General features: G+C 74.3%; 54 protein-coding genes (1 of these 54 only partly in view). 28 read left to right on the top strand and 26 right to left on the bottom strand.

Annotation, left to right across the window (positions count from 1 at the left end):
• From AB0M03_RS26540 to AB0M03_RS26480, 13 genes are all read left to right on the top strand, one after another.
• Nucleotides 1-48, top strand: partial view of a hypothetical protein gene (locus AB0M03_RS26540; RefSeq protein WP_363495035.1) — the 3' portion only. The gene continues 183 nt to the left of window position 1, outside the view; only the last 48 of its 231 coding nucleotides appear in the window; its start codon lies beyond the left edge, outside the window; it ends in the stop codon at nt 46-48.
• A 20-nt stretch (nt 49-68) separates the two neighbouring features.
• Nucleotides 69-233 carry a hypothetical protein gene (locus tag AB0M03_RS26535; protein ID WP_363495033.1) on the top strand — a complete coding sequence of 55 codons (165 nt, stop codon included), beginning with the start codon at nt 69-71 and terminating at the stop codon, nt 231-233.
• Nucleotides 234-369: 136 nt separating this feature from the next.
• Entirely contained in the window at nt 370-642 is a 273-nt protein-coding gene (gene tatA, locus AB0M03_RS26530; protein WP_363495077.1) for a Sec-independent protein translocase subunit TatA, read from the top strand.
• Between the two features lie 67 nt (nt 643-709).
• On the top strand, nt 710-1,651 hold the full coding sequence (tatC, locus tag AB0M03_RS26525) for a twin-arginine translocase subunit TatC (protein WP_363495031.1): 942 nt from the start codon (nt 710-712) through the stop codon (nt 1,649-1,651).
• A gap of 186 nt (nt 1,652-1,837) precedes the next feature.
• Entirely contained in the window at nt 1,838-3,028 is a 1,191-nt protein-coding gene (locus AB0M03_RS26520; protein ID WP_363495029.1) for an FAD-binding oxidoreductase, read from the top strand.
• A complete protein-coding gene (locus tag AB0M03_RS26515) occupies nt 3,025-3,345 on the top strand; it encodes a (2Fe-2S)-binding protein (RefSeq protein ID WP_363495027.1) in 321 nt (106 codons plus the stop codon). The genes AB0M03_RS26520 and AB0M03_RS26515 overlap by 4 nt, the downstream gene beginning before the upstream one ends.
• The gene (locus tag AB0M03_RS26510) at nt 3,326-4,735 is read left to right on the top strand and encodes an FAD-dependent oxidoreductase (RefSeq protein ID WP_363495025.1); all 1,410 of its coding nucleotides are present in this window, start codon (nt 3,326-3,328) and stop codon (nt 4,733-4,735) included. The genes AB0M03_RS26515 and AB0M03_RS26510 overlap by 20 nt, the downstream gene beginning before the upstream one ends.
• Before the next feature lie 85 nt (nt 4,736-4,820).
• Nucleotides 4,821-5,729, top strand: coding sequence for a dihydrodipicolinate synthase family protein (locus AB0M03_RS26505; RefSeq protein ID WP_363495023.1), 909 nt, complete (start codon nt 4,821-4,823; stop codon nt 5,727-5,729).
• A 109-nt stretch (nt 5,730-5,838) separates the two neighbouring features.
• Nucleotides 5,839-6,840: a proline racemase family protein gene (locus AB0M03_RS26500; RefSeq protein WP_363495021.1), complete on the top strand. Its 1,002-nt coding sequence runs from the start codon at nt 5,839-5,841 to the stop codon at nt 6,838-6,840.
• A gap of 49 nt (nt 6,841-6,889) precedes the next feature.
• Nucleotides 6,890-8,230: an aldehyde dehydrogenase family protein gene (locus AB0M03_RS26495; protein WP_363495019.1), complete on the top strand. Its 1,341-nt coding sequence runs from the start codon at nt 6,890-6,892 to the stop codon at nt 8,228-8,230.
• Nucleotides 8,227-9,267, top strand: a complete 1,041-nt coding sequence (locus tag AB0M03_RS26490) for a proline racemase family protein (protein ID WP_363495017.1) — start codon at nt 8,227-8,229, stop codon at nt 9,265-9,267. The genes AB0M03_RS26495 and AB0M03_RS26490 overlap by 4 nt, the downstream gene beginning before the upstream one ends.
• The gene (locus AB0M03_RS26485) at nt 9,264-10,175 is read left to right on the top strand and encodes an ornithine cyclodeaminase family protein (protein ID WP_363495015.1); all 912 of its coding nucleotides are present in this window, start codon (nt 9,264-9,266) and stop codon (nt 10,173-10,175) included. The genes AB0M03_RS26490 and AB0M03_RS26485 overlap by 4 nt, the downstream gene beginning before the upstream one ends.
• A 40-nt stretch (nt 10,176-10,215) precedes the next feature.
• On the top strand, nt 10,216-10,920 hold the full coding sequence (locus tag AB0M03_RS26480) for a GntR family transcriptional regulator (protein ID WP_363495013.1): 705 nt from the start codon (nt 10,216-10,218) through the stop codon (nt 10,918-10,920).
• 116 nt (nt 10,921-11,036) lie between these two features.
• On the opposite strand, the gene atzF is transcribed toward AB0M03_RS26480, so the two are convergent.
• Genes atzF through AB0M03_RS26460 form a run of 4 tightly spaced genes read right to left on the bottom strand, consistent with a single transcriptional unit; the run spans nt 11,037 to nt 17,688 of the window.
• Nucleotides 11,037-12,698: an allophanate hydrolase gene (gene atzF / locus AB0M03_RS26475; protein WP_363495011.1), complete on the bottom strand. Its 1,662-nt coding sequence runs from the start codon at nt 12,696-12,698 to the stop codon at nt 11,037-11,039.
• Entirely contained in the window at nt 12,695-16,267 is a 3,573-nt protein-coding gene (gene uca, locus AB0M03_RS26470) for an urea carboxylase (RefSeq protein ID WP_363495009.1), read from the bottom strand. Before uca ends, atzF begins: the two co-directional genes overlap by 4 nt.
• A 9-nt stretch (nt 16,268-16,276) precedes the next feature.
• Nucleotides 16,277-16,882, bottom strand: a complete 606-nt coding sequence (locus AB0M03_RS26465) for an urea amidolyase associated protein UAAP2 (RefSeq protein WP_363495007.1) — start codon at nt 16,880-16,882, stop codon at nt 16,277-16,279.
• Nucleotides 16,879-17,688, bottom strand: a complete 810-nt coding sequence (locus tag AB0M03_RS26460; RefSeq protein ID WP_363495005.1) for an urea amidolyase associated protein UAAP1 — start codon at nt 17,686-17,688, stop codon at nt 16,879-16,881. The genes AB0M03_RS26465 and AB0M03_RS26460 overlap by 4 nt, the downstream gene beginning before the upstream one ends.
• A gap of 110 nt (nt 17,689-17,798) precedes the next feature.
• Here AB0M03_RS26460 and AB0M03_RS26455 point away from each other — a divergent pair, with 110 nt between their 5' ends.
• The gene (locus AB0M03_RS26455) at nt 17,799-18,509 is read left to right on the top strand and encodes a TetR/AcrR family transcriptional regulator (protein WP_363495003.1); all 711 of its coding nucleotides are present in this window, start codon (nt 17,799-17,801) and stop codon (nt 18,507-18,509) included.
• Between the two features lie 24 nt (nt 18,510-18,533).
• On the opposite strand, the gene AB0M03_RS26450 is transcribed toward AB0M03_RS26455, so the two are convergent.
• The 11 genes from AB0M03_RS26450 to AB0M03_RS26400 form a co-directional block, all read right to left on the bottom strand.
• Nucleotides 18,534-20,051, bottom strand: coding sequence for an amino acid permease (locus AB0M03_RS26450; protein WP_363495001.1), 1,518 nt, complete (start codon nt 20,049-20,051; stop codon nt 18,534-18,536).
• 134 nt (nt 20,052-20,185) lie between these two features.
• Nucleotides 20,186-21,100 (bottom strand): haloalkane dehalogenase, encoded by a 915-nt coding sequence (locus AB0M03_RS26445; RefSeq protein ID WP_363494999.1) that lies wholly within the window; start codon nt 21,098-21,100, stop codon nt 20,186-20,188.
• 5 nt (nt 21,101-21,105) lie between these two features.
• A complete protein-coding gene (locus AB0M03_RS26440) occupies nt 21,106-21,582 on the bottom strand; it encodes a MarR family transcriptional regulator (RefSeq protein ID WP_363494997.1) in 477 nt (158 codons plus the stop codon).
• Between the two features lie 108 nt (nt 21,583-21,690).
• Nucleotides 21,691-23,118 (bottom strand): aminopeptidase P family protein, encoded by a 1,428-nt coding sequence (locus tag AB0M03_RS26435; protein WP_363495075.1) that lies wholly within the window; start codon nt 23,116-23,118, stop codon nt 21,691-21,693.
• 264 nt (nt 23,119-23,382) lie between these two features.
• The gene (locus AB0M03_RS26430) at nt 23,383-23,757 is read right to left on the bottom strand and encodes a hypothetical protein (protein WP_363494995.1); all 375 of its coding nucleotides are present in this window, start codon (nt 23,755-23,757) and stop codon (nt 23,383-23,385) included.
• A 47-nt stretch (nt 23,758-23,804) separates the two neighbouring features.
• The gene (locus tag AB0M03_RS26425; protein WP_363494993.1) at nt 23,805-24,239 is read right to left on the bottom strand and encodes a roadblock/LC7 domain-containing protein; all 435 of its coding nucleotides are present in this window, start codon (nt 24,237-24,239) and stop codon (nt 23,805-23,807) included.
• A gap of 37 nt (nt 24,240-24,276) precedes the next feature.
• A complete protein-coding gene (locus AB0M03_RS26420) occupies nt 24,277-25,266 on the bottom strand; it encodes a transcriptional regulator (RefSeq protein ID WP_363494991.1) in 990 nt (329 codons plus the stop codon).
• Nucleotides 25,266-25,649, bottom strand: a complete 384-nt coding sequence (locus tag AB0M03_RS26415) for a hypothetical protein (RefSeq protein ID WP_363494989.1) — start codon at nt 25,647-25,649, stop codon at nt 25,266-25,268. Before AB0M03_RS26415 ends, AB0M03_RS26420 begins: the two co-directional genes overlap by 1 nt.
• Nucleotides 25,650-25,815: 166 nt before the next feature.
• Complete coding sequence (locus AB0M03_RS26410) at nt 25,816-27,057, bottom strand: MFS transporter (RefSeq protein ID WP_363495073.1); 1,242 nt, start codon at nt 27,055-27,057, stop codon at nt 25,816-25,818.
• Nucleotides 27,058-27,203: 146 nt separating this feature from the next.
• The gene (locus tag AB0M03_RS26405) at nt 27,204-27,857 is read right to left on the bottom strand and encodes a helix-turn-helix domain-containing protein (protein WP_363494987.1); all 654 of its coding nucleotides are present in this window, start codon (nt 27,855-27,857) and stop codon (nt 27,204-27,206) included.
• 30 nt (nt 27,858-27,887) lie between these two features.
• Complete coding sequence (locus AB0M03_RS26400) at nt 27,888-29,396, bottom strand: FAD-dependent monooxygenase (protein WP_363494985.1); 1,509 nt, start codon at nt 29,394-29,396, stop codon at nt 27,888-27,890.
• A 119-nt stretch (nt 29,397-29,515) separates the two neighbouring features.
• On the opposite strand from AB0M03_RS26400, the gene AB0M03_RS26395 reads away from it, so the two are divergent.
• Complete coding sequence (locus AB0M03_RS26395; protein ID WP_363494983.1) at nt 29,516-30,142, top strand: TetR family transcriptional regulator; 627 nt, start codon at nt 29,516-29,518, stop codon at nt 30,140-30,142.
• A 101-nt stretch (nt 30,143-30,243) separates the two neighbouring features.
• Here the strand turns inward: AB0M03_RS26395 and AB0M03_RS26390 are convergent, their stop codons facing one another.
• From AB0M03_RS26390 to AB0M03_RS26380, 3 genes are all read right to left on the bottom strand, one after another.
• Nucleotides 30,244-32,610 carry an immune inhibitor A domain-containing protein gene (locus AB0M03_RS26390; RefSeq protein ID WP_363494981.1) on the bottom strand — a complete coding sequence of 789 codons (2,367 nt, stop codon included), beginning with the start codon at nt 32,608-32,610 and terminating at the stop codon, nt 30,244-30,246.
• A 157-nt stretch (nt 32,611-32,767) separates the two neighbouring features.
• Nucleotides 32,768-33,097, bottom strand: a complete 330-nt coding sequence (locus AB0M03_RS26385; RefSeq protein ID WP_363494979.1) for a metalloregulator ArsR/SmtB family transcription factor — start codon at nt 33,095-33,097, stop codon at nt 32,768-32,770.
• Nucleotides 33,098-33,141: 44 nt separating this feature from the next.
• Nucleotides 33,142-33,516: a hypothetical protein gene (locus AB0M03_RS26380; protein WP_263102517.1), complete on the bottom strand. Its 375-nt coding sequence runs from the start codon at nt 33,514-33,516 to the stop codon at nt 33,142-33,144.
• 482 nt (nt 33,517-33,998) lie between these two features.
• On the opposite strand from AB0M03_RS26380, the gene AB0M03_RS26375 reads away from it, so the two are divergent.
• A complete protein-coding gene (locus AB0M03_RS26375; RefSeq protein WP_363494978.1) occupies nt 33,999-36,845 on the top strand; it encodes a DEAD/DEAH box helicase in 2,847 nt (948 codons plus the stop codon).
• A 108-nt stretch (nt 36,846-36,953) separates the two neighbouring features.
• Here the strand turns inward: AB0M03_RS26375 and AB0M03_RS26370 are convergent, their stop codons facing one another.
• From AB0M03_RS26370 to AB0M03_RS26360, 3 genes are all read right to left on the bottom strand, one after another.
• Nucleotides 36,954-37,886, bottom strand: a complete 933-nt coding sequence (locus AB0M03_RS26370) for a 5'-3' exonuclease (protein ID WP_363495071.1) — start codon at nt 37,884-37,886, stop codon at nt 36,954-36,956.
• A 60-nt stretch (nt 37,887-37,946) separates the two neighbouring features.
• Nucleotides 37,947-38,999 (bottom strand): cation diffusion facilitator family transporter, encoded by a 1,053-nt coding sequence (locus tag AB0M03_RS26365; protein ID WP_363495070.1) that lies wholly within the window; start codon nt 38,997-38,999, stop codon nt 37,947-37,949.
• A gap of 249 nt (nt 39,000-39,248) precedes the next feature.
• On the bottom strand, nt 39,249-39,977 hold the full coding sequence (locus AB0M03_RS26360) for a gamma-glutamyl-gamma-aminobutyrate hydrolase family protein (protein ID WP_363494976.1): 729 nt from the start codon (nt 39,975-39,977) through the stop codon (nt 39,249-39,251).
• Between the two features lie 138 nt (nt 39,978-40,115).
• On the opposite strand from AB0M03_RS26360, the gene AB0M03_RS26355 reads away from it, so the two are divergent.
• Entirely contained in the window at nt 40,116-40,778 is a 663-nt protein-coding gene (locus AB0M03_RS26355) for an SDR family oxidoreductase (RefSeq protein ID WP_363494974.1), read from the top strand.
• Between the two features lie 73 nt (nt 40,779-40,851).
• Nucleotides 40,852-41,889 carry a DUF2510 domain-containing protein gene (locus AB0M03_RS26350; RefSeq protein WP_363494972.1) on the top strand — a complete coding sequence of 346 codons (1,038 nt, stop codon included), beginning with the start codon at nt 40,852-40,854 and terminating at the stop codon, nt 41,887-41,889.
• A 31-nt stretch (nt 41,890-41,920) separates the two neighbouring features.
• On the opposite strand, the gene AB0M03_RS26345 is transcribed toward AB0M03_RS26350, so the two are convergent.
• Both AB0M03_RS26345 and AB0M03_RS26340 read right to left on the bottom strand, forming a co-directional pair.
• Nucleotides 41,921-43,141: an amino acid deaminase/aldolase gene (locus AB0M03_RS26345; protein WP_363494971.1), complete on the bottom strand. Its 1,221-nt coding sequence runs from the start codon at nt 43,139-43,141 to the stop codon at nt 41,921-41,923.
• A gap of 23 nt (nt 43,142-43,164) precedes the next feature.
• Nucleotides 43,165-43,566: a hypothetical protein gene (locus tag AB0M03_RS26340; protein WP_363494969.1), complete on the bottom strand. Its 402-nt coding sequence runs from the start codon at nt 43,564-43,566 to the stop codon at nt 43,165-43,167.
• Nucleotides 43,567-43,899: 333 nt separating this feature from the next.
• On the opposite strand from AB0M03_RS26340, the gene AB0M03_RS26335 reads away from it, so the two are divergent.
• Complete coding sequence (locus AB0M03_RS26335; RefSeq protein WP_363494967.1) at nt 43,900-44,643, top strand: SseB family protein; 744 nt, start codon at nt 43,900-43,902, stop codon at nt 44,641-44,643.
• Nucleotides 44,644-44,756: 113 nt separating this feature from the next.
• Here the strand turns inward: AB0M03_RS26335 and AB0M03_RS26330 are convergent, their stop codons facing one another.
• Nucleotides 44,757-45,125, bottom strand: coding sequence for a DUF1844 domain-containing protein (locus AB0M03_RS26330; RefSeq protein ID WP_363494966.1), 369 nt, complete (start codon nt 45,123-45,125; stop codon nt 44,757-44,759).
• A 443-nt stretch (nt 45,126-45,568) separates the two neighbouring features.
• Between AB0M03_RS26330 and infC the strand changes: the two genes are divergently transcribed.
• The 9 genes from infC (at nt 45,569) to AB0M03_RS26285 (ending at nt 55,077) form a co-directional block, all read left to right on the top strand.
• A complete protein-coding gene (gene infC, locus AB0M03_RS26325) occupies nt 45,569-46,246 on the top strand; it encodes a translation initiation factor IF-3 (RefSeq protein WP_363495069.1) in 678 nt (225 codons plus the stop codon).
• 130 nt (nt 46,247-46,376) lie between these two features.
• Entirely contained in the window at nt 46,377-46,571 is a 195-nt protein-coding gene (gene rpmI, locus AB0M03_RS26320; RefSeq protein WP_263102510.1) for a 50S ribosomal protein L35, read from the top strand.
• Nucleotides 46,572-46,674: 103 nt separating this feature from the next.
• Nucleotides 46,675-47,061, top strand: coding sequence for a 50S ribosomal protein L20 (rplT, locus tag AB0M03_RS26315; protein WP_363494964.1), 387 nt, complete (start codon nt 46,675-46,677; stop codon nt 47,059-47,061).
• Nucleotides 47,062-47,211: 150 nt separating this feature from the next.
• Nucleotides 47,212-48,087 (top strand): RNA methyltransferase, encoded by an 876-nt coding sequence (locus tag AB0M03_RS26310; RefSeq protein WP_363494962.1) that lies wholly within the window; start codon nt 47,212-47,214, stop codon nt 48,085-48,087.
• A gap of 47 nt (nt 48,088-48,134) precedes the next feature.
• Nucleotides 48,135-49,238, top strand: a complete 1,104-nt coding sequence (locus AB0M03_RS26305; RefSeq protein WP_363494960.1) for an ATP-binding protein — start codon at nt 48,135-48,137, stop codon at nt 49,236-49,238.
• Nucleotides 49,239-49,461: 223 nt separating this feature from the next.
• Nucleotides 49,462-50,583, top strand: coding sequence for a phenylalanine--tRNA ligase subunit alpha (gene pheS, locus AB0M03_RS26300; RefSeq protein ID WP_363494959.1), 1,122 nt, complete (start codon nt 49,462-49,464; stop codon nt 50,581-50,583).
• A complete protein-coding gene (gene pheT / locus AB0M03_RS26295; RefSeq protein WP_363494957.1) occupies nt 50,583-53,096 on the top strand; it encodes a phenylalanine--tRNA ligase subunit beta in 2,514 nt (837 codons plus the stop codon). Before pheS ends, pheT begins: the two co-directional genes overlap by 1 nt.
• A 263-nt stretch (nt 53,097-53,359) precedes the next feature.
• Nucleotides 53,360-54,238 (top strand): chitosanase, encoded by an 879-nt coding sequence (locus AB0M03_RS26290; protein ID WP_363494955.1) that lies wholly within the window; start codon nt 53,360-53,362, stop codon nt 54,236-54,238.
• Between the two features lie 104 nt (nt 54,239-54,342).
• Nucleotides 54,343-55,077, top strand: a complete 735-nt coding sequence (locus tag AB0M03_RS26285; protein WP_363494953.1) for a hypothetical protein — start codon at nt 54,343-54,345, stop codon at nt 55,075-55,077.
• A 422-nt stretch (nt 55,078-55,499) separates the two neighbouring features.
• Here AB0M03_RS26285 and AB0M03_RS26280 read toward each other — a convergent pair whose 3' ends face one another.
• Both AB0M03_RS26280 and AB0M03_RS26275 read right to left on the bottom strand, forming a co-directional pair.
• On the bottom strand, nt 55,500-55,961 hold the full coding sequence (locus AB0M03_RS26280; protein ID WP_363494951.1) for a hypothetical protein: 462 nt from the start codon (nt 55,959-55,961) through the stop codon (nt 55,500-55,502).
• 101 nt (nt 55,962-56,062) lie between these two features.
• Entirely contained in the window at nt 56,063-56,302 is a 240-nt protein-coding gene (locus AB0M03_RS26275) for a hypothetical protein (protein WP_363494949.1), read from the bottom strand.
• Nucleotides 56,303-56,442 lie beyond the last annotated feature (140 nt).

Raw genomic sequence — 56,442 nt, 5'->3', positions numbered from 1 at the left:
ACGGCGGCCGGGGTCAGCACGATGCGGCTGCTCCCGGTCGACGGCTGACCGGCCGGTAGGGTCGTCCCATGTCGTGGACCATCACCGCCGCCGTCCTGCTGTCCACCGCCGGTCTGCTCGTCCTGGGCGTGCTCGCCGTCCGGCTCTGGGCGGACGTCCGCTCGCTGGCCCGCGAGGTCGACGCGGCCTCCCGGGCACTCGCCTCCGCCGCCGCGGACCTCCCGGGCCGCTGACCCGGCCGGGTACCCTCGTGGCAGGCCCCGCGGTGCGGCCGGGGCCGCAGTGGGACGGCGGTTGCCGGGCGGTCGACGGCAACGACTACCATCGCCCGCAACGGGGAGGACGCCCCGCTGAGGGAAGTGGTGGTGGCTGATGCGCATCTCGCCGACGGCGATCCTGGTGGTCGTGGTCCTGGCGGTGCTGCTCTTCGGGGCGAAGCGGCTGCCGGACGCCGCCCGGGCACTGGGCAAGTCACTGCGCATCCTGCGCAGCGAGGCCGGGGCCCTGCGGGCGGACGGCGCCGGTGCGGCCCCGCAGGCACGCCCCGAGGCGGAGCCCGTGCCCATGACGATCAAGCCGGCACCCGGTTCGGGCAGCGCCCGTCCGGTCGCCGCCGACCACGGCACGGCCCCGCAGGGCTGAGCCGGTACCCACGGCCATCGGGGGTCCGCCGTCCGGCGGGCTCCGTCGTACGAGTTGAGGACCGGGCTTGAGCAAGTCTTCCAAGGCGCCGAAGCCGCCGAAGGACCCCGAGGGCCGGATGGCGCTCGCCGACCACCTGCGCGAGCTCCGCAACCGGGTGGTCAAGTCGGTCCTCGCCATCGTGATCACCACGATCGTCGCGGCGTTCTTCCACCGGGAGCTCACCAACTTCCTGCTCGAGCCGCTCCCCGCCTGCGGCGAGAAGGGTCTGACGGTCAACGGCGAGCGGTGCGGCGTGGTGTCGACCATCGGCCTGCTGACGCCGTTCACCCTCGCGCTGAAGGTCAGCCTCACGGCCGGCGTGGTCGCGGCCACCCCGGTCTGGCTGTACCAGCTGTGGGCGTTCGTGGCGCCCGGCCTGCACAAGCACGAGCGCAAGTACTCGATGAGCTTCCTGGCGGCGGGCATCCCGCTGTTCCTCGCGGGTGCCGTGCTCGCCTACCTGATCCTCCCCGCCACCGCGGAGATGCTGATCTCCTTCGCACCGACCGAGACGGTGCCGATCATGCCGGCCGAGGACTACCTCGACGTCGTGACCCGGATGGTGCTGGTCTTCGGCGGTGCCTTCGAGCTGCCGCTGCTGCTGGTCATGCTCAACCTCATCGGCGTGCTGAGCGGCAAGCGGCTGCTCGGCTGGTGGCGCGGCATGGTCATGGGCATCACGGTCTTCGCGGCCTTCGCCACCCCCAGCGCCGACCCGCTCAGCATGATCGCGCTGGCCGCGCCGATCTGGGCGCTGTACTTCCTCGCCGCCGGCATCGCGATCCTCAACGACCGCCGCCGGGCCCGCCGCAACCCGGACGCCGGGCTGAGCGACGAGGAGGCCTCGCACCTGGACCTCTCGGTCGAGGGCGTCTCCGGCCCGGAGGCCATCGAGGCCTCGGCCGCCCCCGAGGCGCCCGCCCCGGTGCCGGCCGCCCGCCACGAGCAGATGGACGACATCACCTGATCCACGCCTTCCTCCGGGAGCCCCGCCCCGCCGACCACTCGGCGAGCCGGGGCTTCCGGCGTTCCCGGGGGCAACCCGGACCTGCGGGAAGCCCTGATCCGGGGCAGCGTGGACCAGGGGGCCCGTCACCGGGGCCGAGTCCCCGGGGCTCTTTCGCCGACGTAAACCATGTGACATATTACTGCTGTGCTCATCCAACCCTCCCACGACGTCGTGGTGATCGGCGCCGGAGTCGTCGGCGCCGCCTGCGCCCGCTACGCCGCGCAGGCCGGCCTGCGGGTCGCCGTGGTCGACCGCGGCCCGGTGGCCGGCGGGACCACCGGCGCGGGCGAGGGCAACCTGCTCGTCTCCGACAAGGAGCCCGGCCCCGAGCTCGACCTCGCCCTGCTCTCCGCCCGCCTCTGGCGCGAGATCGCCGAGGAGCTCGGCGACGCCGTCGAGTACGAGCCCAAGGGCGGCCTGGTCGTCGCCTCCAACCCGGAGGGCCTGGCCGCCCTGCACCGCTTCGCGGCCGGCCAGCGCGCCGCCGGCGTCACCGCCGAGGAGATCGCCGCCGACCGGCTCGCCGAGCTGGAGCCGCACCTCGCCCCCGGCCTGGCCGGCGGCGTCCACTACCCGCAGGACGCCCAGGTGCAGCCGGCCCTCGCCGCCGCACACCTGCTGTGCGCCTCCGGCGCCGACCGGTTCCTCGGCGAGGCCGTCCGCGCGCTGCGCACCGGCCCCGACGGCGCCGTCCGCGGGGTCGTCACCGACCGCCGGGAGATCGCCGCCCCCGCCGTGGTCAACGCCGCCGGCACCTGGGGCGGCGAGGTCGCCGCACTGGCCGGCATCGACCTGCCCGTACTGCCCCGCCGGGGCTTCGTCCTGGTCACCGAGCCGCTGCCGAGGATCGTCCGGCACAAGGTCTATGCCGCCGACTACGTGGCCGACGTGGCCAGCGGCTCCGCCGCGCTGCAGACCTCGGCCGTCGTCGAGGGCACCCCCGCCGGGCCGGTGCTGATCGGTGCCAGCCGGGAGCGGGTCGGCTTCGACCGCACGCTCTCGGTGGAGGTGCTGCAGCGGCTCGCCGCGCAGGCCGCCGCGCTCTTCCCGGTGCTGCGCGAGGTCGCCGTGCAGCGCGCCTACCGCGGCTTCCGCCCGTACCTGCCCGACCACCTGCCGGCGATCGGCGCCGACCCGCGGGTGCCCGGCCTGTACCACGCCTGCGGGCACGAGGGCGCCGGCATCGGGCTCGCGCCCGCCACCGGACTGCTGATCGCCCAGCAGCTCACCGGCGGCCCCACCGCCCTCGACCCGGCGCCGTTCCGGGCCGACCGCTTCGCCGGGCCGCCCGCCGACGGCCCGGCCGACCGAACCGCCGCCCGAGGAGAGGCATGACCGCGCACCGCACCCCCGCCGACCTGGTCGAGGCCCGGCCCGGCCCGGCGCACACCATCGAGTTCGACGGGCGGCCCGTTCCGGCGCTGCCCGGGCAGAGCATCGCCGCCGCGCTCTGGTCGGCCGGCATCCTCGCCTGGCGCCGCACCCGGGTCGGCGGCCGCCCGCGCGGCGCGTTCTGCGGCATCGGCGTCTGCTTCGACTGCCTCGCCACCGTCGACGGCCGGCCCAACCGGCGCACCTGCCTGCTGCCCGCCGAGCCCGGCACCGTCGTCACCACCCAGGAGGGACACGGCCGTGCCGACCTCGAAGTCTGACCCGGCCGCCCGGCCCTACGACCTGGCGATCGTCGGCGCCGGACCGGCCGGGCTCGCCGCCGCCGCCACTGCCGCGGGCCTCGGCCTGCGCTGCGCGCTGCTGGACGCCGCCGAGCAGCCCGGCGGCCAGTACTACCGGCACCCCGCGCCCGGCCTCCGCGCCGCCCGTCCCGAGCGGCTGCACCACCACTGGCCCGCCTTCGCGGCCCTCGACCGCGCCCTCGCCGGGCACGTCCGGGCGGGCCGGGTCGACCACCTGTCCGGCCACCACGTCTGGACGGCCGAGCCCGGGGAGCCCTGGCGGCTGCACGCCGTCCGCGGGCCCGGCGGCGACGGGGCGGCCGTGGTCGAGGCCCGCGCCGTGCTGCTCGCCACCGGAGCGTACGAACGCCAGTTGCCCTTCCCCGGGTGGACCCTGCCCGGTGTGGTCACCGCGGGCGGCGCCCAGGCCATGCTCAAGTCCGGCCTGGTGCTGCCCGGCCGGAGGATCGTGGTGGCCGGCAGCGGCCCGCTGCTGCTCGCCGCCGCCGCCTCGCTCGCCGCGGCCGGCGCGCAGGTGCCCGAGGTCGTGGAGGCCTCCGGATACCTCGGCTACGCCCGCGCACCCGGTGCCCTCGCCGCCAACCCGGCCAAGCTCGCCGAGGGCGCCCGGCACGCCGCCCTGCTGCTGCGCCACCGGGTACGGCTGCGGCCGCGCAGCGCGGTCGTCGCCGTGCACGGCGAGGAGCGGGTCACCGGCGTGACCGTCGCCCGGCTGGACGCCGACTGGCGGCCGGTGCCCGGCACCGAGCGGCACGTCGCCTGCGACGCGCTCGCCGTCGGCCACGGCCTGCTGCCGCAGATCGAACTCGCCACCGAACTCGGCGCGGCCACCCGCACCGGCCCGGACGGCGCCGTCGCCCTCGACGTCGACGAGCGGCTGCGCACCAGCCTGCCCGGTCTCTGGGCGGCGGGGGAGACCTGCGGGGTCGGCGGCGCCGATCTCGCCCTGGTCGAGGGCGCGATCGCGGCCCGGGAGATCGCCGGCCGGCCGGTGCCGGCCGCGCTGCGGTCGCTGCGCCGCCGTCGGCGCGCCTTCGCCGGCCTGATGGCCGCCGCCCACCGGCCCGGCCCCGGCTGGACGGGCTGGCTCACCCCGGACACCGACGTCTGCCGCTGCGAGGAGGTGCCGGCCGCCCGCATCCGCGAGGCCGTCGAGGAGCTCGGCGCGGGTGACGCCCGGACGGTCAAGCTGCTCACCCGGGCCGGCATGGGCTGGTGCCAGGGCCGGATGTGCGGGCCCGCGGTGGCCTGCCTGGCCGGGGGCGGCGAGCCGCGGCCCGACAGCCGTCCGCTGGCCTGCCCGGTGCCGCTCGCGCAGCTGGCCGACGGCGCGGCCCGGGAGGCATGAGCCCGGCCCGTCCGGCGGGGCGCCCTTGTGGCGCCCCGCGAACCCTTGTAAAATGTCACACATCACTACTCAGGAGCGTAGCCCCATGACCCGAGTCCCGTACGACCCCGCCCGGCCCTGGCGCGGCATCATGGTCGCCACCGCGCTGCCGCTGCGCGAGGACCTGTCGGTCGATTACGACGCCTACGGCGAGCACGTCCGCCGGCTCGTCGACGCCGGCTGCCACGGCGTCGTCCCCAACGGCTCGCTCGGCGAGTACCAGACCCTCACCTCCGAGGAGCGCGCCCGCGTGGTGCGCACCGCCGTCGAGGCCGCCGGCGACGGCGCCCGGGTGATGCCCGGCGTCGCCGCGTACGGCTCCGCCGAGTCCCGCCGCTGGGCCGAGCAGGCCGCCGAGGCCGGCGCCGGCTCGGTACTGCTGCTGCCGCCCAACGCCTACCGCGCCGACGAGGCGGCCGTCCGCGCCCACTACGCGGAGGTCGCCAAGGCCGGGCTGCCGGTCGTCGCGTACAACAACCCGATCGACACCAAGGTCGACCTGGTGCCCGAACTGCTCGCCCGGCTGCACGCCGACGGCTCGATCGTCGCGGTCAAGGAGTTCAGCGGCGACGTCCGCCGGGCCTACCAGATCGCCGAACTCGCGCCCGGCCTCGACCTGCTGATCGGCGCCGACGACGTCCTGCTGGAGCTCGCCCTCGGCGGTGCCGTCGGCTGGATCGCCGGGTACCCCAACGCCCTGCCGAAGGCCTCCGTCGCGCTCTACGAGGCCGCCGTCGCCGGCGACCTCGCCACCGCGCTGCCGCTCTACCGCACCCTGCACCCGCTGCTCCGCTGGGACTCCAAGACCGAGTTCGTGCAGGCCATCAAGCTGTCCATGGACATCGCCGGGATGCCCGGCGGGCCCTGCCGCCCGCCCCGCGGCCCGCTCGCCCCGGAGGTCGCGGCCGCCGTCCGTGCCGCCACCGAGAAGGCCCTCGCCGAGGGCCTGTCCTAGGACGCAGGGTGACCACTCAGGGGCGCCGGGGGCAGCTCCCGGCCGAAGGCCGGCGGCCCCCCGCGCCCCTGAACCGACCGACCCACAGACCCGACGAGGGGGAGCGGCCATGCGCAGCCGCCACGTGTTCCACGCCGTCGACTCGCACACCGAGGGCATGCCCACCCGCGTGATCACCGGCGGGTTCGGCACCCTGCCCGGCGCCACCATGGCCGAGCGCCGGGTGCACTTCCAGCAGCACCTCGACCACTTCCGCACCCTGCTGATGTACGAGCCCCGCGGCCACGCCGCGATGAGCGGCGCGATCCTGCAGCCGCCCACCCGGCCGGACGCCGACTTCGGGGTGCTCTACATCGAGGTCTCCGGCCTGCTGCCGATGTGCGGCCACGGCACCATCGGGGTGGCCACCGTGCTCGTCGAGACCGGGATGGTCGAGGTGCAGGAGCCGGTGACCACCGTCCGCCTGGACACCCCGGCCGGGCTGGTGGTCGCCGAGGTGCGGGTCGAGGACGGCGCCGCCAAGGCCGTCACCATCCGCAACGTGCCCTCCTTCTCCGCCGGACTCGACCTCAAGGTCGAGGTCCCCGGGTACGGCACCGTCGCCTACGACCTCGCCTACGGCGGCAACTACTACGCGATCCTGCCGCTGGAGCGGCTCGGCCTGCCCTTCGACCGGGCCCGCAAGCAGGAGATCCTCGACGCCGGCCTCGCCGTGATGGCCGCGATCAACGAGACCGACCGGCCCGTCCACCCCGAGGACGAGTCCATCAACGGCTGCCACCACGTGCAGCTGCTCGCCCCCGGCTCCACCGGCCGGCACTCCCGGCACGCGATGGCCATCCACCCCGGCTGGTTCGACCGCTCGCCGTGCGGCACCGGCACCTCCGCCCGGATGGCCCAGCTCAACGCCCGCGGCGAACTCCCGATCGGCCAGGACTTCGTCAACGAGTCCTTCATCGGCACCACCTTCACCGGCCGGATCGTCGAGCGGACCACCGTCGCCGGCCGCCCAGCGATCGTGCCCACCGTCACCGGCCGCGCCTGGCTCACCGGCACCGCCCAGTACTTCCTCGACCCCGACGACCCGTTCCCGGCCGGCTTCCTGCTCTGAGACCGGTCGGCACCCGCCCGTCCCGCGCACCCACCCGAAGGGCCCCGACGTGACCGTCAGCTCGTACAACCCCGCCGACCCGGCCGACCTGGTGATCGCCGCCGACACCGCCGGCGCCCTCGGCACCCAGGCCGCTGTGGAGCGGGCCCGCGCCGCCCAGCCCGACTGGCACGCCGCCGGGGCGGCCGCCCGCTCCGCCGCCCTCGGCCGGGCCGCCGACGCCGTCGAGGCCGCCGCGGAGGAACTCGCCGCCCTCGCCGTCCGCGAGGTCGGCAAGCCGCTCGCCGAGGCCCGCGCCGAGGCCGCCCGCGCCGTCGCCATCCTGCGCTACTACGCGCAGGCGCCCTACGCCCCGTCCGGCGCCGTCCACGAGACCGCCGCCGGGCCCGGACTGCTGCTCACCCGCCGCCGCCCGCACGGCGTCGCAGGGCTGGTCACCCCGTGGAACTTCCCGCTGGCGATCCCGGTCTGGAAGGCCGCCCCGGCCCTCGCCGTCGGCAACACCGCCGTCCTCAAGCCCGCCCCCGAGGCCACCGCCTGCGCCCTGCGCCTCGCCGAACTCCTCGATCTGCCCGAGGGCGTGCTCACCGTGGTGCCCGGCGGCGCCACCGAGGGCGCCGAACTCGTCGACACCGCCGACGTGGTCTCCTTCACCGGCTCCACCGCCGTCGGCCGGGCCGTCATCGCCGCCACCGCCGCCCGCGGCATCCCCGCGCAGGCCGAACTCGGCGGCCTCAACTCCGCCCTCGTGCTGCCCGACGCCGACATCGAGCAGGCCGCCGACCACCTCGCCGCCGCCGTCGCCGGCTACGCCGGGCAGAAGTGCACCGCCACCGGTCAGGTGATCGCCGTCGGCGCCGCGTACGAGCCGCTCCGCGAGGCCCTCGCCAAGCGGCTGACCGCCGCCGAGTGCGGCCCCGTCATCGGCGAGGCCGCCCTCGACCGCCTCACCGGTGCCGTCGACTCCGCCCGCACCGCAGGGGCCGCCGTCCTCGCCGGCGGCCGGCGCACCGACGGCCCGGGCTGGGGCTTCGCACCCGCCCTGCTCGCCGACGTGCCCGCCGGGCACCCGCTGCGCACCGAGGAGTTCTTCGGCCCGATCGCCGTCCTGCTGCCCGCCGCCGACCTCGACGAGGCGATCGCCCTCGCCAACGCCGGACGGCACACCCTCGCCGCCTCCGTGCACACCCGCGACCTGGACACCGCACTCGCCGCCGCCGACCGCCTCGCCGCCGGCATGATCCGGATCAACGCCCCCACCACCGGCGTCGACTTCCACCTGCCCTTCGGCGGCACCGGCTCCGCGGCCTACGGCGAACGCGAACAGGGCGCCGCCGCCCTCGAGTTCTACACCGCCAGCCGCACCGTCACGCTGCTCCCGTCCGCATGAGCACCGCACCCGCACCCGCAGCGGTCGAGGCCGTCGACTACCACACCGCCGGCGAGCCCTTCCGGATCGTCGCCGGCGGCCTGCCGCCCGTCCCCGGCGAGACCGTCGCCGAACGCCGCGCCGTCGCCATCGGCGCCGGCGGCACCGCCACCGCACCGAGACCGGGCCAGCTCGACGAACTCCGCCGGCTGCTCACCCGCGAACCGCGCGGCCACGCCGGGATGTACGGCGGCTTCGTCGTGCCGCCCGACGACGACGGCGCCCACCTCGGCGTGCTGTTCTGGCACAAGGACGGCTACTCCACCGCCTGCGGCCACGGCACCATCGCGCTCGCCGCCTGGGCCGTCGACACCGGCCGCGTCCCGGCCCCCGACGAGGGCACCGCCGAAGTGCGGATCGACGTCCCCTCCGGACGGGTCGCCGCCACCGTGCACCGTCACGGCGGACGCACCACCGGCATCGCCTTCCGCAACGTGCCCGCCTTCGTCACCGCCCGCGCCCTGGCCGTCAACACCCGGTACGGGCCCTGCACGGTGGACGTCGCCCACGCCGGCGCCTGCTACGCCTCCGTCCGCGCCGCCGACCTCGGACTTGCGGTCACCCCGGCCCGGCTGCCCGGCCTCACCGCCGCCGGACAGGCCGTCCGCGCCGCCCTCGACGGCCACCCCGCCACCCGGCACCCCACCGACCCCCGGCTCTCCGGCGTCTACGGGGTGGTCCTGTACGAGGACCTGCCCGACTCCCCGGACGGGCCCGTCCAGCGCAACGTCACCGTCTTCGCCGACGGCCAGATCGACCGCTCGCCGTGCGGCTCCGGGACCTCCGCCCGGCTCGCCCTGCTCGCCGCCGACGGCCGGCTCGCCCCCGGGCAGGTGCTGCGCCACCAGTCGCTGGTCGGTACCGAGTTCACCGGCCGGGTGCTGGGGGAGCGGTCCGGCGGCCTGCTCACCGAGGTCACCGGCACCGCCCACCGCACCGGCGAGCACCGCTTCCTGCTCGACCCCGACGACCGGCTCGGGACGGGCTTCCTGCTGTGATCCCGCACCTGCCGCTCACCCTCGGCCCGGCGGGGGCCGTCCGCGCCCTCGCCGACGCCCTGGCGGCCGGCCTCGACCCCGAGACCCAGCCGCCCCGCACCGCGGTGGCCGTGCCGGCGGGCGAACTGCTCCTCATGCCCGCCGCGGCCGGCGGCTACGCCGGGGTGAAGACCGCCGGCGTGGTACCCGGCAACCCGGCCCGCGGCCTGCCCCGCATCACCGGCAGCTACCTGCTGCTCGACGGCCCCACCCTGCAACCGCTCGCCCTGCTCGACGGCGCCGACCTCACCGCCCTGCGCACCCCCGCCGTCACCGCCCTCGCCCTCGACCGGCTGGCCGCCCCCGACGCCCGGCACCTGGTGCTCTTCGGCACCGGGCCGCAGGCGTACGGGCACCTGGCCGCGCTCCTCGCGGTCCGGCCGATCGACCGGGTCACGGTGGTCGGCCGCCGCCGCGGTCCGGCCGAGGAACTGGCCGCGCACGCCCGCACCCTGGGCCCCACGGCGGCCGTCGGCGGGCCGGAGGCCGTCGCCGGAGCCGACCTGGTCGTCTGCTGCACCACCGCCCGCACCCCGCTCTTCGACGGACGGCTCGTCCCCGACCACGCCGCCGTCGCCGCGGTCGGCTCGCACGAACCGGGCGCCCGGGAGGTCGACAGCACGCTCGTCCGCAGGTCGGCGCTGTACGTCGAGGCGCGGGCGGCCGCTCTGCGCGAGGCGGGGGACCTGCTGGTGGCCTTCGCCGAGGACGGCCCCGCACCGCTTGCTAATCTTTCAGAACTGGTGGCGGGCGGGGAAGTTGTCCCCCATGATCGGCCCCGGTTGTTCAAGAGCGTCGGCATGGCCTGGGAGGATCTCGCAGTCGCCGCCGCCCAGTACGAGAACGCCACCAGGCCCGGCGCAACGTGACATTGTACGATGGGGTCCAGTACACCTCCGGAGGCACACCATGGCGGACCTCAAGCCCCGCGCCCTCATCTCCGTCCAGGAGAGACTGCGCGACCAGGTCGCCCACGCCCTGCGCGCGGCACTGATCTCCGGCGAGCTGCGCCCCGGCGTCGTCTACTCGGCACCCGCCCTCGCCGCGGACTTCGGCGTCTCCGCCACCCCCGTGCGCGAGGCCATGCTCGACCTCGCCCGCGAGGGCCTCGTCGAGGCCGTCCGCAACAAGGGCTTCCGGGTCACCGAACTCAGCGAACGCGACCTCGACGAATTCACCGAGATCCGCGCCCTCATCGAGGTCCCGACCGTCGGCCGGGTCACCCGCACCGCCACCCGCGAGCAGTTGGAGGCCCTCCGCCCCGAGGCCGAGGCCATCGTCGCCGCCGCCCGCGAGCACGACCTCATCGCCTACCTGGAGGCCGACCGCCGCTTCCACCTCGGCCTGCTCGGCCTCGCCGGCAACGCCCGGCTCGTGGAGACCGTCGGCGACCTGCGGAAGCGGTCCCGGCTGTACGGGCTCACCCGGCTGGACCAGCGCGGCGAACTCGTCTCCTCGGCGGAGGAGCACCTGGAGCTGCTCGACCTGATGCTGGCCGGGGACGCCGAGGCCGCGGAGGAGTGCATGTCGCGCCACCTCGGCCATGTGCGGTCGCTCTGGGCCGCGGGGCTGGATGCCCCCGAGGAGGAGCCGGTACGGCTCCGCGCACGCTGAAGGGCCGGCCACCAGGGGCGCGGGGAACTGCGCGAAGGGGAGGATCTGAAGCTCAGCTTCTTCCGCCTCGCGCAGTTCCGCCCCCAGCCTTCGGCCGGGAGGGACCCCCAGCGCCCCTACGGGTTCGACAGATGAGTCCGCCAGTCGCCCGAGGCGGTGATGTCCTCGGCTCCCGGGAGGGCTGCGGGTTCGCAGAGGAAGCCGGGGGTGCGGCTGCCGTCGGCGAGGTGGACGGGGCCGAGGGCCATGGGGTGGGGGAGGGCGGCCAGGAGGGTGCCGAGGCCGGAGGCGGGGAGTTCCCAGAGTTCGCCGGCGACGGCTGCGCCGCCCTCGTCGACCCGGACGAGTCCGGGCTTGGGCGGGACGGTGTCCAGGGCGTACAGGCGGTAGACCGGCGCCGTCCGCACGGTGGTGCAGAAGCGGCCGCCCAGAGCGGTGAGTTGGCCGTTGAGGGGCTGGCCGGTGAGGTGGGCGCCGAAGACGGCGAGGCGGACCGGCGGTTCGGTCAGGAGGCGGGCGAGGGTGCCCAGCCGTTCCTCGGTGCCGGCCGGGCCGACCAGCATCACGCCGAAGGGGAGGCCGTCGACCGTGTCCGCGGGGACGGCGATCGCACAGAGGCCGAGCAGGTTAGCCGAGTTGGTGAACCGGCCGAGGCGGGCGTTGCTGCCGACCGGGTCGGCTGCCACCTCGGCGAAGGTCGGGTGCCAGGTGGTGGTGGGCAGCAGCAGGGCGTCCGCGTCGCCGAGTTCGGCCAGGGCGAGGTCCCGCAGGCGGGCCAGTTCGGCGAGGTCGCCGTACAGCCGGTGGGCGGGGACGTCCCGGGCGGCGCGGATGATCCCGGCCACCACCGGGTCCAGCCCTGCGCCGTCCTTCGCGGTGAGGGCGTCGACGAACTCGCCGACTGCGGCGTACCGTTCGGCGACGAAGGCACCCTGGTAGAGCATGGCGGCGACGGTGTCGAAGGGTGTCAGGTCGAGGTCGCGCAGTTCGGCGCCGGCTGCGGCGAGCCGGTCGGCGGCGGCCGTGTACGCCTCGGCCCACCCGTCGGCGAGGGTGCCGAGACGGGCGGCGTCCGGGGCGGCGATCCGCCAGGGGCCGGGGCGCCGTGCGGGCGGCGGCACCGGTGCCGGGTCGGCGACCAGCCGCAGGGCGGCCTCCGCCTCGCCGACCGTCCGGGCGAACACCGACACGCAGTCCAGGCCGGCGCAGGCCGGGACGACGCCCTCGGTGGGCACCCGGCCCGGGGCGGCCTTGAGGCCGACGATGCCGTTGAACGCGGCGGGCACCCGGCCGGAACCGGCGGTGTCGGTGCCGAGCGCCAGGTCGACGAGGCCGAGGGCGACCGCCACGGCCGATCCGGAGCTGGACCCGCCGGCGATGCGCTCCGGGTCGAAGGCGTTGCGGACGGCGCCGTACGGGCTGCGGGTGCCGACCAGGCCGGTGGCGAACTGGTCGAGGTTGGTGGCGCCCAGGACGACCGTGCCGGCCGCCCGCAGCCGGGCGACCGCCGGGGCGTCCCGGTCGGGCAGGTAGGCGTAGTCGGGGCAGCCGGCCGTGGTGGGCAGCCCGGCGACGTCGATGTTGCCCTTGACCGCGCAGACCGTGCCGGCCAGCGGCAGGTGCTCGCCGGCCGCCGCCCGGGCGTCGATCCGGGCGGCCTCCGCCTCGGCCTCCGCCTGCGGGCGCAGGTCGATCCACACCTCGGGCCGGTCGGCGGCGGCGATCCGCTCGTACGCCCGGCGGACCCGCTCCACGGCGCCGGCGGGGGTGGTGCTCATGCGGCCGCCCCCAGCACCACCAGCGGGCTGCCCGCCTCGACCTGGTCGCCGGGGCCGACCAGCAGCTCCGCGACCACGCCGTCCCGGTCCGCGGTGACCGCCGATTCCATCTTCATCGCCTCCAGTGCCATCAACTGCTGCCCCTTGCGCACCCGTTCGCCCGGTGCCACGTCGACCTTCCAGACGCAGGCGGTGAATTCGGCCTCCACCACGCTGCCCCCCGGCGGCGCGGTGACGGTCCGCGGTGCCACCGGTGCGGCGCCGGCCGCCCGTTCGGCCCGGTCGAACTCGCCCGCCTCCTCCCAAGCCTGCCGCTCCGCGGCGAAGGCCGCCGCCTGGACGGCCCGGAACTCGGCGATCGGCCCGGCGTTCTCCTCCAGGAAGCGCAGGTGGTCGGCGAGCGCGAACCCGCCCTCCTCGATCTTCGGTGCGAACCGTCCGGCGGCCATGTCGGCCCGCATCTCCAGCAGTTCCTCCGCGGAGACCGGGTACCAGCGGATGCGGTCGAAGAACCGCAGCAGCCAGGGCGCACCCGGCTCGAACGGGCCGCGCTGCTGCCAGCCCGACCACATCTGCACCGTCCGCCCGACGAACTGGTAGCCGCCGGGCCCCTCCATGCCGTACACGCAGAGGTAGGCGCCGCCGATGCCGACCGAGTTCTCCGCCGTCCAGGTGCGGGCCGGGTTGTACTTGGTGGTGACCAGCCGGTGCCGCGGGTCGAGCGGGGTGGCGACCGGCGCGCCCAGGTAGACGTCGCCGAGGCCCAGCACCAGGTACTCGGCGTCGAAGACCGTGCGGTACACCTCGTCCACCGATGCCAGGCCGTTGATCCGCCGGATGAACTCGATGTTCCACGGGCACCACGGCGCGTCGTCCCGGACGCCCGCCATGTAGCGCTCGATCGCCTCCCGGGTCGCCGGGTCGTCCCAGGACAGCGGCAGGTGGACGGTGCGGCTGGGCACCACCAGCCGGTCGGTGGCGGGCAGTGCCCGCTCGATCTCCCGTACCAGCGCCAGCAGTTCGGGCAGCGGCAGGACGTCCGGGTCGACGTGCACCTGCAGCGAGCGGATGCCCGGGGTCAGGTCGACGACGCCCTCCGGACGCCGTGTGGCGAGCTGCTCGGCCAGCGCGTGGACGCGCATCCGCAGGGCCAGGTCGAGCTGCATGGGCCCGTACTCGACCAGCAGGTTGTCGTCGCCGCTGCGCCGGTAGGTGACGCTCGGCCGGTCCCGGCCGGCGGGAGTGCGGTGCAGGATGCCGCCGTCCACGATCGCCGGGCGGGAGGCCTGCGGTGCGGCGGCCGGGGTGCGGCGCAGCGCCGCGGCGTCCTCGGTGGTGACGGGCACGAAGCGGACCCTGTCGCCGGGGCGGAGCTGGCCGAGCTTCCAGCGCTGGCCCGAGGCGACGGTGGCGGGGCAGACGAAGCCGCCGAGGGAGGGGCCGTCCGGGCCGAGCAGGACGGGCATGTCGCCGGTGTAGTCGACGGCGCCGACCGCGTACGGGGTGTCGTGGATGTTGGAGGGGTGCAGGCCGGCCTCGCCGCCGTCCGGGCGGGCCCAGGCGGGTTTGGGGCCGACCAGGCGGACTCCGGTGCGGGCGCTGTTGAAGTGCACCGACCAGTCGGCGGCGTAGAAGTCGGCGATGTCCTGCTCGGTGAAGAACTCCGGTGCGGCGTGCGGTCCTTCGACCGCGGGCAGCTGCCACTCGGAGGTGAACCCGGGGCGGTCGGCGACCGGGCCCGCGCCCTCGCCGAGGGTGCCGGTGCCGCCGTGCAGGACGTCGCCGGTGCGCAGCGCCCGTCCGCCGTGGCCGCCGAAGCCGCCGAGGGTGAAGGTGGCGGCGCTGCCGAGGAAGTCCGGTGCCTCGATGCCGCCGGCGACCAGGAGGTAGCTGCGCAGGCCGGGCCCCGGCGGGGCGGGGATGTCGAGCAGGCCGCCGGCCGGGACGAGCACCGGCTCCCACTGGGGTACGGGGCTGCCGTCCACGGTGACGGCGGTCGGGGCGCCGGTCACGCAGACCCAGGTGGGCGCGGTGAAGCGCAGGGCGGGCCCGAGCAGGGTGCACTCCAGGCCGGCGGCGCCCTCGGGGTTGCCGAGGGCCCGGTTGCCGAGCCGGAAGGAGAGGTCGTCCATCGGGCCGCAGGGCGGTACGCCGACGTGCCAGTAGCCGGTGCGGCCGGGCCAGTCCTGGACGGTGGTCTGGGTGCCGGCCCGGACGACCTCGATCCGCGGGGTGGGGTCGGCGACGTGCGCCAGGGTGCCGGTGTGGTGCTCGGCCGCGGCGATCGCAGGGACGGCGGGGACGGCGCGCAACAGGCCGAGGTTGGTCTCGATGCCGTGGATGCGGGTGCCGTCCAGGGCGCCGGTGAGCCGGGCGAGGGCGTCGGCCCGGTCGGCGCCGTGCACGATCACCTTGGCGAGCATCGGGTCGTAGGCGGTGGTGACCTCGGTGCCGGTCTCCACCCAGGTGTCGACCCGGACGCCGTCGGGGAAGACGACCTCGGTGAGCAGGCCGGCGCTGGGCCGGTGGTCGCGGCTCGGGTCCTCCGCGTACACGCGGGCCTCCACGGCGTGGCCGTCGGGTGCGCCGACCTCCCGGACCACCGAGCGGTCGCCCTGGGCGAGCCGGAGCATCCACTCGACCAGGTCGACCCCGTACACCGCCTCGGTGACCGGGTGTTCCACCTGGAGGCGGGTGTTGACCTCCAGGAAGTAGGCCTCCTCGCGGGCGGCGTCGTAGACGTACTCGACGGTGCCGGCCGAGCGGTAGCCGACGGAGGCGCACAGCTCCCGTGCGGAGTCGGCGAGTTGCCGGCGGACGCGGTCGGGCAGGCCGGGTGCGGGGGCTTCCTCCAGGACCTTCTGGTTGCGGCGTTGCAGCGAGCAGTCCCGGTCGCCGAGGGTGACCACCCGGCCGGTGCCGTCGCCGAAGACCTGCACCTCGACGTGGCGGGCGTGCTCGACCAGCCGCTCCAGGAAGACACCGGCGGTGGCGAAGCTGGCGGCGGCGACCCGCTGCACCCGCTCCCATGCGTCGGCGAGCCGGTCGGCGTTGCGGCAGGCCTGCATGCCGATGCCGCCGCCTCCGCCGGTGGCCTTGAGCATCACCGGGTAGCCGACGGCCTCGGCGGCGGCGAGGGCGGCCGGCAGATCGGGCAGCAGGCCGGTGCCGGGCAGCAGCGGCACGCCGGCGGCCTCGGCGGCGGCCCGTGCGGTGTGCTTGGCGCCGAAGACCTCCAGCTGGCCGGGGGTGGGGCCGACGAAGGCGAGCCCGGCGGCCTCCACCTGCCGGGCGAAGGCGGCGTCCTCGGAGAGGAAGCCGTACCCGGGGTGGATCGCGCCGGCACCGCTGTCGTGGGCGGCCTGCAGCACCAGGTCGGTGCGCAGGTAGCTGTCCTTGGCGGCGGCCGGGCCGAGCCGCACCGCGTGGTCGGCGAGCCGGACGTGCGGGGCGGAGCGGTCCGGGTCGGAGTACACGGCGACGGTGGCGATGCCGATCCGGCGCGCGGTGCGGACGATCCGGGCGGCGATCTCGCCGCGGTTGGCGATCAGCAGGGTGTCGTAGGCCATGGTCGCCGCTCAGTCCTCGGTGATCGTCATGCGGACGGGCGTGGGGTCGAAGCCGTTGCACGGGTTGTTGATCTGCGGGCAGTTGGAGACCAGCACCAGCACGTCCGTCTCGGCCTGCAGCACGACCCGCAGGCCGGGGGCGGAGATGCCGTCGACGATGCCGAGCGTGCCGTCCGCCTCGACCGGTACGTTCATGTACCAGTTGATGTTGGAGACCAGGTCGCGCTTGCCGAGGCCGTGCCGGGCGCCCTCGGCGAGGAAGTTCTCCACACAGGCGTGCTGCGACCAGGTGTGGTGGCCGTAGCGCAGGGTGTTGGACTCCTTGGAGCAGGCGCCGGCGATGGTGTCGTGCCGGCCGCAGTCGTCCTCGGCCACGGTCATCAGCGGCGTGTGCTCGGTGGACAGCAGCACGCTGCCCTTGCCGAGGAAGACCGAGCCCTGTGCCTGCAGGGTGTCGGCGGCGCTGTAGCGGACGGCGGTGTCGTGCGCGTCGTAGAGCAGGCAGTCGACGGCCTGGTTGCCGCCGAGGTCGGTGATCGTGAGCCGCTGACCGCGGCGGACGACGGCGGACCAGGCACCGCGGGCGGGCACCTCGGCATCGAGCAGGACGGTCATCGGGCCCCCAGGGCGGCGGTGTTGAGGTGGGCGCGGTGGCGTTCGGGGGTGGCGTCCCAGTGCGGGTCGCCGGGGCCGGTCACTTCGCCGGGCACGGCGGTGACCTGCAGCGGGGTGCAGTGCCAGGCCGGGCGCGGGTCCAGCGGGTGGGCGGTGTTGGCGAGCAGCAGGGTGGTGTGCTGCTCCAGCCGGAGGACGACCCGGGCGCCGGGGCCGGCCGGGCCGGTGTGGCGCAGGGTGCCGTCCGCCTCGACGGTGACGCCCTGGAAGAAGGAGACCGGGGCGGGCAGGTCGCGCCTCGTCAGGCCGTGCTTGGCGGCGGCCAGGGTGAGCAGTTCGCGGCCGGCGGGGGAGGGGCCGTGCGCGGAACCGTCGCCGTAGCGGGCGGTGTTGCGGGCGGCGGTGGAGGCGCCGGCCAGCGCGTCGTGCCGGCCGGAGGTGTCCTCGACCAGGGTGGCGAGCACCCGGCCCTCGCCGGAGAGCAGCTGGCTGCCCCCGGTGAGGTAGGCGTTCCACTGCACCTTGACGGTGTCGGCCGTGTTCAACCGCTCCCACGGCCGCCCGGTGACGTACAGCAGCAGCTGGGCGCAGGCGTCGCCGTCCCGGTCGGTGAGGGTGACCAGGGCACCGGCCGGGAGGACGAGGTGGGTGTAGCCGCCGCCGGCGACGGTCTCGGACCACAGGGTGCCCGGGGGCGGCGGCAGCTGCGGCATGCAGTCGACGACCGTGCCCGCCTGGGACCTGGCGTGGGCGCGGGCGGCCGTGGTGGTGGCGGTGCCGGCCTCGCCGTCGTGGATTTCTGTCATGCGACAGAAATTAGGGAGGCCCGGATTCGCCGCCATTGCCCGTGCGTAACACCGGAGTTACCGTCCCCTCACGGCGATCGCCGCCGGCGGTGATGTGCGAGGATCGCGAGGTGTCCGCCACCAGCCGCCCGACCGCCCGAACGGCCCGCACCCCCCGTACCGCCACCACCCGCGGCACGGGCCGCGTCGGCCGCCCGCGCGCCCAGGGCCCCTCGGACAGCGGCCTCGCCCCGCGCGACCAGGTCCTCGCCGCAGCCGCCGAACTCTTCACCCGGGACGGCTACGCCGCCACCACCACCCGCGCCGTCGCCGAACGCGCCGGGATGCGCCAGGCCTCGATGTACCACTACTTCGCGGGCAAGGAGGACATCCTCGCCACCCTGCTCGAGAGCACCGTCGAGCCCTCGCTCGCCTTCGCCACCGGCCTGCTCGCCGACCCCGACGCCGACCCGGCCCCGCGGCTCTGGGCCCTCGCCGCCCGGGACGCCGAACTCCTCTTCGGCGGCCTCTACAACCTCGGCGCGCTCTACCAGTTGCCCGAGGTCCGCGGCGAGCGCTTCGCGGGCTTCCGCGGCGCCCGCGAGGCCCTGAAGGCGGCGTACGGGCGCCTGCTCGCCCTGGTCGACCCGGGCGCGGACGCGGCGCTGCGCACCGACCTGCTGTTCGGCCTGGTCGAGGGTGGGGTGGCGGTCGCCCGCGAGCACGGCGGCCGCTCGGCCGCCCAGGTGGCCCGTGCGGTCGCCGACGCCGTGCTGCGCCTGGGCGGCTGCGGGCCCGAACGCCTCGAAGCCGCCCGCCGGGAGGGCGAGCGGCTGCTGTGAGGGCGGTCTTCCGGCGCGAGGACCTCAGCGGCGGCGCAACCGGTAGGCCGCGCCCACCGCCACCGCCCCCGCCAGGACGAGCACCGCGAACCACTGCAGGTACCAGTGCCCGCCCTCCGGGTCGTACACCGAGGCGCGCGGCCAGGCCAGGTTGATCGTCATCGCCACCCCGTAGAGCAGCGCCAGGGCGTTCACCGGCAGCCCCCAGCGGCCCAGCGAGAACAGCGGCCGGCCGGCCTCGTCCAGCCCCGCGCCGCCCGCCTCGCCGGCCGCCTCGCCGGCCCCGAGCGGCAGCCCGCGCAGCCGGCGGGCCAGCACGGCGCCCACCACCAGCGCGTACGCGGCGTACACCAGGGCGACACAGGTGGCGGAGAGCGCCAGGAAGGCCGCCGGGGAGGCCAGGTTGAGCAGCAGGAAGCCGACCGCGGGTGCGCCCACCGCGAGCGCCGCCCAGCGGGGCATGCCGCTGCCCGGGGAGACCCGCGCCAGCCGTCCGGCGCCGGGCAGCGCGCCGTCCCGGGCCATCGAGAACACCATCCGGGTGCCGGCGGTCTGCATCGCCAGGGTGCCCACGCAGACCGCGACCGCCACGTCGGCCAGCAGCACCCGGCCGAGCCCGTCACCGAGACTGCTGGTCAGCACGTAGGACAGGCCCTCGGCGGCGAGTCGTCCGTCGGTCAGGCTGGGCGCTGCCAGCACCCCGCCGAGCAGCAGCAGCCCGCCGCTGACCCCGGCCGCGGCGAGCGCGGTGAGGATGGTCCGCGGCGCGGTGCGGCGCGGCGCGACCGTCTCCTCGGAGAGCTCCCCGGCGCTGTCGAAGCCGATCATCACGTACGCGGCGGTGAACGAGCCGACCAGCAGCGCCCAGAACCCGCCGCCGGGGTGGCCGGTGTGCAGCACCGCACCGGCCGGCTGCTCGGTGTGGGTGAACAGCAGCACCACGATGAGGACGATGCCGGCCAGCTCGGCCGTCACACCGACGCCGTTCACCAGCGACAGCACCCGGTTGTCGACCGCGTTGACCAGTGTGGTGAGCGCGATCAGCGCGGTGCCCAGCAGCACCGCGTTGGCCGCGCCGCTCGCGGTGGTCGGCGAGGGGTCGCCGCCGACCAGCTGGAAGCCGGACCACAGCGCGGGCAGCACCACCTGCAGGGCGAGCGCCGCGGCGGCCACCACGACGACCTGGCCGAGCACCATCAGCCAGCCGGTGAACCAGCCGTAGACCGGGTTCGCCAGCCGGGTCGCCCACTGGTAGATGGCGCCCGAGATCGGGTAGCGGGCGGCGAGTTCGGCGAAGCAGGCGGCCACCGCCAGCTGCCCGGCGAGCACCGCGGGCCAGGTCCAGACGAAGGCCGGACCGGCCGCGCCGTAGCCGAAGGCGAACAGCTGGAAGACCGTCGTCAGGACGGAGATGAACGAGAACCCGGCCGCGAAGGAGGCGAACCGGCCCATCGTGCGGTGGAGTTGCTGCGGGTAGGGGAGCTCGCCGGCGGACGGCGGCCCGGGGGTCTCGGCAGGGGCGAGGGAAGTGCTGGTGGTCATCGGGCACCGGCTTTCCGCGGGCGGTTTCTGTCGGGTGACAGAAATTAGGCCCGGCCGGATTCCCGCGCGTTGCCCGGCTGTTGCCGCCAGGTTGCCGTGTGCTCACCGGCCGCCGGGCGGCCCGGGAGCTGCCTTCACAGGGCACTCGGGTGACCGCTCAGGGGCGCACCCGCGGCCGTCGAAGGCGGCTTCTGGCCGAAGTGGCGGCCCGCCCATGCGGTGATTGCCGCCGCGATCTCGGCGGGCCGGTCCTCGGGGGCCTGGTGGCCGGCCGGGCCGCAGGGCACGGTCTCCAGACCGGCGATGTTCGCGGTGCACCAGTCGGCCATCGCCGGGTCGATCATCAAGGTCGGCGAGGAGTCGAAGGTCAGCAGCAGCTTCGGCACCTCGGGGGTGGCGGCGAGCCGGTCCCCGTACGCCTTGACCCGGGCGACCTCGTCGGCCGGCTCGTCGTCCAGCGGCATCGCCCGCGGCCACTCCAACAGCGGACGGCGGCTCTCCCGGGTGGGGTAGGGGCTGCGGTAGACGTCCAGGTCCTCCTCGGCGAGACCGGTGAGCACGGTCTGGCCGAAGGAGCCCTCGATGAAGACGTTCCGGTCGAGCACCAGCTCCTCGCCGACGCCCGGGGTGCGGAACGCCTCGAACCGGGCGCGGGCGGCCGCCGGGTACTCCTCCCAGGTCATCGGCCGGACGATGGTCTCCATGAAGGCGATCCCGCGGACCCGCTCGGGCAGCCGGGCGGCCCGGTCGAAGGCGAGTGCGCCGCCCCAGTCGATGCCGACCAGCACCGCCTCGTCCAGCCCGAGCGCGTCGAACCAGGCGTCCAGGTAACGGGCGTGGTCGTCGAAGCGGTACGGGATGTCGGGCTTGCCGGAGCGGCCCATGCCGATCAGGTCGGGGGCGAGCCGCCGGAACGGGCCGCCGACCGCCGGCAGGACGTTCCGCCACAGGTGGGACGAGGTGGGATTGCCGTGCAGGAAGACCAGCGGCGTGCCGCTGCCGGCTTCCTCGTGGTGCATCGTCGAGTCGAGAACGGTGGTCTCGGGCATGGCTGTCACTCCTCCGGTGGGTCGGACGGGACGTCGAGCGGGGTGTCCAGCAGGGTCGTCAGCTCGCGGACCAGGACGTCGGTGCGCGCGCCGTCGAGGCCGCCGAGCGGGGCCAGCAGCTGCTCCAGGAGCTGCTGCACGAGGGCGACGGCGCGGCGGGTGGTCTCCCGGCCGGTCGTGGTGAGCGACAGCCGGACGGCGCGGCTGTCGGCCGGGTCCTTCTCCCGCGCCAGCAGGCCGTCGGCCTCCAGGGTGCGGGCCAGCTTGGAGACGTAGAGCGCCTCCAGGCCGGTGCGGTCGGCGAGTTCGCGCTGGCTGGGCTGCAGGCCGGAGCGCTGGACGCCGTACAGCGAGGCCAGCAGGGCGTACTGGGCGTGGGTGAGGCCGAGCGGGGCGAGCGCCCGGTCGACGGCCACCCGCCACTTCATGGCCAGCCGCCAGACCAGGAAGCCGGGTGTCGGGCCGTGGGGTTCCTTGCTCATGGGAAATACAGTACATGGCTATTAAGTACATGGCTACTATTTACCGCGGGGAGGGCGGGGCGCCGACGGCCGGCGCCCCGCCCTCCCCGCTCCGTGCCGTCCGGCGGGTCAGCCCAGCAGGGTGCCCATCCACTCCTCGATGCCCGCGACCGTGCGCGGCAGTGCACCGGACATCAGCCGGGCGCCGTCCGCGGTGACCACCAGGTCGTCCTCGATCCGCACGCCAATGCCGCGCAGCTCCGGCGGCAGCGTCTCGTCGTCCGGCTGGAGGTACAGCCCGGGCTCCACGGTGAGCACGTGGCCCTCCTCCAGGCGCCCGTCCAGGTAGGTCTCCGTCCGCGCCTTGGCGCAGTCGTGGACGTCCAGCCCGAGCATGTGGCCGCTGCTGCACAGCGTGTACCGGCGGTACAGCCCGCTCTCCGGGCGCAGCGCCTCCTCCGCCGGGACCTTCAGCACGCCCCACTCGGCCAGCCCCTCGGCGATCACCCGCATCGCCTCCCGGTGGAAGTCGCGGAAGCTCGCGCCGGGCCGCACCGCCGCGATGCCGGCCTCCTGCGCGGCCAGCACGAGCTCGTAGACGTCCCGCTGCGCGCTGGTGAAGGTGCCGCTCAGGGGCAGGGTGCGGGTGATGTCGGCGGTGTAGAGGGTGTCCGTCTCCACGCCGGCGTCCAGCAGCAGGAGCCGGTCCGGGTCGAGAGGCCCGTCGTTGCGGATCCAGTGCAGCACGCAGGCGTGCGCACCGGAGGCGACGATGGTCTCGTAGCCGGGGCCGTTGCCCTCCAGCCGGGCGCGCCGCTCGAAGGTGCCCTCCAGCCAGCGCTCGCCGCGGCGGTGGCGCAGCGCGGCCGGCAGTGCGCGGACGACGTCCTCGAAGCCGGCGGCGGTGTGGTCGACGGCGAGCTGCAACTGGCCGACCTCCCAGGCGTCCTTGACCAGCCGGAGCTCGGAGAGCGCCGCGGCCAGGCGGGCGTCGCCCTCGGCGCGGTCCGCGGCCGGACGGCCGGTGAGCGCGTCCACCGCCGGGTCGACCCCGGACAGCACCCGGGCGGAGGGGCCCACGGTCTTGGCGAGCTCGTCCAGGTGCACGGTGCGGATGCCGGTGAGCTGCTCCGCCTCGGCGAGGTCGGGGCGCCGCCCGACCCAGAACTCGCCGTAGCGACGGTCCCGGTAGAACTCGGAGCTACCCGCGCCGCGCGGCGAGCGGGGGCGGACGTGCAGCACGGCCTCGCCGTCCGGCTCGATCACCAGGACGTGCCCGACCTGCTCCTCGCCGGTCAGGCCGGTGAGCCACGCGTACGCGCTGTGCGGGCGGAAGCGGTAGTCGCAGTCGTTGCTGCGGACCTTCAGCTGCCCGGCCGGGACGACCAGGCGTTCGCCGGGGAAGGCCGCCGCCAGGGCGGCCCGCCGGGCCGGCATCGCGTGGTGGCCGGGGGCCCGATCGCTCGCGGGCAGCGGGGTGGGTGCCCAAGCGGTGCCCATGAAGGCGTCGAGCGCGGGGGAGACCGGGAGGTCGTGGCTCCCGGTGTTGGGCGGCAGGGGTGCGGGGCCGGTGGTGGCAGGGCCGGAGGTCGCAGGGGTGGCGGTGGCGGGGTCGGTGGTCACGGCTGGTGGGCTCTCCTTCGGGCCGGCCGGTCGGGGCCGGGAGTGTCGACCGGGCGTCAGTGAAATGTCACATTGCCATGGTACTGACGCCCCTGCCCGGGAACCAGACCAGTGCACGCCGGGAGCCGGACCCGTGCACACACCGGCGGGCCGGGTGGACCCGAAGGTCCGCCCGGCCCGCTGCCCGTGGTGCTGCTGTCAGACCTCCAGGTCCGCCTCGATGCGCTTCAGCTGGTGACGGGCCATCGCCAGGTTGGCGCGCTGCTTGTCCAGTGCGAGGTAGAGGAACAGGCCCTTCCCGGAACGGCTGGTGAGCGGCCGGATCAGGTGGTACTGGCTGGACAGTGAGATCAGGATGTCTTCGATGGCTTCCTTGAGATTCAGCATCTCGATCGCGCGGACCTTCGCCCTGACCACGTCCGTGTTGCCCGCTGCGGCGACGTTCAGGTCGAGCTCCGGGCCGCCGCCGATGGTGCCGAGCGCCATGCCGCTGTTGTAGTCGACGAGGGCAACGCCGATGGCGCCCTCGATCGAGCTCATCGCGTCCTTGAGGGAGTGCTCCGTGCTGGCCATGGTGGTTCCTTCCTGAAGGGTGTTGACGGGGTGTCGGTGGTTCGGGTTCAGGGACGGTCCTGGCGCTCCAGGGCCGCGTCGGCTATCGCGGCGATCCGGCCGCCGGCCCGGCGGGCCTCGAAGTGCAGCCGGCCCACGTTGGCGTCCGGCCCGGCGAACAGGGTCAGGACGACGTAGCCGCCGGCCGCGTAGGTCGCGGTGTAGCCGTTCTCGCCGCGGGTGAGCAGTTCGCGGAAGCCGCCCTGGCCGCTGGCCTCGATCAGCCTGGAGCCGACGCCGAGGGCGGCCGCGGTGAGCGCCGCCAGGCCCTCCGGCTCCAGACCGTTGGTGTCGTGGGCGACCACCAGCCCGTCGGTGGTGGCGACCAGCCCGCCGGTCAGGTGCGGCACGGTGGCGCGCAGCCCGCGCAACTCGCTGAGCACCTCGGGTTCGGGCAGGACGGGTGACCGCTTCGCCGTGAACTGGCGCAGGGCGCGCTTCATGACGCGGCCCGGAACGGCGTACGGGCGGGTGGGACGCTCACAGTCGGGCCTCCAGGGCGGCTCGGATCCGGAGCAGCAGGGCGATCTCCGGATCTGGCGGGAAGTCGTGCAGGGCCGGCGACGGCAGCAGCACCTCCGGGTGGGCCGGGGGCGGCCCGGCCTGCGGCGGCACTCCGTCCGTCCGCGCCGGGGCGGACGGCGGGGCGGGCGAGGCCACCGGGGGTGCGGCTGCGGCGGTCGGCGCGGGCCCGTCCCTGGGCGCCGGGATCTCGATGAGCCCGGCGGCCGCGAGGTGCCGGATGTCGAGCAGGGTGGTGTAGGCGGACCGGCCGAGCAGGCGGGCGATCTGGGAGGGGGTGCGGTAGCCGTCCGCCGCGGCGAGGACGGCCCGCGCCCTGGCGCCGAAGGCGGTGGTCCGCCGCTCCGGTCCGGCGGGTGCGGATCGGGCGCGGACCGGGGCCTCGTCCAGCCCGGCGGCCGCGAAGGTGCGGTCCAGCAGGGCGCGCCGCCGGGCGACGGCGATCCGCACGGCCCCGGCGGCCAGCGGACGGGCGAGGGTCAACCCCGGGCGGACGCCCGGCAGGAAGCCGATCGGGCCGTCGTTCTGCGGCAGTGCGAAGAAGGCGGCGTCGAGGACCGCGGTGACCTGGCAGAGCTCCAGCTCGCCGCGGCCGATGCAGCCGGTGTTGACGAGGTGCTCGGCGGCGGGACGGCCGCGGGCGGCGGCCATGGCGTCGGCCCAGGTACGGGCGGAGAGCCGGCCGGCCGAGGTGAGCAGGGTGCCGACGTCCGGGGTGGCCGGGCTCTCGGCGTGCACCACCTCGCCGTCGACCAGGTGGACGGTGCCCGCGGAGCCGTGCAGCGCCCCGGTGGCCCGGTCGGAGGCGAGGTCGGTCAGCGCGGCCTCGAAGACGGTGGCCGGGGCGAAGCCCGAGCGGTGCCGGCGCGGCAGCCTGAACGCGGGACGGGCGGGTTGGAAGACCGGTGCGGGGGTCGGCTGCGGGGTGGGTTGCAGGGTCGGCTGCATCAGGCGAGCACCAGCCCGTCCGCAATGCCGGCCAATCGCATCCGGGCCATGGCGAGGTTGGCGGTGGCTCGGTCCAGCCGCAGGTAGAGGAAGACGCTGCTGTCGAAGGCCGTCTCCACGAAGCGGATCAGGTGGTAGGTGCCGGCCGAGGTGACGATGACGTCCTCGGCCGGGGCGGTTCTGGCGGCGGGGTCGGCGAAGGACGAGGTCTGGGTGATGGCGCGGGCGACTTCGGTGGCGTCGGCCGCCCCCGCGTCGTGGTCACCGCCCGGGCCGGCGCCGGCCGCACCGAGGGCGAGGCCGCTGGTCCAGTCGACCAGGCTGGCGCCGAGAGCCCCGGTGATGGTCATCGCTTCGAGCAGGCAGTCGTCGATCCCCGGCAATGGTTCGCACCCCTCCTAAGCGCCCCCGAGACGCGTCCGTGGCCACGTCCTTACTGGCTGTAGCCCCATCGGGGCGTAACGCTACCGTGCCGGTGGCGGCGCGGGGGAGGGTTCCGGCACATTCCTCGGGCATATGCCCGAAGCTTTGCAAAGTGCTGACGTGGGGTCAGCTGTCCTTCTCCTCCTGCGAGTCGGGCAGGGTCCGGAGGCCGGGAATCGGCGAGGGCAGCAGCCACAGGAACGAGGTGAGTGCGCCGACGGCGGCGACCCAGAGCGCCGGCCGCAGGCCGAGCGTGCTTCCGAGCACCCCTCCCAGAAGCGAACCTAGCGGACGGATGCCGTAGTTCACCGCCTGATAGGCGCCGGAGACCCGGGATCGGAGCCGATCCGGGATTACTGCCGCGAAGAGCGAGCCGATTGTGATATCGAGGATCATCACGCCGATGCCCGAGCCGAACACCGCGGCCAGCAGCAGGCCGACCACCGTCCAGGTGCCGCCGCGCGCCGCGGGGATGAGCAGCAGTGGCGCCGGGTAGGCGATCAGGCCGAGCACCGCGGCCCGGCCGATGCCGATCCGGCGGCTGATCCGCCCGGTGACGGCCGCGCCGAGCAGCCCGCCGACCGCTCCGGCGCTCAGCACCGCGCCGAGCAGCCCGGCGGACAGGCCGAGCTCGGTGGTGGCGTACAGCACGAACAGTGCCGCGATCATGAAGGTGAAGAGGTTCACCGTGGCCGTGCCGAGCAGGGCCGCCCGCATCACGGGTGTGGTGGCGATGAACTTGAGCCCGGCGGAGATCCGGCCGGGGGAGCGCGGCTCGGCCGGGGGCTCGGTGGGCCGGATGCTGCCCAGGGCGAGGGCCGAGGCGAGGAAGGAGAGCGCGTCGGCGACCAGCGCCAGCGGGGCGGCCAGCAGTTGGACGAGCCCGCCGCCGAGGCCCGGGCCGGCCGCCGCGGACATCGCCCGGCTGCCGTTGACCAGCGAGTTGCCCTCCACGTAGCGGTCTGCGGGGACGACGGAGACGAACAGTGGCGGGTTGCACACGTCGAACAGCACCGACAGGGTGCCCATGGCGAAGGCCACCACGAACAGCTGGGTGAGCGTCAGCGCGCCCAGCAGGTAGGCGATCGGCACGGTGAGCAGCAGGACGGCCCGCCCGATGTCGGCGGCGATCATGATCCGGCGGCGGTCGGAGCGGCCGTCCGCCCAGGTGCCGGCATGCAGCGCGAAGAGCAGACTGGGCAGCCAGCCGGCCGCGGTGAGCAGGCCCATCCGGCCGGCGTCGGCGTGCAGGGTGGTGACGGCGACCAGCGGCAGCACGATCAGGGTGATCTGGTCGCCGACGGCCGAGACGGTCTGGCCCGTCCAGTAGCGGCGGAACTCGGTGACCCGCAGCAGCGCGGGTATCAGCCGCCGACCGGGGCGCTCCGGAGGGGGTGGACCGTCCGGCGCAGCCGGGGTGCCGGGGGACTCAACGGCAATAGCGGTGCCGGCGGAAGCCTCGGGGGCCTCGGGCCCGTGGTCGGGCTGGTCGGCGTGGGCGGTCGTCGGCGCGGTCACCGTGCGGACTCCTCGGTCGGGCCGGCGGCGGGGCCGTCGTGCGGTGGATCAGTGGCGTGCGGTGGATCGGTGGGCAGGGCCATCCGGACGAGCAGGACCGGGCGGCTGCCGGCCGGGCGCTCTGCCCCGGCGCCGAGCCGGCCCAGGTACGGGCGGGTCAGCTCGTCCATCCGCGCGGTGAGGTCGGCGAGCTCCTCCGCGGTGAGGTGCAGCAGGGTGTCGTCGAGGCCGGCGGCGCGACGCCAGGCGGGCGACTCCTCGCCCTGGCCCTCCAGCCAGCGGGCGGCCAGGGCGGCGTACCGGTCGACGACGGTGCGCTGGAGGGCGCCGGCCGCCTCGGCGGCCGCCGGGTCCGCCGAGGCGGTGTCCCAGCTGGTGAACAGGGCGGTGGCCCGCCAGGGCTTCTCGCGCCCGCGGCCGCCGCCGGCCTCCTCCACCAGCCCGTACTTGGCGAGCTGGCGGAGGTGGAAGGAGCAGCTGGCCACCGATTCGCCGATCAGCTCGGCGGCCCGGGTGGCGGTGAGCGGGCCCTCCCGGCGGAGCAGCCCGACCAGGGCCATCCGGGTGGGGTGCGCGTACGCCCGCAGCGCCCGCGGGTCGCTGAGGTGCACGGTGTCGGGTGGCGGCGGTTCCGGACGATCCTCGGTCATGCTTATAAAGCTATCTTTAGAAAGAAGTCTTTACAAGCGGCCGAAGTAGTCGAGGACGGCCTTCTCCTCACCCTCCCGGGCGGTCAGTGCCACATGGTTGTCCGGTCGGACGAGTACCAGGGCCCGGCCCTCGACGCCGTACGCCCGGTGCGCATGCCCGCCGGTGTCCCGCAGCCCCGCCGGGTCGTCCGTGTCCACGGCTATCGTGCGGAGGTGCCCGGGCAGGCCGGGGGCCGGTCGGTGGCCGAAGGCGAGCAGGGTGAACCGATCGCCTGCGAACGCCTCGAGGAACCGTACCGGCCGCCCCTCGGCGTCGGTGCAGGGGGCGTCCGGCGCCCGGTCTCCGGCCTGCAGCAGGCCGCCGAGCCCGTCCTCGGCGAGGCTGCTCCAGCGGTAGCCGAGCGAGAGGCCGGTGAGGTCGGCGACCCGGGTGGCCTCCACGCCGACCCCCGGTGTCCTTGCGCCCCGGATGACGGCCTCCATCCCGGCGGCGGAGGTCTGCAGCGTCCAGGCAGCGATCGGTAGCCGCTCCTCCTGGTAGCTGTCGAGCAGCGCGGGCCGGGCACGTCCCGCCAGCACCGCCCCGAGCTTCCAGCCGAGGTTCCATGTGTCCTGGATGCCGGTGTTCATGCCGAGCCCGCCCGCGGTCGGGTGGACGTGCGCGGCATCGCCCGCCAGCAGCACCCGGCCCACCCGGTACCGCTCCGCCATCCGCACGTTGACCCGCCAGCTGGAGAGCCAACCGGCCCGGTGCACCCGGATGTCCTCGCGCCCGGTGTGCCGGGCGACGATCCGCCGGAAGCCCTCCAGCGAGGGGGCGAGCGCCGTGCCGTCCGGGCCCGTCTCCGGCGTGGCCTGCACCTGCCAGCGCCGGTCGCCGCCGCCGAACGGGTAGAGCAGCAGTGCGCCCTGCGGGCCGAACCACTGGTGCCAGGCGTCCGGCTCCAGACCGCTCAGCTCCAGATCGCCCACCACCATGGCCGGCTCCGGCTCGCCGGTGCCCGTGAACGCCACGCCCAACTGCTTGCGGACGGTGCTCCGCCCGCCGTCGCAGCCGACCAGGTACTGCGCGGTGGCCGTCCGCCCGTCCGCGAAGCGCGCCCTTACCTGCCCGCCGCCCTGCTCGAAGCCGGTGAGCTCGGTGCCGAACTCGACCGCCACGCCCAGCTCGGCCAGTCGGGCCCGCAGCAACTCCTCGACCCGGTCCTGCGGCAGGTAGAGCGAGCCAGGGTGCGGGGCGCCGGGGGTGGGTGCGGTGTCGGCCGCCGGGTCGGACTCGGCGGCGAACGCGCCCTCGAAGTAGCGGCGGAAGGGCAGCCGGCTGCGGCCGGAGACCAGCAGGGCGTCGGCGAGGCCGAGGTCGGCGAGCACCTCCAGGCTGCGCGCGTTGAGGGTCTTGCCGCGCGAGCCCGTGTGCGGGCCGGGCGCCCGCTCGACCACCCGGACGGCCACGCCCTGGCGGGCGAGCAGGCAGGCGAGCGTCAGGCCGGTCGGCCCGGCGCCGGAGATCAGGACGGACGTCGTGCTGGGTGCGGTCATGGCGGAGCTCCTCCCCGAGGGCCGGGCGCAGCTGTGGAAGGCCCGGACAACGCCATGGAACAGCAACCCGGTAAGAAATGCAACCCGGTAACAAAAGAGTCCGGGTTAGAATCGGCACCATGAACGAGCCGCCCGGTCTGCGGACCATCAAGAAGGAGCGCACCCGGCAGGCCATCGCCGACACGGCGATCGGCCTGTTCCTCACGCACGGCTTCGACGGGGTCTCGGTGCTCGAGATCGCCGCCGCCGCCGAGGTCTCCAAGCCCACCCTGTTCCGCTACTTCCCGAGCAAGGAGGAGCTGGTCCTGCACCGGATCGCCGACCACCTCGGCGAGTCCGGCCGCGTGGTCGCCGCCCGCGGCCCCGGGCAGACCCCGCTGGACGCCCTGGAGCACCACCAGCTCGACCGGCTCGCCGCCCGCGACCCGGCCACCGGGCTCTGTGCGGAGCCGCAGGTGCTCGCCTTCCACCGGCTGGTCTACGGGACGCCCAGCCTCTCCTCGCACCTGTTCGACTGGATCGCCCGCGACACCGAGCTGCTCGCCGAGGCCCTCGGCGGCCCCGGCGAGCTGACCGCCCGGCTGCTCGCCACCCAGTTCGTCTCCGTCCGGCAGGACCTCACCCGTACCAACTGGCAACGGCTGTCCGACGGCCTGCCGGAGGAGGACGCCCACCGGCAGGCCGTCGAGGACACCGCCACCGCCTTCGCCCTGCTGAGGACCGGCGCCGCCGGGTACGGGTACTGAAGGCGCGCCCCCGAAGGCGGGGGCCGCCGCTCGGGGGCGCGGTTCCGCCTCCCGGCCTTCGGCCGGGAGGCACCGCCGGCGCCCCTACGGGCGCCGGCGGGTCAGGAGGCCGGGCCGACGCGGACGGTGGTGATCCGTCCGCCCTGGCTCTCCCGGACGACCTCGATCCTGGTGTTGGTGTCCGGCACGGCCACGCCGAGCTGCGGCAGTGCTGGGTCGGTGTAGGTGCCGCGGCGGTCGTCGAAGGCCGGCACCGCGGGCTCGGCGCCGATCCGCACCGCCTCGCCCGCCTTGTGCAGGGTGAAGGCGGTGGTCGGCTTGAGGGAGAACACCGCGTCGAAGGACTGCGCCCGCCCGTTCACCGGGGTGCCGTCCTTGAACCGGATCGCCCCCGGGTGCGCGTCCACCGGCAGGATCAGGCCGCTGCCCGGGTGGTCCTTGGTGTTGTTGTCGGAGTAGGCGGTGTCCCACAGCCAGACCAGCACGCCCTCCTGGTACGGGTAGGTGTCGATCACCCCCTGCTTGCCGGCCACGCCGGTGTACCCGAAGTTGTAGGGGCCCGTCCGCAGGTAGGCGCCGTAGCCCGCGTACCGGCGGTTCTCCACCAGGTAGGCCCGCGGGTGCTCGCGGACCGCCGCGCGGCCCTGCACCACGGAGAAGCCGGTGGCCGTCCAGGCCGGGTCGCCGCCGTGCTCGGCACCGTCCGCGAAGAGTTCGCCGCCGCCGGCGGTGACCCGCACGCCGTCGACCAGCGCCCCCTTGCCGTGGGTGTTGGAGTCGGAGGTGGTGTGGAAGCGCAGCTTCACGGTGCTGCCGGTGAGGCCGTCCAGCGGGACGCGCAGCTGCTTCCAGCCGCCGGAGGCGCCGCTGAGGCCGGGCGTGCCGGCGGGTGTGGCGGGGATCGGCGCGCCGTCGGCGGTGCCGGGCAGCGGGCGCCAGGTCCTGCCGTCGTCGGTGGAGGCCTCCACGGTGAGGAAGTCGTAGTCCTGTTCCAGGTCGTACCAGGCGGCGGCGTCCAGTGCGGCGGGGCCGCTGCGGCCGGTCAGGTCCACCGTGCGGGCCAGCGAGCTGTCCAGGTTGTCGCCGGTGTCGCTCCACCACTGGGCGCCGCCCTCGTACGGGTCGGCGAGGTCGGTGGTGGTGCGGCCCGGGGGCAGGTGGACGAGGACGGCCTGGGCCTGGTCGGTGTTGTAGCCGCTCACCCCGAGGGCGTGGCTGGAGCGGGTGGCGGCCTGCGCCTCGTCGTAGTTGAGCCAGCCGAGCTGCAGCCGGCTCCAGGCGTCCAGGTCGCCCGGGTACTCGCCGGTGGTGTTCCTGCGGCCGGTGCCCAGGTAGGAGCCGGAGGACATCAGCGACCAGAAGTTGACGGAGTTGTCGCCGCCGGTCAGCGGGTAGAGGTCGGGCAGGCCGAGGTTGTGGCCGTACTCGTGGGAGAAGAGGCCCACGCCGCTGTTCTCGCCGGCCTGCAGGTAGTCGTAGACGTAGAGGCCGCTGTCGCCGACCGGCACGCCGCCGATCCGGTCGCCCTCAGGGCCGGTGCGTCCGCTCGGGTCGGGGAAGGCCCAACTGCGGTGCGCCCACAGGGCGTCGGCGCCCTGGGCGCCGCCGCCCCAGGTCTCGTCGACGCCGGCGTGCACCACGATCACGTTGTCGAGGTAGCCGTCCGGCCGGTCGAAGTTCCCGTCCCTGTCGTGGTCGTAGCGGTCGTGGACGTCGTACTGGGCGAGTTCGGCCTTCACCGCGGCGGGCGTACGACCCTTGGCGATCTCGCCGTCGTACCAGGCCTTGACCGCGTCCCGGACGAACTCGTGCGCCTGGGTCCAGGCGCCGCTGCCCTGCGGGCCCTTGTTGGAGCCGTACCGGGCCTCGTTCCAGGGGACGGTCACCCAGTCGCTGACGGTGCCCTCGATGTCGTACCGGCCGGAGGACTGGGTGCGGTAGTAGTTGCGCACCGAGTTGGCGCCCGGGGTGGCGTCGAAGAACATCCGCCGGTAGTAGTCCCGGTCGAAGTCGGACTTCCAGTAGGTGTGGGTGTCGCTCGCGTCCGGCTTCGGTATGGCGTTGTGCCGGGGGCCCGGGGTGCCGCCGTAGCGGACCTGCCCGTTGTGGAGGGTGGTGTCGTCCACCTGGTCGCCGAACTGGGCGAGGATGACGAAGACCTTGTCGCGGCGTTCCAGGCCGAGTTGGACGTAGTCGTCGCCGATCCGGACCCGGGAGGGGGCGCGGTGGTCGGCGGTGCGGGCGACGCTGCCGCGGTTGAGCTGTTCCAGCGCCTCGGCGCGCAGGGCCTGCCGCTTGCGCTCCTGGGGGGCGGGTTCGGGCTGGGGGCCCTCGGCGCCCTGCGGGGGTTCGGCGGCGAGCCGCGGTGCGGGTAAGGGTGACGGGGCGGCCGAGGCGGCGGGTATGCCGACGGCCATGATGCCGAAGGCGAGCGCAGCCGCGAGGGCTGCGGAGGGTGTGCGCTTCAACGGACCGGTCCTTTCCGGGCGGGGGAGGTCGGATGAGCGCGGGTAATATTTCACATGTCATCGGTCACATGGAAGACGTGTGAACGTGCGTCATCGATCCCCCGCCCGGCGGGCGGTGGTCCTCGGGGTGGTGTCGGGCGGAGGCCGCGCGGGCCGGTCAGTCGGAGGCCCTGAGCTCCGCCAGCAGGACGCCCTGGTCCTGGATGAGCTCCGTCAGGATGCGGCGCGCCGCACGGAGCAGGTCGGCGACATCGGCGCCGGCCAGTGCGTAGACGACGGTGGAGCCGTCCCGGGTCGCCGTCACCAGGCCGGCCCGGCGCAGCTGGGCGAGCTGCTGGGAGAGGCTGGACGGCTCGATCTCGATGTCCGCGAGCAGATCACGGACGGGGGTGGGACCTGCCTGCAGCAGTTCGAGCACCCGGATGCGGACGGGATGGCCGAGCATCCGGAAGAACTCCGCCTTGGCCTGGTACAGCGGTACGGGCACGCGGCCCCCTCTCCGGCTCCGGGTCAGTGCGGCCGCGGGTCGGGTCAGACCTCAAGTCCGGCCTCGATCCGCTTCAGCTGGTGACGGGCCATGGCGAGGTTGGAGCGGCTGCGGGCGAGGGCCAGGTAGAGGAAGAGGCCGCGGCCACTGGAGGTGGTGAGCGGCCTGATCAGGTGGTACTGGCTGCTGAGGGTGATCAGGATGTCCTCGATCCCGTTGTCCTGCAGGTTGAGCATCTCCATCGTCCGCATCTTGGCCCGGACGAGGTCGGTGTTGCCGGCGGCTGCCACGTTGAGGTCGAGCTCGGCGGAGTCGCCGAGCGTCCCGAGGGCCATGCCGCTGCCGTAGTCGACCAGGGCGACGCCGATCGCGCCCTCGATCGTCATGGCCTCCTTGAGCGCGGTCTCCGGGTTCGCCATCGTCATTCCTCCTGCTGTCGCGGTGCCCGCGCCGTTCGGGGCGGGTTCGGCAATGACTGTAGGGAGACGGTCGCGAAATCTTCGCCGGATGATCGGTATAGATCACGGATGAGCGAGTGCATGACTTTTGATGCCAGTTCGACGACGACTTGAAGACATTTGCAACTAAGGATGTGATTGAACGGCCATTCACAAGGCCCGCGCCGAACACGCCTGCGACCCGTCGCAGCCGCCCGACCGCACCCCGTGACAGCCGTCGGCGAAGCCCGCGAGCACTCCCCGCAGGACCCGGAAAAGGGTGCTATCGATGTCGGCCACGCCGGGTAACCTCTGGGCGAGATGCTCGATCACCACACCCACCACACCCGCTGCGCCCCGGTCGGACCCCAGGTCGGACCGGCTCCGCGGCCGCAGGCGTCGCCGTCTGCGCACCCGTCCCGCCCGCACGGGCAGTACACCCACGGGAAGAGAAGGTGACGCCGATGAACTCCCCCCTGCCCGAGGAGGAGCAGCTCAGCCCGGCCGAGGCGTACGCGGCCTCCCGCCGCCGGGCCGCCGAGCAGGCCACCGCCCTCCACGGCTTCCAGCAGCTCTACGACTTCCCGCTCGACCCCTTCCAGATCGAGGCCTGCCGGGCCCTGGAGGCGGGCGAGGGCGTGCTGGTCGCAGCGCCCACCGGCTCCGGCAAGACCATCGTCGGCGAGTTCGCCGTGCACCTGGCCCTCGCGAGCGGCCGCAAGTGCTTCTACACCACGCCGATCAAGGCGCTGTCCAACCAGAAGTTCGGCGACCTCGTGAAGCGCTACGGCGCCGCCAAGGTCGGCCTGCTCACCGGCGACAACAGCGTCAACGGCGACGCGCCCGTGGTGGTCATGACCACCGAGGTGCTGCGCAACATGCTCTACGCGGGCTCCAGCGCCCTCGACGGCCTCGGCTACGTGGTGATGGACGAGGTGCACTACCTGGCCGACCGCTTCCGCGGCGCCGTCTGGGAGGAGGTCATCATCCACCTCCCGGAGTCCGTGGTGCTGGCCTCGCTCTCCGCCACCGTCTCCAACGCCGAGGAGTTCGGCGACTGGCTGGACACCGTCCGCGGCGGCACCAGGGTGATCGTCTCCGAGCACCGGCCCGTCCCGCTGTGGCAGCACGTCATGGCCGGCAACCGGATGTACGACCTGTTCGCCAACCCGGACAGGGACGGCCGGCCCAAGGACGCCCCGCGCAACCCGGCCAAGGCCGTCAACCCCGAGCTCGTCCGGCTGGCCCGCTCCGAGATGGACCGCGGCGGACGCGACCGCTTCGCCAAGGGCCGCGGCCGCTCCATGCCCGCCGGCCGCCCCGGCCGGGTCTGGACGCCCGGCCGGCTCGACGTCATCGAGCGCCTCGATGCCGAGGGCCTGCTGCCCGCGATCACCTTCATCTTCAGCCGGGCCGGCTGCGAGGCCGCCGTCCAGCAATGCCTGGCCTCCGGCCTGCGGCTCAACCGCGACAGCGAACGCCGCCAGGTCCGCGAGATCGTCGAGCAGCGCTGCTACGACATCCCCGACGAGGACCTCCACGTCCTCGGCTACTTCGAGTGGCTGGACGGGCTCGAGCGCGGCATCGCCGCCCACCACGCCGGCATGCTGCCCCGCTTCAAGGAGGTCGTCGAGGAGCTCTTCGTGAAGGGCCTGGTCAAGGCCGTCTTCGCGACCGAGACCCTCGCCCTGGGCATCAACATGCCCGCCCGCTCGGTGGTCATGGAGAAGCTCGTCAAGTGGAACGGCGAGACCCACGCCGACATCACCCCCGGCGAGTACACCCAGCTCACCGGCCGCGCAGGGCGCCGCGGCATCGACGTCGAGGGCCACGCGGTCGTGCTCTGGCAGCGCGGCCTCGACCCGGAGGCGCTCGCCGGCCTCGCCGGCACCCGTACCTACCCGCTGAAGTCCTCCTTCCGGCCCTCGTACAACATGGCGGTCAACCTGGTCGGCCAGTTCGGCCGGCACCGCTCCCGCGAGCTGCTGGAGACCTCCTTCGCCCAGTTCCAGGCCGACCGCTCGGTGGTCGGCATCGCGCGCCAGGTCCAGCGCAACGAGGAGGGCCTGGAGGGGTACCGCGAGTCGATGACCTGTCACCTCGGTGACTTCGACGAGTACATGGCGCTGCGGCGGCAGCTGAAGGACCGTGAGAACGAGCTCGCCCGCGAGGGCACCAGCCAGCGCCGCGCCGCCGCCGTCGAGTCCATCGAGCAGCTCAAGCCCGGCGACGTCATCCACGTGCCCACCGGCAAGTTCGCCGGCCTCGCGCTCGTCCTCGACCCCGGCCTGCCGCCGGTCGGCCGCGGCCACCGCGGCGGCCCCCGGCACCCCGACTACCAGGACGGCCCGCGCCCGGTGGTGCTCACCGCCGAACGCCAGGTCAAGCGGCTCGCCATGATCGACTTCCCGCACCCGGTCGCCGCCATCGAACGGATGCGGATCCCGAAGTCCTTCAACCCGCGCAGTCCGCAGTCCCGCCGCGACCTCGCCTCCGCCCTGCGCACCAAGGCCGGCCACCTCGAACCCGAGCGGTTCCGCCGCGGGCGCGCGGCCGCCGCCGACGACCCGGAGATCACCCGGCTGCGGGCCGAACTCCGCCGGCACCCCTGCCACGGCTGCAACGAGCGCGAGGACCACGCCCGCTGGGCCGAGCGCTTCCACCGGCTGCACCGCGACACCGAACTGCTCGAACGCCGGATGCGCTCCCGCACCCACACCATCGCCCGCACCTTCGACCGGGTCTGCGGCCTGCTCTCCGACCTCGGCTACCTGCAGGGCGACACCGTCACCGACGACGGCAAGCGGCTCGGTCGGCTCTACGGGGAGCTCGACCTGCTCGCCTCCGAGTGCATCCGCGAAGGCGTCTGGAAGGGCCTCTCCGCGGCCGAGCTCGCCGCCTGCGCCTCGGCCCTCGTCTACGAGGCCCGGCAGTCCGACGACGCCGTCGCACCGCGGGTGCCGGAGGGCGCGGCCAAGGAGGCGCTCGGCAAGATGGTCCGCATCTGGGGCCACCTCGACGCACTGGAGGAGCAGCACAGGATCTCCACCGCGGAGGGCGTCGGCCAGCGCGAACCCGACCTCGGCTTCGCCTGGGTCGCCTGGCGCTGGGCCCTCGGGCACAACCTGGACGCCGTCCTCCGCGACGCCGAACTCCCGGCCGGCGACTTCGTCCGCTGGACGAAGCAGCTGATCGACGTCCTCGGCCAGATCCAGGACGCAGCCGGCGAGGACACCGACCTCCGCACCACCGCCCGCAAGGCCGTCGACGCCCTCCGCCGCGGCATCATCGCCTACTCCTCGGTGGGGTAGGGCAGACCCCGAGGGGCGCGGGGAACTGCGCGGAACGGAAGGCCGATCGCCGTCACTTCCGCCGCGCGCAGCTCCCCGCGCCCCTCAGCGCTGCCCCCTGCGTCGTGCTCAGGAGCCGGCGAGGGCGGTGAGGATGCGGTCGAGGGAGCTGCCGAGGCCCCAGCGGTCGGCGAGGGATTCCAGGGCCATCGGGTCCAGGGGCTCGGCGGGCAGGGCGGGGTCGAAAGCGGGCAGCGGGATGTCGGTGGCGACCCGGACGACGGTGGGGGCGACGTCCAGGTAGGCGGCGCCCTCCAGGAGGTTCTTCCGGCGGGCGGGGGTGAGCTCGGAGGACGGGTCGGCGGCTGCGGCGCGCACCCCGGCGAGGTCGCCGTAGGTCTGGATCAGCTGGGCGGCGGTCTTCTCGCCGATCCCCTTGACCCCGGGCAGCCCGTCGCTGGTGTCGCCGCGCAGGGCGGCCATGTCCGCGTACGAGGCCCCGCCGACGCCGTACTTCTCCAGCAGGTGGGCGTTGTCGACGCGTTCGGCCGAGCCGACGCCCTTGACCGGGTAGAGCACGGTGATGCCGCGGGCGTCGTCGACGAGCTGGAAGAGGTCGCGGTCGCCGGTGACGATCTCGACCGGTCCTGCGGCGCGGGTGGTGAGGGTGCCGATGACGTCGTCGGCCTCGTAGCCGGGGACGCCGACCCGGGCGATGCCCAGGGCGTCGAGGACCTGCTCGATCACCGGCACCTGCGGGGAGAGCGTGTCGGGGATCTCCTCCTCGCCCTCGACGGCCGGCTCGGCGGCGAGGCGGTGGGTCTTGTAGGTGGGGATCAGGTCGACCCGCCACTGCGGCCGCCAGTCGGCGTCCATGCAGGCGACCAGCTGGTCGGGGCGGTGGTCCTGGACGAGCCGGGCGATGAAGTCGAGCAGCCCGCGGACGGCGTTCACCGGTTCGCCGGCGGGGGACTTCAGGGACTCCGGCACGCCGAAGTAGGCACGGAAGTAGAGGCTCGCCGTGTCGAGCAGCATCAGGCGCGGTGCGGTCACCCCTCGCATCATGCCGTACCGGTGTGTCGGTGTCGGTCCGCTGCCGCCGGTGGACCCCCTGTCGGGGCGTCAGTGCGGGTGCGGGCCGCTGCGGTGCACCGGGCCGTGGGCGTCCGCGCAGTGCTCGTCGCCGGCGGCCGCGGCCGTGGTCGACGTGCGGGTGATCTGCAGCAGCTCCTGCGGCCCCTCCTCGCCGAGGTGGTCGACCTGGAGGGTGGCGTGCGTGATGCCGTACTCCTCGCGGACCTGGCGCTGGAGTTCGCGGCGGACGGCGTGGCAGTCGCCGCCGGGGGCGACCAGGATGTGCGCGGAGAGCGCCGGCTCGCCGGAGGTGATCTCCCAGATGTGCAGGTCGTGGATCTCCTCGACGAGCGGCACGGCGACCAGCCGGTCGGCGACGGTGTCCGGGTCGATGCCGGCCGGGGCGGCCTCCAGGAAGATCCGTGCGGAGTCCCGGACGAGCCCGGCGCCGGCCCTCAGCATCAGCGCCACCACCACCAGCGAGGCGATCGCGTCCGCCTCGACGAAGCCGGTGAGCATCACCACCGCGCCCGCGATCGCGGTCGCGATGAAGGCGTACAGGTCGGTCACCACGTGCTGGAAGGCGCCCTCGACGTTCAGCGAGCTGCGGTTGGCCCGCGACATGCACCAGGTGGCCGCCAGGTTGACGACGATGCCGACCAGCGCGGTGACCAGCACCAGCGAACCTTCCACCTCGGGCGGGTCGATCAGCCGGGTCACCGCCTCGTACGCGAGCCAGGCGGAGAGCACCAGCAGGGTGACGCCGTTGGCCTGCGCGGAGAGGATCTCGGCCCGCTTCAGCCCGTAGGTGTAGCCGCCGCGGGCCGGGCGGGCCGCCAGCCGCATGGCGACCAGCGCGAGGGCGATCGACGCCGCGTCGGTCAGCATGTGCGCCGCGTCCGAGATCAGGGCCAGCGAACTCGCCGCCAGGCCGACCACGACCTCGCCCGCCATGAAGACGGTGATCAGTACCAGCGCGGAGACCAGCCAGCGCCGGTCGGCGTCGGCGGCCACCCCGTGGCCGTGTCCGTGGCCGTGGCCGCCCTTCTGCGCGCCGTGGTCGTGGTCGTGGCGGTCGTGCTCGTGGTGGTGCCCGGCCATCGGAGTCCTCTCGTGCACGCCTTGCCCGTACGGGCGAGGGCCGCCCGCATCCGAAGTGAACCCCAGATCCGACGAAGATCCAAAGGCTGCACTGGTGACCGTTGTCGTTGCCGCCCGCCGCCCGTTCCCCGGACGGGGCAAGGTCCGTGCGGCGGGGCGGGACGGCAGGCGGGGCAGAACGGCGGGGCGGGGCCGGACCGGTGTGCTCGCCGGCCTCCCGGCGGACCGACCGGGAGGCCGGCGGACCGTTCAGGCAGTGATCGCGGCCTGCGCCCGGACGGCGGCGGCCGTCCGCACCAGCGCGGTCATCAGCCGCAGGTCGTCGCCCTGTTCCGGGTGCCACTGGACGCCGAGGGTGAACCCGGCGCCCTCGATCGCCTCGACCGTGCCGTCCTCGGCCCAGGCGGAGACCGACAGGCCCTCGCCGAGCCGGTCCACGGCCTGGTGGTGGTAGGTCGGCACGTCCACCGACGCGTCCGGCAGCAGCTCGCCGAGCAGGGTGCCCGGCACCGGCTGCACCGGGTGGCGCCCGTAGGTGCCGGGCGCGCCCACGTGGCCGTGGTGGCCGACCACGTCCGGCAGGTGCTGCAGCAGGGTGCCGCCGCAGACCACGTTGAGCAGCTGCATGCCGCGGCAGATGCCGAGCACCGGCAGCTCGGCGGCGAGGGCGGCCCGCAGCAGGGCGGACTCCCAGACGTCGCGCTCCGGCTCGCCGCCGTCGGTCATCGGGTGCCGCGGTGCGCCGTAGCGGGCCGGGTCGATGTCGGCGCCGCCGGCGATCACCAGGGCGTCGATCCGGGCGACCGCGTCGGCGGCGTGCTCCGCCGCGTCCGGGGGCAGCAGGACGGCGAGCCCGCCGGCGGCCTGGACGACGGAGGGGTAGCGCTCGGCCAGCAGGACCGTGCGGATGCTGTCCCAGCGGCCCCAGGCCGCGTCCAGGACGGAGGTGCTGATGCCGATGACAGGCCGAGGAGTCATGGCGGGCATTCTGCCTCCTCAACTGCCGTGATGGGGCGATCGGGGGGTGCGGCACGCGCCACACCGCCGCCGCGGCCGCTACGACGTACGGTAACCGTGTTGGTTCGGAGCGTGCACGGCGGGCGTCGGAGGTGGCGGATGGCGGGGACGGAACCGGGGGCGGTGCCGCGGCGGCTGGCCGGGCGGGTGGCGGTGGTGTCGGGCGTCAGCGGCTTCGCGGGCGAGCCGGGGGCGGCGGTCGCCCGGCGGCTGGCCGCCGAGGGCGCCCGGGTGGTCTGCGCGGACGCCGACGAACGGGCGGGCCAGGCCGTCGCCCGTTCGGTGGGCGGCCTGTTCGTGCACACCGACCCGCTGGACGAGTACATGGTGGAGGCGCTGTTCGACGAGGCGTACGAGACGCTGGGCGGCGTGGACGTGGTGTTCAACGGCCCGTCCGGCGCCCCGCCCGCCGACGGCCCGGTGCTGGAGACCCCGCCGGACGCCTGGCGGGCCGTCCAGGACACCCGGCTCACCGCGGTCTTCCTCGGGTGCCGCGCCGCCCTGCCGTACCTGCGGCGGCACGGCCACGGCTCGGTGGTGAACCTGGCCGGCCCGGCCGTGGAGGGCGGCATCGCCGCGACCGTGGCGGCCGCCGGGGTCGCCGCCCTCACCCGGGAGCTCGCCGACCGGTTCGGGCCCGAGGGCATCCGGTTCAACGCCCTGGGCGGCGCCGACGCGGAACGCCTCGCCGCCACCACCGCCTGGCTGGCGAGCGACGACGCGGCGGGGGTGAACGGCAGTCTGATCCGATTCTCACCGTAATCTCATCGGGAATCGGACGTTTCGGCCCTCCTGCTGATATGGCGCTTATCCGCCCGCCCTTAGATTCGATGGCGTGAGCGAGCAGATTCCCGCCGGGTGGTACCCGGACCCGAAGGACACCACCAGCGACCCCCGCCCCGAGCGCTACTGGGACGGCAAGGGCTGGACGGCCACCACCCGCCCGGCGCCCGGCGCCGAGACCCCGGCGGACGTCGCCGGGTCCACGACCCCCGCCGGTGAGCCCGGTGAGCCCGGTGAGCCGACCGTGATCGAGGGACGCGTCCTGGAGGACGGCCCGACCGTCCGCTACCCCGAACTGCCGCCGGTCACCGACGCCACCCCGGCGAAGACCCGCCGCCGGCCCTCGCGCCCCGTCGTGGTCGCCGCCACCGTGGCGGCCCTGGCCGGCCTCGTGGTCGGCTCCGGGATCACCTACCTCGCGATGGACGACCGCGGCGACCGGGCCTCCGCCCGCCCGTTCGACGGGCGCTACCGCCTCGGCGGCCCGGGCAGCGACGCCTTCGGCGGCTCCGGCGACGGCCTCCCGCTCCCGGGCGAGGGTCAGGGCGGCGGCCAGGGCAACGGCGGCGGCCAGGGCCGCGGGGGCCGGAACGGCACCCCCCCGATCGACCTGCTCAACGGCATCCGCCTGCCGGTCCCGTCCGGGTGGGAGGGCAGCATGACCGGTGACGGCCACGCCATGCTCACCATCGGCTCGTACACCTGCCCCAACGGCAAGGACGGCTGCTCGCTCGGCGGTGTCGTCACCGACAGCATCGAGGGCACGGACGCCAAGAAGGCCGCCCTCGAGGACATCGCGGCGGCCGCCAAGGAGGCCTACGGCGACGTGAAGTCCCACGAGGAGCTGAAGTCCGAGGCGGTCACCGTCGCCGGCCGCAGCGGCTGGCTGGTGCGCTGGAAGGTCGACGCCCCGCAGGGCAACGACGGCTACGTGCAGACGGTGGTCTTCCCCGGCGCGAAGCAGGGCACGCTGGCCGCCGTCCACCTCGGCTTCGACATCGCCGACAAGGCCCCCGACCTCGCCCAGATGGACACCATCGTCAAGGGCATCAAGGCCTTCCAGGGCCGCGGCCCCGCCGGCGGCAGCTGACCGACGGCCGGGCCGGCGAGGGGCGCACCGATCAGAGGAAGGTGCGCCCCTCGCCGCGGTACGTCGGCACCGTCTCCACCACCCGGTCGCCCTCGACCAGGTGCAGCTCCGCGAAGCGCTCGCACAGCTCGCCGGCCTTGGCGTGCCGGAACCACACCCGGTCGCCGATCAGCAGGTCGTCCGCGGCGGCGCCGAGCAGCGGCGTCTGCACCTCGCCGGCGCCCTCCTGCGGGTCGTAGCGCAGGCCGGCCGGCAGGTGCGGCACGGGGGAGCGGTCCGTCCCGGCCGGGCCGGAGGCCGGATAGCCGCCGCCCAGCACCGTCACCACGCCCACGCCAGGGCGCCGCACCACCGGCTGCGCGAACAGCGCCGCCGGCTTCCCCCGGAACGACGAGTAGTTGTCGAACAGCCGCGGCTGGTACAGCCCGGAACCGGCCGCCACCTCGGTGACCGCGTCCTCGGCGACCGTCGACTCGACGCTGCCGGTGCCGCCGCCGTTGACGAACTCCAGGTCCGCCACCTGCCGCAGCCGCCGCACCACCGCGGCCCGCCGCTCCGCCAGCTCCGCCCGCGCCTTCGCCTGCATCAGCCGCACCAGCTGCGAACGCACCGGCCGCCCCGCCACCCGGTCGCCCACGCCCGCGATGTGGCCCTCGTACGCCATCAGCCCGACCACCCTGAAGCCCGGCCGGTTCTGCACCAGCTCGCCGAAGGCCGCCAGGGCCTCCGGGGTGCGCAGCGGCGAGCGCCGGGCGCCGAACCGGACCCGCCCACCGAACAGCTCCAGCGAGGTGTCCAGCTCCAGGCAGACCCGCACCGTCTCCGGCCCCTCGCGGGCGATGTCGATCAGGTCGAGCTGCGCCGGGTCGTCCAGCAGCACGGTGATCGCCTCGGCGAGCTTCGGGTCGTCGGTCAGCTCGCCGAACGCGGCCCGGTCGGCGGACGGGTAGGCGAGCACGATGTCGGTGAAACCCTGCCGGGCCAGCCAGACCGACTCGGCCAGGGTGAAACTCATGATCCCGGAGAAGCCGTCGGTCGCCAGCACCCGCTGCAGCAGGGCCCGGCAGCGCACCGACTTGCTGGCCACCCGGATCGGCTTGCCGGCCGCCCGGCGCACCAGGTCCGCCGCATTGGCGTCGAAGGCCTCCAGGTCGACGATCGCCAGCGGGGCGTCGAGGTGCGCGGTGGCCCGGTCGTAACGGGCGCGGTCGGAGACCGTGCCGGGCGCGGCGGGGGCGAGGTCGGTGGCCATGGCGGCAGCGTCCCACACGGCGGCTACCGCTGGGTAGAGGCGGGCGTGCCCGACGCCGCAGCGGCCGTGGCGGGGGCTGCGGACGAGGCCGCGGGGGAGGCTTCCGGGGACGCCGAGGCGAGGCTGTCGGCGGCGCCGGCCGCGACCGACTCCACCAGGGCGATCCCCTCCTCCTCGGTGCCCGAGCCGTCGGTGAGCACCGCCACCAGCAGCTCCCGCCCCTCGTGGACGACCCGGCCGATGCTGTTCACCACCCAGGCCCCCTCCGCCGTCCGCGGCAGCCAGCCGTTCTTCGGCGCCACCGCGTGGTCGTCGTCCGCCGCCGACACGCCCCAGCGCTGGTCCGCCGCGATCAGCCCCATCAGCTTCCGCAGGTAGGCGCGGGAGGCGTCGTTCAGCACACCGCCCCCGTCCTCGGCGAACACCAGCTGCAGCAGCCGCAGCTGGTCCTCGGCCGTGGTCGTCGTCAGACCCCAGTAGCCGTCGGTGCCCGCCGTCGTCGCCGTGAGGCCGCCGCCACCGGTAGCGTGCGGCTGCCCGCCGACCGGGTGTGGTGCAGCCGGGCGCCGGCCGCGGTCAGGGCGAGCACGAGCACCACGGCAGCACGCCGGATCCGGCGCCGGCGCCTGCGGGCGGCCCTGCGGGCCCGTCGGGCCGAGGTCATGGCGGTGATCCTGCGGCCGGCGCATTGGGCTCAGGTGAGTCCGGGGTGAGCACCTTCTGAGAAGCCGGACATATGGAAGGCATACTCTCGACGGGTGGAGCGCAAGAACATTCCGAACCCCGGATTCGCCGACGACGACGGCACCGCCGACCCCCGCCTCACCCGCGCCCTGGACGCCTGGGCCGAGGACGGCGCACGGGAGCCCGAACTGCTGGAGGCCCTCACCCCGAGCCGGCTGATGGTCCCGATCGTCGCCATCCTCGGCGAGGTCGAGACCGACGCCAACGGGCTGAAGCACGAGAAGACCAGCGACATGGCCGTCCCGGTGATCGAGGCCGCGGACGGGCGGCGCGCGCTTCCCGCCTTCACCTCGCTGGAGACCATGGCCCGCTGGCGGGCCGACGCCCGGCCGGCACCCGTCGCCGCACCGCAGGCCGCCATGGTCGCCTACTCGGAACGGGCCGACACCCTGCTCGTGGACCCTGCCGGGCCCGTCACCTACCAGCTCACCGGCGCCCGGTTGCGGGCCGTCGCCGAGAACCGCCGCTACGTCCGGCCGGTCGCCGACCCGGACGTCCACGCCGCCCTGCGGGGGCTGCTCGCGGCCGAACCCGTGGTGGCCCGCGGCTACCTCCGGCCGGACAGCGAGGCCGACGCGGTGCTCGCGCTGGTGCCCGCGGACGGTGCAGGTGAGGAGGAGCTGCGCAGTGCCGTCGACCGGCTGGTCGCGGGGCTCGCCGCCGACGCCACCCTCCGCGTCCGCCTCGACCGCGGCCTCCAGCTCGCCCTGCTCCGCACCGGCCTCCCGGAAGAGCCGTTCTACACCGCGGGCGAGTAGGTGGGGCGAACCACGAGGGGCGCGGGGAACTGCGCGAGACGGAAGGCCGGGCCCGGCCCTTCCGCACCGCGCAGTTCCCCGCGCCCCTCAGCGGTCTCCCGCAGGGCTGCCCGTCAGGAGTAGACGGGGCCGGTGAACTTCTCGCCGGGGCCGGCGCCGGGGGCGTCCGGGACGACGGAGGCCTCGCGGAAGGCGAGCTGGAGCGAGCGCAGGCCGTCCCGGAGGGGCGCCGCGTGGAAGTTGGAGATCTCCGGTGCGCCGGCGGTCACCAGGCCGGCCAGGGCGGTGATGAGCTTGCGGGCCTCGTCCAGGTCCTTGTCGGCCTCGCCGCCCTCGGCGAGCCCGCACTTGACGGCCGCCGCGCTCATGAGGTGGACGGCGACGGTGGTGATCACCTCGACGGCCGGGACCTCGGCGATGTCGCGGGTCAGGTCGTCGAAGCCGACCGTCGGGTCGTCGTGCTCGTGGGGCTGGCTGGTCAAGGTGACTCACTCCGTCTGGCCGGTGGGCTTACATCAGGAGCGTACAAGGCCGGGTCGGCGGGGCCGGAATACCGGTGGCTGCGGAAACGCTGCTATGCTTCGAGACTGACCGGCCAGGAGTCCGTACGGACACCCGGCCAGCAAGTGGAGGCTCCACCCAGGAGGCCCGAGAGGGCAACCGCGACAGTCTCCCACCTGATCGGCCCACGGGTCGACGGGTCCGGTCCGCGACGGGCACCGCGAGGTGCGCGATCGCCAGTGGCGTCCCGCCGAGGGCGCCCCGGTTGTGTGGAGCCCCGCCTGTACCGTGCGGGGCTTTTTTCGTGCGTTCGGTGCCTCTTCGGGCAGCGGAGCATGAATGAAGCCCCGCCCAGTGGTCGAAACCACGACGTGCGACCGCCGCCCGACGGCCGCACTGAAGAAGGTGCAACCGAGGAGGCCCCATCAGCACCGAGCCCCGCATCAACGACCGGATTCGCGTCCCCGAGGTGCGACTCGTCGGTCCCAGCGGCGAGCAGGTCGGCATTGTCCCGCTTGCCAAGGCGCTGGAGCTTGCCCAGGAGTACGACCTCGACCTGGTCGAGGTCGCGGCGACCGCACGGCCGCCGGTCTGCAAGCTCATGGACTACGGCAAGTTCAAGTACGAGTCGGCGATGAAGGCCCGTGAGGCGCGCAAGAACCAGGCGCACACGGTCATCAAGGAGATGAAGCTCCGGCCGAAGATCGACCCGCACGACTATGACACCAAGAAGGGTCACGTCGTCCGGTTCCTCAAGCAGGGCGACAAGGTCAAGATCACGATCATGTTCCGCGGCCGCGAGCAGTCCCGCCCCGAGCTGGGCTTCCGACTGCTGCAGCGCCTCGCGGAGGACGTCCAGGACCTGGGCTTCGTGGAGTCCTCGGCCAAGCAGGACGGCCGAAACATGATCATGGTTCTCGGCCCGCACAAGAAGAAGACCGAGGCAATGGCCGAGGCGCGTGCCCTCGCGGACGCCCGCAAGGCCGAGCGCCTGGGCCGCACCCCCGGTGCCGCCCCGGAGGCCGAGGAGGCTGTCGAGGCCGTCGAGGCCGCGCCCGCCGCCGAGGTCGAGCAGCCGGTCGACACCGAGCAGGAGAGCTGAGCCGAAAGGCCCGGCCCCCGTTCGGACGGCCACAGCGGCCGGGGCTCCCGCCCCGGCCAGGAGATGAATCCACTCCCGGCCCGCACAGCAATGTGCGGGCCGGGGCGGACCGACGAGGAGATACGGCGACATGCCGAAGCAGAAGACGCACAGCGGCGCCAGCAAGCGCTTCAAGATCACTGGCTCCGGGAAGGTGCTGCGCGAGCGTGCCGGCCGTCGCCACCTGTTGGAGCACAAGCCCTCGACGCTGACCCGCAAGCTGGCCGGCAACGCCGAGATGGCCCCCGCCGACGCCAAGAAGATCAAGAAGCTTCTCGGCAAGTGATCGCCCACCCGCGGCCCCGCCGCGGGACGAGCTGATCCTTCCCGACCCAATCGATTGACGGACCGCCCGGAGCCATCCGCGGTCCAACCCAAGGAGTAATCAAGTGGCACGCGTCAAGCGGGCAGTCAACGCCCACAAGAAGCGCCGGGTCATCCTCGAGCGGGCCAGCGGTTACCGCGGCCAGCGCTCCCGCCTGTACCGCAAGGCCAAGGAGCAGGTCACCCACTCGCTCGTCTACAACTTCAACGACCGCAAGAAGCGCAAGGGCGACTTCCGTCAGCTGTGGATCCAGCGCATCAACGCTGCGGCCCGTGCCAACGGCATCACCTACAACCGCTTCGTGCAGGGTCTGAAGGCCGCGGGCGTCGAGATCGACCGCAAGATGCTCGCCGACCTGGCCGTCAACGACGCCGCCGCGTTCGCCGCGCTCGTCGAGGTCGCCAAGAAGGCGCTGCCGGAGGACGTCAACGCCCCCAAGGCCGCCGCCTGATCCAGGCGAAGCCTCAGTAGTTGAGCTCTTCGGGCCCGCAGGTACACACCGCCTGCGGGCCCGATGCGCATTCCAGGCCGCGGCCGCCCCCCGCCGGGCGCCGCAGGGTACGCCTCCCGGAGGCCCCGCCTCCTCGACAGAAGACAGAGCATGCAGAGCACCGACACCCCCCTGCTCACCTCCCTGCGCTCGCCGCGCGTCGTCGCCGCCCGCCGGCTGGCCAAGCGGAACCAGCGCAGCAAGGAGCGCCGCTTCCTCGCCGAGGGCCCGCAGGCCGTCCGGGAGGCCGTGGCGTACGGGCGGCTGCCGGGGTCGTCCGAGCACGCGGTGGTGGAGGTCTACCTCACCCCGCAGGCGCTGGAGCGGCACGCCGACATCGCGGACGCCGCCCGCGCGGCCGGGCTGCCGCTGCTCACCGCCACCGAGGAAGTGATCGCGGAGATCTGCGACACCGTCACCCCGCAGGGCATCGTGGCGCTGTGCCGGTTCATCGACACCCCCTTCGAGGAGGTGCTCAAGGCCCGCCCCCGGCTGGTCGCGGTGCTCGCCCACGTCCGTGACCCCGGCAACGCCGGCACCGTGCTGCGCACCGCCGATGCGGCCGGCGCCGACGCGGTCGTCCTCACCGACGCCTCGGTGGACCTCTACAACCCGAAGGCCGTCCGGGCCTCCGTGGGCAGCCTCTTCCACCTGCCGTTCGCCACCGGTGTGCCGGTCGCCGAGGCGGTCGCCCGGCTGCGCGAGACCGGCGTGCGGGTGCTGGCCGCGGACGGCGCAGGCGAGCGCGACCTCGACCAGGAGCTCGACGAGGGCACCCTCGGCGCGCCCGGCGCATGGGTCTTCGGCAACGAGGCCTGGGGTCTGCCGGAGGAGACCCGCGCACTGGCGGACGAGGTGGTGCGCGTGCCGATCCACGGTCACGCCGAGAGCCTCAATCTGGCCACGGCCGCCGCCGTCTGCCTCTATGCCTCCGCCCGGGCCCAGCGCTCGCCCGGAGGGTGTCGCACACAGCCGCAGGGGCGCTAGGGTCGGCCTCGGCGGGGAGCACGGTGGTGGGTCAGGGGAGGACGCCCATGGTCGGCAGCGGGACGGAGCTGAACCCCGACGAGCTGCCCGACGGCCTGGTCGTCGCGGACGCCGGCGGCCGCGTGGTCTGCTTCAACCGGGCCGCGGCCCGGCTCACCGGGCGGCGCCCGGCGGCGGTGCTCGGCACCGCCCTCGAGGACGCCCTGCCGCTGGAGGACCTGGACGGCCGCCGCTGGTGGAAGCTGACCGACCCGTACGGCGGGCTGGCGATCCGCAGCGGGCAGCCCGAGCGCAACCTGCTGCTGCCCGGCGGCTGCGAGGTGCTGGTCTCCGCCCGGTACGTCCGGGAGCGGCCCGGCGGCCCGGTGCAGCGGGTGGTGGTGGCGCTGCGCGGCACCGAGGCGAGGCGCCGCACCGAGCGCAGCCACGCCGAGCTGATCGCCACCGTGGCGCACGAGCTGCGCTCCCCGCTGACCAGCGTCAAGGGCTTCACGGCGACCCTGCTGGCGAAGTGGGAGCGGTTCAACGACGGGCAGAAGCGGGTGATGCTGGAGACCGTCGACGCCGATGCGGACCGGGTCACCCGCCTGATCGCCGAGCTGCTGGACATCTCCCGGATCGACGCCGGCCGGCTGGAGGTCCGCAAGCAGGTCGTCGACCTGGCGGCGGCCGTCCGCCGGCACGTGGACGGCAAGGTGGCCTCCGGCATCCCGGCCGAGCGCTTCGACATCAGGATCGCGGACGGGCTCCGCCAGCAGTGGGGCGACCCGGACAAGATCGACCAGGTGCTGGGCAACCTGCTGGAAAATGCGGTGCGGCACGGGGAGGGGACTGTCACCATCGAGGTGGCCCCCGCCGTGGAGATCGTCGAGGCGGCCGGCTGGGAGCATCCGGGCACCCCGCCGAGGATGCTGGAAGGGACAGCGGTCACCGTGAGCGACGAAGGCAGCGGCATCCCCGAGGAGTCCATGCCGCGCGTCTTCACCCGCTTCTGGCGCGGCTCCAAGCGCGGCGGCACCGGTCTCGGCCTCTACATCGTCAAGGGCATCGTGGAGGCCCACGGCGGCGTCATCCGGATCAGCCGCGCCCCCTCGGGCGGCGCGCGGTTCCGATTTATCCTGCCCGCGGGCGTGCCGGACTTCATGCTGTAGGTCCGGGCCGGCGGGCTCCCCGCGCGCACGACCACGGACGGCGAAACGGCCGTCGGCGTGCTGCGACTACACTCGACCTTTGGCGTTGTGGGACGCCCTGCGCGGCCGTGCCGCGGACACCCCTCCCGGTACCGGGCCAGGGGCTGCCCGTGTTCCGGCCACGCCGGGCGTAGCGCAAGGGCGAGCCATCCACTTCACGAGCAGGAGCACGGGAAAGATAGAGATGTCGGCACCCAACAAGTCGTACGACCCGGTCGAGGTCGAGGCCCTCAAGCCCGAGGTGGTGGAGCAGGCCCGGGACGAGGCGATCGCCGCGTTCGCCGCCGCCGCCGACCTCGACGCGCTGAAGCAGGCCAAGGTCGCCCACACCGGCGACCGTTCGCCGCTCGCCCTCGCCAACCGGGAGATCGGCGCCCTGCCGCCGCACGCCAAGGCCTCGGCGGGCAAGCTGATCGGTCAGGCCCGCGGCGCGGTCAACCAGGCGCTGGCCCGCCGCCAGGCGGAGCTCGAGGCGGAGCGCGACGCGCGCGTGCTGGTCGAGGAGGCGGTGGACGTCACCCTGCCGTACGACCGCGCACCGCGCGGCGCCCGGCACCCGCTGACCACCATGGCCGAGCGCATCGAGGACACCTTCGTGGCCATGGGCTACGAGGTCGCCTCCGGCCCCGAGGTCGAGGCGGAGTGGCTCAACTTCGACGCCCTCAACCTGCACCCGGACCACCCGGCCCGCTCCATGCAGGACACCTTCTTCGTGCAGGCCCCGGACGGCTCCGCCGACTCCGGCGTCGTGCTGCGCACCCAGACCTCCCCGGTGCAGATCCGCACCATGCTGGACCGGCAGCCGCCGCTGTACGCGGTGAGCCCCGGCCGGGTGTACCGCACCGACGAGCTGGACGCCACGCACACCCCGGTCTTCCGCCAGGTCGAGGGCCTCGCGGTGGACGAGGGCATCACCTTCGCCGACCTCAAGGGCACCATCGAGGTGCTGGTCGAGAAGCTGATCGGCGGCCACCTCGAACTGCGCTGGCGCCCCTCGTACTTCCCGTTCACCGAGCCGAGCGCCGAGGTGGACCTGCAGTGCTTCGTGTGCCGCGGTGAGAGCGTCGGCAACCCCGACCGCCCCTGCCGCACCTGCTCCTCCGAGGGCTGGATCGAGCTCGGCGGCTGCGGCGTCGTCAACCCGCGGGTGCTGGTCGCCGCCGGCGTCGACCCCAACCGCTACAGCGGGTTCGCCTTCGGCCTGGGCCTGGAGCGAATCCTGATGAACCGCCACAACGTCGCCGACATGCGCGACATGGTCGAGGGTGACGTCCGCTTCACCCTCCCGTTCGGGATGGAGATCTGATGCGCGTCCCGCTTTCCTGGCTGCGCGAGTACGTCGACCTTCCGGCCGGCGAGACCGGCCGCGACGTGGCGGCCCGGCTCGTCCGCGCCGGCCTGGAGGTCGAGACCGTCGAGCAGCTCGGCGCCGACCTCAAGGGCCCGCTGGTGGTCGGCGAGGTGCTCTCCATCGAGGAGCTGTCCGGCTTCAAGAAGCCGATCCGGCACTGCTTCGTGAACGTCGGCGACGCCAACGGCACCGGCGAGCCGCAGGAGATCGTCTGCGGCGCCACCAACTTCAACGTCGGCGACAAGGTCGTCGTCGTGCTGCCGGGCGCCGTGCTGCCCGGCCCGTTCCCGATCGCCGCGCGGCAGACCTACGGCCACACCTCGGCCGGCATGATCTGCTCCGCCCGCGAGCTCGGCATGGGCGACGACCACAACGGCATCCTGGTGCTGGAGTCGCACCTGGAGCCCGGCACCGACGCGATCGAGCTGCTCCAGCTCGTCGACGAGGTGCTGGACATCGCCGTCACCCCGGACCGCGGCTACTGCCTGTCGCTGCGCGGTGTGGCCCGCGAGGCCGCCGCCGCGTACGGGCTGCCGCTGGCCGACCCGGCGCTGCTCGACGTGCCCCCGGCCAACGCCTTCGGCTACCCGGTCAAGGTCGCCGACCCGGCCGGCTGCGACCGCTTCGTCGCCCGCACCGTCACCGGCGTCGACCCGGCCGCGAAGTCCCCGATCTGGCTGGAGCGCCGCCTGCAGAAGGCCGGCATCCGCCCGGTCTCGCTGACCGTCGACATCACCAACTACGTGATGCTCGAGGTCGGCCAGCCGCTGCACGCCTACGACCGGAACCGCGTCCGGGGCACGATCCTCGTCCGCCGCGCGGAGGAGGGCGAGACCCTCACCACGCTGGACGGCGTGAAGCGCAAGCTCTCCGCCGAGGACCTGCTGATCTGCGACGACTCCGGCCCGATCGGCCTGGCCGGCGTCATGGGCGGTGCCACCACCGAGATCATCGACCCGGTGCTCGACCCGGAGACCGGCGAGGTCACCGGCTCCACCGAGGTCGTCATCGAGGCCGCGCACTTCGACCCGATCAGCGTCGCCCGCACCGCGAAGCGCCACAAGCTGCCCTCCGAGGCGTCCAAGCGCTTCGAGCGCGGCGTCGACCCGGAGGCCGCCCGTGCCGCCGCGCAGCGCGCCGTCGACCTGCTGGTGCTGATCGCCGGCGGCACCGCCGAGGCCGGTGTCACCGACATCGCCGCGCCGCGCCCGGTGCGCACCATCGCGATCGGGGCGGACCTGCCCGACCGCGTCGCCGGCACCGAGTACGGCCGCGAGACCGTCACCCGCCGCCTGCAGGAGATCGGCTGCGCCGTCGTCGGTGCCGACGTCCTCGAGGTCACCCCGCCGTCCTGGCGGCCCGACCTCACCGACCCGTACGACCTCGCGGAGGAGGTCATCCGGCTCGAGGGCTACGACAACGTGCCCGCCCGGATGCCCAACGTCCCGCCGGGCCGCGGCCTGACCGAGGCGCAGCGCTTCCACCGCCGGATGGGCATCGCCCTGGCCGGCGCCGGCTACGTCGAGATCAACGCCTACCCGTTCATCGGCGAGGCCGCGTTCGACGCGCTCGGCCTGGAGAAGGACGACCGGCGCCGCCGCACCGTCAAGCTGGTCAACCCGCTCAACGACGAGGAGCCGGCGCTGCGCACCACGCTGCTGCCGGGCCTGCTGGGCGCGCTGCGCCGCAACGTCGGCCGCGGCAACACCGACCTGGCGCTGTTCGAGACCGGCACGGTCTTCCTGCCGAAGGACGAGCTCAAGGTCGCGCCGCGGCTGTCGGTGGAGCGCCGGCCGACCGAGGAGGAGCTCGCCGAGCTGAACGCGGCCCTGCCGGACCAGCCGCGCCGGGTCGCGGTCGCCCTCGCGGGCGAGCGGAAGCCCTCCGGCTGGTGGGGCAAGGGCGTGCCGGCCGGCTGGGCGGACGCCGTCGAGGCGGCCCGCACGGTCGCCCGTGCGGCCAACCTGGAGCTGACCGTCCGCCAGGCGCAGCGCGCGCCGTGGCACCCCGGCCGCTGCGCCGAGCTGCTGGTGGACGGCCGGGTGGTCGGCCACGCCGGCGAGCTGCACCCGCGGGTGGTCAAGGCGCTGCACCTGCCGGAGCGCACCTGCGCGATGGAGCTCGACCTGGACGAGCTGCTCGCCGACGGCGTGCAGAAGGTGAGCGGTCCGGCCGTCTCCACCTACCCGGTGGCGACCCAGGACGTGGCGCTGATCGTCGGCACCGGGGTGCCGGCCGCCGAGGTGGAGGCCGCGCTGCGCGAGGGCGCGGGCGAGCTGCTGGAGTCCGTCCGGCTGTTCGACGTCTTCACCGGTGAGCAGGCGGGCGAGGGCAAGAAGTCGCTGGCGTACAGCCTGCGCTTCCGGGCCGCGGACCGCACGCTGACCGCGGACGAGGCCTCGGCCGCCCGCGAGTCGGCGGTGGCGGCGGCGGCTGCGCGCACCGGGGCGGTGCTGCGCGGCGCGTGATGCGCATCGGCCCGACGGGCCCCGTTCCGGACCACGCGTCCGGGGCGGGGCCCGTCGGCGTTTCTGCCCATGATCGCCAGACGCCTTGCGGGCAGCGCGAGTTGACGAACGTTAGGTGGGCCTTAAGGCGGCGTGCAGGTTGGTCGGACCCTCTTGCGGGTTCAATGCCATGGCCGCTTCAATCCTTGTTAGGAAAGTTTCCTAACCGGAGCGCCCCGGGCATTCCCGTGCCTGCGCGCGAGTCGAGCTGACGGAGCCGTCACATGCCTGCACAGCCCCGCACCGCCCGCACCAACCTCCGTACCCACCGGGCCGGCCGCCGCACCGGCAGGACCGCCCTCGCGGTCCTGCTCGCCGCCGTCCCGCTGACCGTCGCCAGCGTGGCCGTCAGTGCCGGCGGCGCCGACGCGTCCGTCGTCCGTGCCGCCGGCGTCGGCCTGGACGACGCGCACAAGAAGGACATCGCCATGCAGATCGTCTCCAGCGCGGAGAACTCCTCGCTGGACTGGAAGTCCCAGTACAAGTACATCGAGGACATCGGCGACGGCCGCGGCTACACCGCCGGCATCATCGGCTTCTGCTCCGGCACCGGCGACATGCTGGAGCTGGTCGAGCACTACACCGACCTCAAGCCCGGCAACGTCCTCGCCAAGTACCTGCCGGCCCTGCGGAAGGTCAACGGCACCGACTCGCACAGCGGCCTCGGCAACGCCTTCACCAGGGACTGGGCGACCGCCGCCAAGGACGGCGTCTTCCAGAAGGCCCAGAACGACGAGCGCGACCGGGTCTACTTCAACCCCTCCGTGCAGCAGGCCAAGGCCGACGGTCTGCGCGCGCTCGGCCAGTTCGTCTACTACGACGCCATCGTGATGCACGGCCCCGGCAGCAGCTCGGACAGCTTCGGCGGCATCCGCAAGGCGGCCATGAAGAAGGCCAAGACCCCCGCCCAGGGCGGCGACGAGGCGGCCTACCTCAACGCCTTCATGGACGCCCGCAAGGTCGTCATGAAGAAGGAGGAGGCGCACGCCGACACCAGCCGGGTCGACACCGCGCAGAAGGTCTGGGTCAAGGACCGCAACTTCGACCTCAACACCCCGCTGAAGTGGAAGGTCTACGGCGACAGCTACCAGATCAACAGCTGACGCCGCGCCGGGCCCGGGGACGGTGCCCCGACCCCCGTCCCCGGGCCGCGGCCCGCCCGGAAAATCGCACGACAGTCCGGACCGGCCGCTGTTAGCCTCCGGGCGTGGCGAAACTCAACCAGATCATCGCGGTCGAAAAGGGCGTCAAGTCCAAGTCCTTCCAGGAGCTGACGGCGGCCCACCACGGCCTGCAGAAGCCCGCCCTGCTCGCCGGGATCTCCCGCACCTACCAGCCCAAGGACGAGGAGGGCGAGCAACTGCCGCCGGAGTCCACCCGGGTGCAGGTGCGCGCCGAGGACATCCTGCGCGACACCGCAGCCTCGCTCACCCGGCTGTTCGACGTGACCGCCACCAAGGACCACGCCAACTGCACCGCCCGTGCGGACGTCGTGGTCGACGGCCGGCCGCTGCTCACCGACGTGCCGGTCACCTACCTGCTCTTCCTCGAGAAGCAGCTCACCGACCTCTACACCTTCGTCCGCAAGCTGCCCGTGCTGGACGCCTCCGAGTCCTGGGCGCCGGACGCCTCCACCGACGCGTGGAAGACGGAGCCCGTCCGCACCATCCGGACGAAGAAGGTGCCGCGCAACCACGTGAAGGCGGAGGCCACCGAGAAGCACCCGGCCCAGGTCGAGGTGTACTACGAGGACGTCGCGGTCGGGTACTGGACGACCGTCAAGTTCTCCGGTGCGCTGCCGGCCCGGCGGGTCAACGAGCTCGTCCAGCGGGTCGAGAAGCTGCAGCAGGCCGTGCAGTTCGCCCGCGAGGAGGCCAACGCCACCGAGGTCGTCGACCGGAAGACCGGCGATGCCGTCTTCGGCTACCTGTTCGGCCAGTAACGGGCCGGACCCACGATCCCCCTCTTTGAGCGGAGGGGTGCGCGAATCAGCGCAGAAGCTGACACTGAAAGTGAAGCTGACACAGGGGTGACAGTGGAGGTTCGACTCCTCCCCCCGGCACCACCGCGCCGGGGTGGCCCAACGGCAGAGGCAGCCCCCTGAAACTCAGACTCTCGCTCAAGTCTCAGCATTCGCCGCCGAGCGCCGGATCGAACGGGTGCGGACGGAAAGCCTCGGATGGGGGTTCAAGTCCCCTCTGTGCCTCTCTCGTGGCACGGTAGTTCAAAGGCAGAACACGAGGCTCTGAGAATGATCCGCAGCCTTAAACGTGCCGGCGCGCGCAATTGGGTGGCACCGCAGGGGCCCGGGAGCTGGATACCGCTCCCGGGCCCCGTCACGTCCGCTGCGACACGCCTACGGCGTCACGGGCAGAGCGCCGCCTTGACGATCACCGCGACCATCTGGCCCTGCTGCTCGTTCAGGCTCGCCCCGGCGGCACCGAAGTACCCCACGGTGTTCTTCGCCACGGTGGCGTCGTCCTTGCCGGCCTTGATGTCCGCACAGGTCTGCTGCGCGGCGGCGACGGTCTTCTGGTTGTCCTGCGCCAGCTTGGGGTCGATCTGCTTCAGGCCGGCCACCATGGCCAGCTCCTTGGCCAACTGCTCGGTGTTCGGGGTGCCGGCGGCCTTGGTCGGCGCGGTGGACGGCGCCGAGGTGCCCGCCGGGGCGGAGCTGCCCGCGGTCGCGGGGGTGCTAGAGGCCGGCGCCGCCACGGTGGCGGAGGACTTCGCCGGCTCGGCGGTGCCGCCGCCGTCGCTGCTGCACGCGGTGAGGGACAGGGCGGCAGCAGCGGTGAGGGTGGTGACGATCATTCGAGTTCGCATGTCATCACCGTGTCAGAGCGACCACCGGATGCCGAGGGCTGTGACCATGCTGTGACGGCGCTGTGCCACGGAGGTGGCGCATCCCCGCCGGCCGGCGGGGGTCACCCGAGGGGGTCGCTCGACGGGGGCGCCTCGTACTCGCCCATGCCCACCCGGACGAGGTCGCCGGCCCGGCACAGCTCCATCAGATCGCGTCGGATGATGTGCGGCTCCGGCGAGGTGTCGTACTCCGCCTCGGCGCGCCGCCAGTCCCAGCGGCCGCCCTCCTGCCGGATGGCGGCCAGCAGGCGCTGGCGGCGGGCGGTGACGAGGACCCCGCGCGCGACGCTGATCCCGTTCAACTGGGCTACCCCTGTGGTGTGCTGCTTCGGGTGCTGGGAGGTGGTGGGGCCGCGGCGCCCGCCCGCGGCGGGCGGGGCGGGGGGGGGGCCCCCGCGCCGCGCCGCCGGGAGGTCGAGGGCACAGAGGTTATACAGACACA

This window comes from Kitasatospora sp. NPDC051914 (assembly GCF_040680995.1).
Classification (GTDB): domain Bacteria; phylum Actinomycetota; class Actinomycetes; order Streptomycetales; family Streptomycetaceae; genus Kitasatospora.
The sequence above is the reverse complement of the archived record's forward strand: the minus strand, read 5'-3'. Positions and strand labels throughout refer to the sequence as shown.

Excerpts from the sequence above, each read along its gene's own strand:
- AB0M03_RS26355 (WP_363494974.1), top strand. The coding sequence starts at position 40,116 with ATGGCGGGGACGGAACCGGGGGCGGTGCCGCGGCGGCTGGCCGGGCGG.
- AB0M03_RS26430 (WP_363494995.1), bottom strand. The coding sequence starts at position 23,757 with ATGGCCAGCACGGAGCACTCCCTCAAGGACGCGATGAGCTCGATCGAG.
- AB0M03_RS26305 (WP_363494960.1), top strand. The coding sequence starts at position 48,135 with ATGGTCGGCAGCGGGACGGAGCTGAACCCCGACGAGCTGCCCGACGGC.
- AB0M03_RS26370 (WP_363495071.1), bottom strand. The coding sequence starts at position 37,886 with ATGCGAGGGGTGACCGCACCGCGCCTGATGCTGCTCGACACGGCGAGC.
- AB0M03_RS26490 (WP_363495017.1), top strand. The coding sequence starts at position 8,227 with ATGAGCACCGCACCCGCACCCGCAGCGGTCGAGGCCGTCGACTACCAC.
- AB0M03_RS26450 (WP_363495001.1), bottom strand. The coding sequence starts at position 20,051 with ATGACCACCAGCACTTCCCTCGCCCCTGCCGAGACCCCCGGGCCGCCG.
- AB0M03_RS26505 (WP_363495023.1), top strand. The coding sequence starts at position 4,821 with ATGACCCGAGTCCCGTACGACCCCGCCCGGCCCTGGCGCGGCATCATG.
- AB0M03_RS26445 (WP_363494999.1), bottom strand. The coding sequence starts at position 21,100 with ATGCCCGAGACCACCGTTCTCGACTCGACGATGCACCACGAGGAAGCC.
- AB0M03_RS26500 (WP_363495021.1), top strand. The coding sequence starts at position 5,839 with ATGCGCAGCCGCCACGTGTTCCACGCCGTCGACTCGCACACCGAGGGC.
- AB0M03_RS26515 (WP_363495027.1), top strand. The coding sequence starts at position 3,025 with ATGACCGCGCACCGCACCCCCGCCGACCTGGTCGAGGCCCGGCCCGGC.
- AB0M03_RS26280 (WP_363494951.1), bottom strand. The coding sequence starts at position 55,961 with ATGCGAACTCGAATGATCGTCACCACCCTCACCGCTGCTGCCGCCCTG.
- AB0M03_RS26420 (WP_363494991.1), bottom strand. The coding sequence starts at position 25,266 with ATGCAGCCGACCCTGCAACCCACCCCGCAGCCGACCCCCGCACCGGTC.
- AB0M03_RS26310 (WP_363494962.1), top strand. The coding sequence starts at position 47,212 with ATGCAGAGCACCGACACCCCCCTGCTCACCTCCCTGCGCTCGCCGCGC.
- AB0M03_RS26535 (WP_363495033.1), top strand. The coding sequence starts at position 69 with ATGTCGTGGACCATCACCGCCGCCGTCCTGCTGTCCACCGCCGGTCTG.
- AB0M03_RS26380 (WP_263102517.1), bottom strand. The coding sequence starts at position 33,516 with ATGGCGAACCCGGAGACCGCGCTCAAGGAGGCCATGACGATCGAGGGC.
- AB0M03_RS26345 (WP_363494971.1), bottom strand. The coding sequence starts at position 43,141 with ATGGCCACCGACCTCGCCCCCGCCGCGCCCGGCACGGTCTCCGACCGC.
- AB0M03_RS26365 (WP_363495070.1), bottom strand. The coding sequence starts at position 38,999 with ATGGCCGGGCACCACCACGAGCACGACCGCCACGACCACGACCACGGC.
- AB0M03_RS26480 (WP_363495013.1), top strand. The coding sequence starts at position 10,216 with ATGGCGGACCTCAAGCCCCGCGCCCTCATCTCCGTCCAGGAGAGACTG.
- AB0M03_RS26400 (WP_363494985.1), bottom strand. The coding sequence starts at position 29,396 with ATGACCGCACCCAGCACGACGTCCGTCCTGATCTCCGGCGCCGGGCCG.
- AB0M03_RS26290 (WP_363494955.1), top strand. The coding sequence starts at position 53,360 with ATGCCTGCACAGCCCCGCACCGCCCGCACCAACCTCCGTACCCACCGG.
- rpmI (WP_263102510.1), top strand. The coding sequence starts at position 46,377 with ATGCCGAAGCAGAAGACGCACAGCGGCGCCAGCAAGCGCTTCAAGATC.
- pheS (WP_363494959.1), top strand. The coding sequence starts at position 49,462 with ATGTCGGCACCCAACAAGTCGTACGACCCGGTCGAGGTCGAGGCCCTC.
- AB0M03_RS26425 (WP_363494993.1), bottom strand. The coding sequence starts at position 24,239 with ATGAAGCGCGCCCTGCGCCAGTTCACGGCGAAGCGGTCACCCGTCCTG.
- AB0M03_RS26405 (WP_363494987.1), bottom strand. The coding sequence starts at position 27,857 with ATGACCGAGGATCGTCCGGAACCGCCGCCACCCGACACCGTGCACCTC.
- AB0M03_RS26460 (WP_363495005.1), bottom strand. The coding sequence starts at position 17,688 with ATGACAGAAATCCACGACGGCGAGGCCGGCACCGCCACCACCACGGCC.
- AB0M03_RS26375 (WP_363494978.1), top strand. The coding sequence starts at position 33,999 with ATGAACTCCCCCCTGCCCGAGGAGGAGCAGCTCAGCCCGGCCGAGGCG.
- AB0M03_RS26465 (WP_363495007.1), bottom strand. The coding sequence starts at position 16,882 with ATGACCGTCCTGCTCGATGCCGAGGTGCCCGCCCGCGGTGCCTGGTCC.
- atzF (WP_363495011.1), bottom strand. The coding sequence starts at position 12,698 with ATGAGCACCACCCCCGCCGGCGCCGTGGAGCGGGTCCGCCGGGCGTAC.
- pheT (WP_363494957.1), top strand. The coding sequence starts at position 50,583 with ATGCGCGTCCCGCTTTCCTGGCTGCGCGAGTACGTCGACCTTCCGGCC.
- AB0M03_RS26440 (WP_363494997.1), bottom strand. The coding sequence starts at position 21,582 with ATGAGCAAGGAACCCCACGGCCCGACACCCGGCTTCCTGGTCTGGCGG.
- AB0M03_RS26395 (WP_363494983.1), top strand. The coding sequence starts at position 29,516 with ATGAACGAGCCGCCCGGTCTGCGGACCATCAAGAAGGAGCGCACCCGG.
- uca (WP_363495009.1), bottom strand. The coding sequence starts at position 16,267 with ATGGCCTACGACACCCTGCTGATCGCCAACCGCGGCGAGATCGCCGCC.
- AB0M03_RS26360 (WP_363494976.1), bottom strand. The coding sequence starts at position 39,977 with ATGACTCCTCGGCCTGTCATCGGCATCAGCACCTCCGTCCTGGACGCG.